Origin of the sequence: Echinicola strongylocentroti, assembly GCF_003260975.1 — a bacterium.
GTDB lineage: Bacteria > Bacteroidota > Bacteroidia > Cytophagales > Cyclobacteriaceae > Echinicola > Echinicola strongylocentroti.
Genome location: NZ_CP030041.1, coordinates 5,746,018 through 5,803,688 on the forward strand (window position 1 = coordinate 5,746,018; position 57,671 = coordinate 5,803,688).

The following is a 57,671-nucleotide window of genomic DNA, read 5'->3' on the forward strand; positions in this document are numbered from 1 at the left end:
CAATAGCCTTATCTGCGTGTAATGGATCATCGCAAACGAACGATGACCACACCGCAACCGAAAAAACCAATATAGTCCTTATCATGGTGGATGACTTGGGGTATTCGGATGTAGGCTATATGAATCATAAGCCTGGGATCAACACGCCCAATATCGACCAGCTGGCCGCCAGCGGAATGGTATTTACGGATGCGTATGCTGCGGCTCCGGTGTGTTCGCCGACCCGTGCCAGTCTAATGACGGGAAAATATCCAGCAACTGTAAAATTAACTTGCCACATTCCCGGTATGGGAATGGAAAAGTACATGGATAAGCTCAGCGAAGGCCAAAAATTAAGGGAAGGTTATTTCTTGGACCATTTGCCACTCACTGAGACAACCGTAGCGGAAGCCTTAAAAGAGCAAGGATATACCACAGGATATATAGGAAAATGGCACCTTGGAGGTGAGGGCTCCATCTATACCAAAGATGGTATTGTGAATGCTAATTATCATCCTGAAAAACAAGGGTTTGATGTGAATATCGGTGGTTGCGCTTATGGTCAGCCCAAGAGCTATTTTGACCCTTACAGCAATGGTACCATCGAGGACCGTAAGGAGGGAGAATACTTGACCGATAGGCTTGGTGATGAGGCGGTTCGGTTTATAGAGGAAAACAAGGAGGGGCCTTTTTTTCTGAACTTGGCTACCTACACGGTGCATACACCACTGAGCGCGCCTGAAGCGACGGTCGAAAAATATGAGGGGAATAAGTACTTTGCCATGATCGAAAAACTCGACCAAAATGTAGGCAAGGTGATGGATAAATTGAATGAATTGGAATTATTGGAAAACACAATGGTGGTTTTTTATTCCGATAATGGAGGCCTGTGGGGCAACAAGCCCTTAAAGGGAAAGAAAGGAACTTTATATGAAGGAGGGATAAGAGTTCCGATGATAGTAAGTCAGCCAGGGAAAATCAAAGCAGGAAGTCAGTCTGCGGAGCCGGTTACGACAGTCGATTTTTTCCCTACTTTTTTGGAGATCGCTGGTGGCGCAGCTGCTAATTATCCCGGACTTGAAGGGAAGCATTTGCAGCCCTTGATATATGGAAAAGGCGGTTTTGAAGAACGGGCGATCTATTGGCATTTTCCACATCACCGCAAAGAGGGGCTTTCTATGGGAGCCGCTATCCGGCAAGGGGATTGGAAGTTGATTAAGGAATTTGAATCCGAGCAGGTTTACCTCTTTAATTTAAGGGATGACCTTGGAGAAGAAAATAACCTTTCGGCGGCAAACCCTGAAAAGAGAGATGAACTACTGGCCAAACTGGAAGGATGGCAGAAAGAGGTGGATGCCGAAATGCCAGCAAAGAATGAACAAAATTAACATTAGAAACATAAAACACTATAAAATAACCTAAGATGCTGCATAAACTCGTATTGATTGTTGCTTTCATGGGGAGTCTTGTTTCTTGTAAGAAACCATTGGACAATTTCCATATTGCCTCCCCTAACGAAGAGGTTTCCATTGATATCAAACTGGTAGAGAATAAGATTAACTACCGGGTCAATCAGAAGGGAAAAGAGAGAATTGGTTTTTCTGAATTAGAAATATTCGACAATGGTAACGTGACCATATTGGGAGCTAAGGAGATAGAGAGTGACAGTACCTGGCAGCCCGTGTGGGGGCAGCATAGCAGCATAAGGGATCACTTCAAAGCCCTTCAATTGGAGGTAGATTTCGATGGGGTAGGAGGCAAGTTGCTGGCAAGGGCCTATGACCAGGGCGTGGCTTTTCGGATTATCCTTAATGAAGGCGATAAACCTACAGCCGCTGACTTTAAGTGCACCTATAATTTGCCTGAGGGAAGTAATTATTTTTTCCCGAAGGGAGAAACAGAACCCGTAGGACCCGTGAAGTTTGCTGGGCTGAGGGAAGTAGTCACGCAAGAAGATGGGAAAGTGAAGAAATTCAGCGTTCCATTGGTAGTTGAGTCTTCAGATCAATCCTATATAGCCTTGCTTGAGTCTGATTTATATGCTGCAAGGGGAATTGACCCGATGCGGCTGAATATCGGGGAAGCGTCCGGGAATATTGCCGCTGTAAACTCCGTATCCTTAAACGAAGAGGAATGGACAAGTCCTTGGAGGGTGATTTTATTGGGCAACTCTGCTGGAGATTTGGTGGTGAATACCGTGCCAGTTAATCTGGCTACCCCCACACAGCTTGATAATACGGATTGGATAAAGCCGGGAAAAACGTTATGGGACTGGCGAGTCCATGGCTACACAGCTCCCGATGGGTTTGTGTATGGTATCAATACGGAGAGTTATTTTAGGTTTATCGATTTTGCCGCAGAAAAAGGGATCAGGTATTTCTTGATAGACGATTCTTGGTACAAGCACGTCAGTAAGGGACATTTCGAATTGTCAGATCAGTTGGACTTACAAGAGGTGATTGATTATGCTGCAAAAAAAGAGGTGGAATTGATCCTATATTATGATCGAAAACACGGCGAATACGGTGATGAAGGTCTTTTTCCTTATTATCAGTCGTTGGGGATGAAAGGGATCAAGTACGGCTTTATGGGAAGTGATGTGGACTTTACACGAGCAGCTATCCAAAAAAGTGCCGAAAGCCATTTGTTGATTGATTTTCACGATGGACCAGTTCCATTTACGGGTATTAGACGTACCTATCCCAATGCGATCACCAGGGAATATTGTCATGCACAGCAGGATTCCCGAAGGGCCTTTACTCCAGAGTCCTTTATCAAAATGGCATTGATCAATGCCATTACAGGGCCATTGGACATGAACAACGGTAATTTTGACCTAACAGGAATCAACAGTGGCAAACGTCAAAAGGGGCCCAGAAAAACCAATTCTTATGTGTCAACGGTGGTCTCTGAAGCAGCGAGAACATTGGTGATTTTTAGCGGTTTGGTATGCATCCCCGATGCGCCGGAAGCTTATTCTGCCAAAGCCGACCTGTTTGAGTTCATTCAGAAACTGCCGGTGGGAAAATGGGACGAAAGCCGTATCCTTCATTCCGATCTCAGCAAATACATTACCACCGCTAGGCGACATGGCGAAGAGTGGTTCATTGGCAGTGTTTATAACCAAGAAGGAGGCGCCTTGGATATACAGCTTGACTTTCTGGAAGAAGGGAAACAATACGAGGTGACTTTTTATGAAGATACTCCAGAAACCCACGGCAAAACGAATCCTGAAGCCTATCAAGTAAGAACAGGGAAGGTAAAAAAAGGTGATGTGATAGAAGCTGTAATGGCCCCAGGAGGGGGACACTGTATGTGGATAAGACCGTCCAAATAACCCATGTCTGGAATGATAAGGACCATTTTATGGAGCTGTTTACTGATAGTGGTAGCTACTCAGGCAAAAGCACAAACCGTGCTTCGCTATGATGAGCCTGCCAGCAAATTCACCACAGCACAGCGAGAAGACCCCAACAAAAAAGGATATATGCAAGAGGCCTTGCCACTGGGCAATGGTCGTTTGGGAGCCATGTTCTCTGGTGGCATTGAGGAGGAGCACCTGCTGATCAATGATATCACGGTATGGATGAACAGTAAACGGGGGCTTGATGAAGTGGCTCAATCAGGTACAAGAATAGGGGCTTACCGGGAATTTGATAAAGTGCGTGAGGCATACAGGAATGGAAACTACGGCACTTCGGAAAACAGCATGGAAGCGATGTCCACAAAGTACCTCAGCAGCACGCAGCCTTTGGGGAATTATGCGCCTTTTGCGGATTTGTACATTTCCACGGGGCACGATAGTGCACAAGTAAGCGCCTACAGTCGCTCACTAGATGCCCGCACAGGAGTGGGGAAGGTAAGCTACAGCATAGGTGAAGGTCATTTTACCCGAGAGTACTTCTGTAGCCATCCCAATGATGTGGTAGCCCTCCGGTACACCGCTAGTAACGCTACGATGGACCTTGACATAAGAGTGGAGACTTTTCATGATATAAAGAATGTCAAGGCAGAGGGGAATTATGTGGTGCTGACAGGAGAAGTCCCCATGGTAAAAGATGCTATTGGCTTTCAGCAGATGGTCTATATTGATCCGGGTAAAGGGAAGCTAGTGCCCCAAGAGGATGGCTCCATGCGGGTCGTTGGTGCCACGAAGGTGAAGGTCTATCTATCAGCCTATACTGATTACTTGCCCGTTTATCCATCATTTAAGGGGAGGAATTATGCAGCTGATAATAAAAAGAACATTCAGGCAGCGGTTGGTTTGGGATATGATAGGCTCAGAAGTGTTCACGAGAAGGATGTATCTTCCCTTATGGACCGTTGTCAGCTTCATTTGGATTACCAGCCTTCCGGGATGACCACTGACAGGTTGGTCAAAAAAGGGGCTAGCCTGGAACTGGAGAACCTCTATTTTAATTACTCACGGTATTTGCAACTGAGCTGTTCGCGTACTGCGCCGGTTCCATCCAACTTACAAGGGCTATGGAACGGCCATTTGGATCCAGCGTGGAACTGTGATTATCATACGGATATTAATGTAGAAATGAATTATTGGATGGTGGATCCTGCTAACTTGTCGGAGTCTTTTCGTCCTTATGTGGAATGGATGAAAGTCCTGGCCCAGTCAGGCGCCCATACTGCGCGTGAAACCTTCGGTATCAACGAAGGCTGGAGTGTGGGGCTGAATGGAAATGTCTTCGGCTTCACCGCCCAAAATGAACATGGCCGTCGTCACCAGCAGGCCGGACATTGGCTTAGCCAAAACCTATTTGATCATTATGCCTTTACCCAAGATCGTGACTACCTAGAAGAGATTTATCCCATTCTGAAAGGAGCTGCCGAATTCTTTGTGGCACATCTCGCTCCTTGGAAGGATGGTTCATTGGTGGTCTACCCCACTTGGTCTCCCGAAAATGCCTATCTCGTAGAGGAATATGGTAAACTGAACAAACAGACTTATGGCGCTGCTTGGGACCAGCAGTTGGTATTGAACCTCTTTACCGATTGTATAGAGGCTGCCACATTGCTGGGTAAGGATAAGGGATTTCGAAGAAGTCTTCAGGAAATGATTCCGCAATTGAGCCCGCAAAAAATCGGACAATATGGGCAAATACAGGAGTGGCCGGAAGACTGGGACAGTCCGACGGACCAACACCGTCATATTTCACATTTGATAGCCCTGCATCCGGGAAGGGATTTTTCTCCATTGACGACCAAAGAACTGGTGGATGCATCACTGGTGACCATGGAGCATCGTGGGGATATCTCTACTGGCTGGAGTACCGCTTGGAAAACCTGTTTTTGGGCTCGCCTTCATAATGGGGACAAGGCGCACCAATTTTACCAATTCTTAACTGCAGAGCGTGCTTACCCTAATCTATTTGATTTTCATCCTCCCTTTCAGATTGATGGCAACTTTGGCGGAGCTGCCGGGGTATGTGAGATGCTGTTGCAGAGTCACCTGCGAAGCGTGGAAGCCGAAGCCACTACCATAGAAGATGCTGCTTTTATTGCCTATAAAAAAGATACGGATCAGCCTGAGCATTTCTTGCCCGTCGTTCCCGATGAATCCTTGGCCGAAGCGCCCTATATCCTTCATTTGTTACCTGCTTTACCTTCGGCATGGCCGAATGGTGAAATCATTGGGCTGCGTGCCCGTGGTGGTTTTGAAGTGGATATTATTTGGGAGAATGGAAAATTGGCTGAGGCCAAAATACACGCCACTGCCGACGGGGATTTTAGGATCTACTCAGAAGGCAAACTAAGTAAAGTAATTTCTTTGAAAAAAGGGGAGGAAATAGTTATTGACAATTGAATTACATCTATTTTGAATAAGAGCACATGAAATTTAATATAGGCATATTGATAATAATGTTTTTTATGTTAGGGATGTGTCCGAAGGGTTCCTTGGCACAGGAAGCGGGCTTTTCTCCACCCAATATCGTATTCGTATTGGCAGATGACATGGCCTGGGCGGATGTGGGATATAACGGTCAAGAATATTTTGAAACACCCAATATCGATCAATTGACAGTGGATGGGATGCGCTTTGACCATGCCTACTCCGGGGCTTCGGTCTGCTCACCCTCACGTGCTTGCCTGATTTCTGGCATGTATTCACCGCGGCATAGCATTTATCACCCTGGTAATCGTGCCCGTGGCAAACTGGAATATATGAAGTTAGCCGTTCCGAACAGGGAGGTGAAAAATGATACTTACGATTGGTTTCAAGCGATAGGAGACCTAGAACCAGACGTCAATTCCTTGGCAAAGGTGCTAAAACCCGCTGGCTATGTGACTGCAAGGTGCGGCAAGTGGCATGTGGGAGAAAATGAGCAGGGATTTGATTATAGCATGGATGTTCACAGAGGCTGGGAAGACAAAGCTTCCGCTAGGAAACTTACCGATGCAGGAATTGAGTTTATCCGCAACAACAAAGACCGTCCATTTTTCCTTTATTTGGCCCATCATGAAGTGCATAAACCCTTAGTGGCTGACTCGGCTCTTATCGAAAAGTACAAAGCCAAAAAGGCACAGACAGGAGGGGATTTCAACCCGGTATATGCCGCTATGATGGAAGCCACCGATCATTCTGTAGGGCGGCTTCGCGAGGAGTTGCGCGAGTTGGGGTTAGAGGAAAACACCTTGTTCATATTTGCCTCTGACAATGGCGGCTTTCCCGATGCCACTGACAATCTTCCTTTATATGGCTATAAGGGGACCTTATATGAAGGAGGCATCCGGATCCCTACCTGCATGGTGTGGCCAGGGAGGATCCGTCCGGGATCGGCCAATGCTACTCCGATTACTTTTGTGGACTATCTGCCCACCTTTGCTGATATTGCCGGGACATCGCTGGAGAAAAGCACCTACCCGGTGGACGGGGTTTCTATGCTGCCATTAATGGAAGGGAAAACGCTCTCTGAACGTGCTATTTTCTGGCACTTTCCGCTTTATGCAAATATCGACCACGGGGTTTATTCGGGGACTTTTCCTGTCTTGGGCACGGATCATATGTATTGGCGTGGTGTCCCAGCGACCGTGATCCGGAGGGGAAAGTATAAACTGATCTATTATTATGAAGATAAGTCCATAAAGTTATTTGATGTGGTCAATGATAAGGGAGAATCAAAAGATCTCTCTGAGGAGAAGCCGGCAATAGCAGCAAACTTATTGACAGAGTTAAAGGCCTGGACTGCAGCCGTGGATGCTCCAGTTCCAGATAGAATTAATCCCGTGTTTAATCCCAACTGATGAGGGGAAGGGGTATGGAGGTGCTTTTATGTACACCATATCAGAATAGTTTTTCTTAGGTCTGGGAAGTGAAAACTACGGAAAAGAAGTTGTTTTCTATGAAGTACAAAATGTAACGTTATTATGATAAGAGCATGTGTTGTGGTGGGATATATACTGTTTTTGAGTGCATGTAGCCTCAAAAAAACAGATAGCAAACCCAATTTTATCATCATTTTCACTGATGATCAGGGCTATCAGGACCTGGGTTGTTTTGGCTCGCCGGATATCAGGACACCGAATATAGATAGAATGGCCAGTGAGGGGATGAAATTCACCAGTTTTTATGCCCAGACAGTCTGTGGGCCATCTAGAGCAGCTTTGATGACGGGGAGTTACCCAATGCGAAATGCCCGGAATGATAACGGCGAGGCTCCACATCCTAAACTGTCCCTGAGCGAAGTTACGATAGCCGAAGTACTCAAACCCGTTGGTTATGCCACGGGTATGATTGGAAAGTGGGATTTGGCCGGACATAATCCCGAAAAATTCAATCCCGATTTGCTTCCGGCCCATCAAGGGTTCGATGACTCGTTCCTTACGCCTACAAGCAACGATTCCCGGGTGCATTTAATCCGCAATAAAGAACTGGTAGCGCTAAATACTGACATGTCTACCCTTACGAGACGGTACACGGATGAGGCCATTGATTTTATTGACAAGCATCAGGAGCAGCCGTTTTTTTTATATCTCGCACATACCATGCCCCATACCAAGCTAGCTGTTTCTGATGAGTTTAAAGGGAAATCAGCGGGAGGTTTTTATGGGGATGTGATTGAGGAAATTGATTTTAATGTTGGGCGGCTCTTGGACAAGGTAAAGGAATTGGGTTTGGACGAAAATACCTACGTGATTTTTACCAGTGATAATGGGCCATGGTGGATTAAAGGAGATCATGCCGGACATGCAGCCCCTCTCCGTGGTGCCAAAACCTCCGCTTGGGAGGGTGGTTTTAGGGTGCCTTTTATCATTCGGGCACCAGGGAATGTCCCTGCTGGGACGACTTCTGACCAAGTGACTGCCACCATCGATTTGCTGCCGACTATTGCTGAGATAGCAGGGGCGAAGCTTCCTAGCGACCGGGTGATTGATGGATTGGATATTTCGGATATTATGCATGGGAATACCAAAACATTGGATCGGCCATATTTCTATTACGCACATCAGGAATTACGGGCAGTGCGAAAGGGAAAGTGGAAGCTGCATTTACCTCACCACCCATCTTCTGGTCTTATCAACTACACCAAGTGGCCTGTTCACATAGCTCCTGAAGACCGGGTTTTGTTTACCAAGCATGTGCTGTATGATTTGGAAAATGATATTGGGGAAACTACCGATGTCTCTGCCCAAAATCCTGAAATAGTGGAAGAACTTAACCAGCTTCTTGACTGGGCCAAAAAGGATATCGGTGACTATGAAAAACGGGGTGAAAATGCCCGCCCTCTTGGAAATGAGCCTTATTTTACGCCCAACGATCTTATTCCTTCAAAATAACTATAACCATATGATGAGCCCATTTAAAACCCACCTGTTTCCAAGTCTGACGATCAGTATAAAGCCAGTTCTTTTGGCACTCTTATGCTGTAGTTATTTGAGCTGCATTGCCCAAGAAAAACCCAATGTAATCATTCTTTTTGCAGATGATCTGGGGTACGGAGACTTAAGCAGTTTTGGGGCACAAGATGTGAAGACGCCCCATATAGATGAGCTGGCCAGCGAAGGGATCAGGTTTACCGATTTTCAGGTGGCTTCCTCTGTTTGTAGTCCGTCGAGAGCGGCGCTACTCACTGGGCGTTACCCGATGAGGTGTGGGTTTCCTGTGGCTCAGGGTAAAATCGAAAAACATAAAGATTATGGATTACATCCTGATGAGATCACCATTGCGGATTTACTGTTGAAGGAAGATTATGCGACCATGGCCATTGGGAAGTGGCACCTCGGGTTTAATGTCGGCGCACAGCCTGTAGATCATGGTTTTCAGCAGTTTTATGGTTTGCAATCCAATTGGCACAAAAGTCACCCTGAATTAGATGATGTCTATAATAACCGTGAAGTAGTAAAAGAGAATGTGGCTTTCGAATCACTAATTGGTGACTATACCCAAAAGGCAATTGCGTATATCGAAGAAAATAAGGAGAACCCTTTTTTCCTCTATTTGGCTTACCATTCTGTTCACTCTCCCATTATGCCAAACGATGCCTTTAAAGGAACTTCAAAAGGGAGCCTATATGGAGATTTTGTACAGGAATTGGATCATTATGTCGGGGAATTACTGAATGCACTTAGTGAAAATGGGTTGGATGAGGATACCTTGGTGATATTCTTATCTGACAATGGCCCTGCTATATGTCATTTTGGAGGCTCTGCTGGAGCACTAAATGGAGGCAAGTACAGCACCATGGAAGGTGGTTTTCGTATCCCGGCCATCATAAGGTGGAAGGGGAAAATACCAAGTGGTACAAACAACACCCTTTTATCGTCCATGGATCTCTTACCTACGATAGCCAATCTAGCAGGAGCAAAACTTCCCGATGATAGAACCATCGATGGGAAAGATATCACGCCCATCTTGGAGTCAGGACAAGGTACTTCCCCCCATCAATATTTGTACTATTATAATGGGATCAACTTACAGGCCATAAGAAAAGGAAAGTGGAAACTCCACCTTCCCAGAACGGTAGAAGACCAGCCGTTTTGGTCAAAAAATGACAACGCCAAACCCTTTGGCGGAAAGAACCTAAAGAACATCTCATGCAAGGGGTTGGAAGCATTGAAAAGACCGCTGTTGTTCAATTTGGATAATGATATGGGAGAGTTGACCGATATTTCTGATGCGCATCCAGAAGTGGTCAAAGAGCTGCTGCTGGAAGCAGAGAGGGTGAGGGCAGAGCTTGGTGATGTAGGTCAAGTAGGAAGTGACCAACGAGTGCCTCCCTTCGATGATATTCAAGAAAAGTTCTAAGCCTAAACAACCCAATTGAAATGAAATTGAATCATAAGTCCTTAAGGAACATGAAATTAAGTGTGTTTATTTTACTGGTTTGTTTCAGTAGTTCCTTAAGGTCACAGGCACAAGACAAGCCCAATATCATTTTAATTTTTGTAGATGATTTAGGCTATGGTGATTTGGGGTGTTATGGTTCTCCAACTATTGAAACTCCCCATATTGACCGCATGGCTTCTGAGGGAATACGATTTACTAGTTTTTATGCAGCAGCAGTTTGTGGCCCTTCTCGGGCACAATTAATGACGGGGTCTTATCATTCGCGAGTGAGTCACTCATTTAACGAATTACCTGAATCCCAATATGGACTTCACTCAAATGAGACTACCATTCCAGAACTTCTTAAAACAGCGGGATACAAGACCATGCATATTGGCAAATGGCATTTAGGTGATGCTCCGGAATTTCTCCCAACTCGGCAAGGTTTTGACAAGTTTTTTGGATTTCCCTACTCACATGATATGTGGCCGTACCATTGTAATACAACTGTAAAAGATTTAAAAGATACCGCCTTGATGCAACAAATACTTGAGCGAGCTGATGAGGTTGGCTATACTGTTGGGGGCGAATGGAGCTTTCCTCCCTTGCCCTTAATGGAAGATGAAGAAGTGATTGAACTAAATCCGGATCAAGTTCAAATGACCACTCGTTTTACAGAAAAGGCTATTGAATTTATTGAAAATAATTCCCGTCAACCTTTTTTCTTATACTTGGCCCATACCATGCCCCATACACCATTGTTTGCCAGCGATAAGTTTAAGGGCAAGTCAGACAGGGGATTGTATGGCGATGCCATTATGGAAGTTGATTGGAGTTGTGGGCAGATAATAGAAAAACTGAAAGAGTTGGGAATAGATAATAACACCTTGGTGGTTTTTTCTTCAGATAATGGCCCAACCCCTAAATATGGTACTGATGGTGGTTCAGCAGGGCCTCTTAGGGGAGCAAAAGGAAGCTTGTATGAGGGAGGCATACGCGTTCCTGCTATTTTTAGATGGACTGGAAATATTCTGGGAGGTAGGCGTACCAATGCTATGGCCAGTACCATTGATCTGCTTCCTACCTTTGCTCACTTGGCAGGAGCTGAAATACCAGGCGATAGGATTATAGATGGAACCAACTTATCATCTTTGCTCATGGGGAAAAAAGAGACTTCTCCACATAGATTCTTGCATTATTTTGGAGGAAGTCAAGCCAAAGCCCCGGCTAACTATAGGGCGATACGAGATGACAAGTGGAAAATGTTCTTGAAAAATAATTCTTCAGGCGAGTTAGCACCATTGGAATTATATAATCTTGAAAAAGATCCTTCTGAGAAGTATGATAAGTTAAAACAACATCCCGAAATCTCAAATAGATTACTCAAGGAAGCTGAGATTTTCTATGCTGAACTGGAAAAAAACAAAAGACCAGTAGGGGAATTGAATTCAAATACTAAATAGCTATGATGAGATGTTTTAAAATTTTGGCACAGGGCTTCTTTTTGTTTTATGGTTTGTATCCTTGCATGGCCGATCAAATCAAGAATAGGACACCCAATATCATCTTCATCATGGCGGATGATCTGGGCTGGCAGGATGTAGGGTTTATGGGGAGTCAGTGGTTTGAAACGCCCAACTTGGATAAAGTGGCGGAGGAAAGCCTTGTTTTTACCAATGCGTATATGTACCCTACTTGTTCTCCATCCAGAGCGGCTTTGTTGACAGGGAAACAGTCCTTCAGGACAGGCGTGTACAATGTTCCCGTGTTAGAAAAAGGAGACAACAACCATAATATTTTTTCACGCTGGACGGTGGGGTTAGAGCATACCATGTATGCAGCGCCCTTGAAAGAAGCAGGGTATAGGTCTATCCATTTAGGAAAGTGGCATGTGGTAGGCCCCCATCCCGATGAAGAGACCGATTACCCATTTGTGAAACCATTAAAGCAGCCTGCAAATGGGAGCTTTGACTGGTTAGAAAAACACAAATCAGCAAAGATTCAGCAATACTATCCCACAGGAAAGGGATTTCATGAAAATGTAGGAGGAACTTGGTGGGGGGATCCTGCCAGAGGATATGAAGCAGGGTATCGTTCAGAGAGCGGTGGTTATATAGCACCGTTCAACAACCCGTTTATAGAAGAAAAAGAAAGTGATGAATGGCTTACTGACAGGCTTACGGACGAAGCCATTGATTTTATCAAAAGGAATAAAGACCAACCCTTTTTTGTCAACCTTCATTACTATGCCCCGCATCGCCCCACGGTGCCAAGAAACGAAGAGTGGCTTCAGAAGTTTTTGGAGAAGTCTCCTGATGAACACACGGGACAGGGCAGTAATAATCTTGAAGAAATAGCCGGTTACGCCACCATGATCGCCTCCCTTGATGAAAATGTGCAGCGTATTTTTGATTATTTGGATAAGGAAGGACTACGAGAAAATACATTGGTGATCTTTACTTCCGATAATGGGTTTAACGGGCTGCAGAGTGGTACCAATACGCTTCGAGGTGCCAAAGGGACCGTTTATGAAGGCGGCATCCGAGTACCAGCTTTAGTAAACTGGAAAGGACAGGTAGCGCCGGGGGTTTCGGATGTGCCGGTCAGTGGTATGGACTATTTCCCTACATTTTTGGAATTGGCAGGTGTCAATAACTATACGGGTGTTTTGGATGGAGAAAGCCTGGTACCACTTCTGGAACAACGTGAACTTAAGGAGCGACCGCTTTTTTGGCATATTGCCAGCACCTATAAAAATCCCCCTTGCTCCATAATAAGAAAAGGTAAATGGAAATTGATCCAATTTTTACTTGATGGAGAAATAGAACTTTACGATTTGGAAAAAGACGTCAAAGAGTCAAACAACCTAGCGGATGAAAGACCAGTAATATCTGCTCAGTTGGTAGATGAACTTACCAAGTGGAGAAAGCAGCATCAAGTACCACTTCCTTCCGCTTCTAAATTGGTCTTTTAACCCGGGGGTTGAGATGTTAAGAAAGTAAGGTAAAGTAGCTGGCTTAATTTTCACAACCACATTAGACACATAGGGCACAATAGGAGAAAGTATCCAAAAACCATTCCCCTTGCAGGCTGAAAGCCTAGTTCAACACCTTCATCTAGCCATACCAAATTCCACGCTATAGAAGCCTTCCGGACTTAGATGGAATGATGTATAGAGAACACTTGTGCACAGGTGTGTACAGAATAAAGGGAGGATTTATGCTTAATGTTGCTTTCTAAATAGTAGATTGTAAAAGGATTTATATCATTAATAATTGGTCATAAACAATAAAACCCAAAGTAAAACCATATGAATAGGGGTGTGCTCCTGATTATGTTCTTCTTAGTAGTGGTGTTTTCTAGCCTTCAAGCTCAAGCACAACCACTCTACAACAGCCGTCCTGGCCTTATTCTCCTAATGAAGGATGATCAGGGTATCGATGATTTGGTCTGTATGGGAAACAAGGCCGTAATCCCCTCTCATATAGATCACTTTTATAGACATTCCACACGTTTTTCTTACTTCTGCGTCAGCCCTACTTATGCTCCCATGAGAGCGACATGTATGAGCGGATATTTGCCATTTGAGGGAGGAACCCAAGTTCCTGCTTTTTGGTACAGGAAAGAAAAATTAGAAGAAAGAAAAGACATAGATGGCCTTACTGCGCATATTGATTTATACCAGCCCTTTTGTGAAGTGGCAGGAGCCAAGCTCCGCGTAAAAATGCACCTATTGTCGGAGAGGTATTTGGTACCACTTCCGGATTAGCTAAACGGCAGTGATTCCGGATAGAACCTTGTAGATAATGAATTACCCCAAAAATAACCTGTATACTATGACGTATAAAATGAAAATTGCATTAAAAACACTCGTTTTCCTTGTAGGAGGGATATGGTTTTGCCAGTATGAGGCTGTAGCACAAAAAAAGCCCAATGTTATCTTTGTCATCACCGATGACCAAGGGACTGGGGACTTAGGCGCATCAGGTAATCCCTATATCAAAACGCCCCACCTGGACGCCTTCTATGATGATGCTGTCAGGTTTACCAACTATCACGTCTCCACTACTTGTGCACCCACCAGAGGAGCTATCATGACGGGGAGGCACACTAACCGTGTCAATGTGTTTCATACCATTACGGGGCGTTCACTGCTTTTTGAAGATGAAGTGATATTGCCCCAGGTGTTTGCCCAAAACGGCTATACCAATGGTATGTTTGGTAAATGGCACTTAGGCGATAATTATCCGTTTAGACCGGAGGATAGAGGGTTTCATGAAGTAGTTCGCCATGGTGGGGGCGGCATTAGCCAAGGTCCTGACTACTGGGGCAATGACTATTTTGATGACACCTATTGGCACAATGGCGAGCTGGAAAAATATCAAGGGTATTGCACAGATGTATTCTTTTCGGAGGCCATGGATTTTATTGAAGAAAATAAGGATAAGCCATTTTTTGCCTATATATCCACCAATGCACCCCATGCGCCCCTGAACGTACCTAAGGAGTATTTGGACATGTATATGGATATCAATGATGAAGAACTCCCAGAGCGATTCAAGCGATTTTACGGCATGATTACCAATATCGATGACAACTTTAAACGACTTCAAGAGAAGCTCGATGAGCTTGGGCTGACAGAAAACACCATACTGGTATTTACTACTGATAATGGAACTGCCGGAGGAAAGAGGGTTTATGATGGCGGCTTGAGGGGCAGTAAAGGCAGTGTGTACGAGGGAGGTCACCGTGTGCCTTTGTTTATCCGTTGGCCGGATGGGCAGCTGACAGGAGGTAAAGACATTGATAAACTTGTGGCGCACTATGATTTGCTGCCCACGTTTGTGGATCTTCTGGGCTTTGATTTTAATCCCGTAAAATCCCTTGATGGTGTAAGCCTAAAACCATTAATGGCTGATAATCCACAATCATGGCCAAACAGGATCTTATATGTGGATACCCAACGGCTACAGAACCTGGTGAAGTACAAAAACTATTCAGTAATGGATGAAAGATGGCGATTGGTGGATGGGGAAGAACTGTATGATATGAGTACAGATAAGATCCAATCCAAGAATGTTATCGATCAGCATCCATTGGTGGCAGAAAAGCTAGCTGTGGGGTATGAAAAATGGTGGGAGTCCATAATGGCTGAGGGGCCAAACGAACGGTATGCCTATATAAAAGTAGGTTCTGATGAGGAAAATCCAAGTCGCATTTCTGCCCATGATATGTTGACCGGAAAACATGGGCACGCTTGGCACCAAGATGGAGCCACCAATGCCTCGCAGGCGACTGGACGGTGGAAAATAGCGTTTGTCGAGGATGGAGAGTACTCCATTACCCTGAGGAGGTTTCCTCGAGAAAGTGGCTTGGGCATAAATGCTGTTTTTCCCGCCGGGGATAAACCCATAGAGCTGGAAAGGGATATGCAGGCCAGCACAAAGAGCGACTTTAAAGAGGCTTATTTGTACGTGGCAAACCTGTCCAAAACCGAAAGTATCCAATCAGGCCAAGAAGAGGTGACCTTTACGGGGAAGATTTCCGCAGGTAAATACGATATGGAAGCACAGCTCATTGATTCCAACGATCGGGTGCACCCAGCTTACTATGTCTATATCGAAAAATTAAGATGATACCCTTGGTTTCCAAAGAAAGTCCCTGGTCTTATTCCTCCGGTGCAACACTCGAAGGTGCTGTGAAATACTTGTTGATCATTTTCATCCTAATAGGAGGAAGCATAATCGGTCCCACCTACGCAAGGGCGATTCAAGAGGCTGATTTTTATGTATCACCACAAGGGTCGGACGATTGGTCCGGCACCTTGTCTTCGCCCAATAGCGATGCGTCAGATGGACCCTTTGCTAGCTTGGAAAGAGCCCGAGATGCCGTGAGAGAGCTAAAGAAAGACCAAAAAAAGGCAATAGTCGTCCAAGTGAGAGAAGGTGTCTATCGGCTAAGGGAGACCGTGGTTTTTGGGGTGGAAGATTCAGGAGAAGGCACAAATACCATTAGCTACGAGGCCTATCCTGACGAAACTCCAGTCTTCAGTTCAGGCCAGCAGATCACAGGTTGGAAACGAGTGACTTCAGACCTTCCCGGTTTGCCGGAAGTAGCGCGCGGGAATATTTGGGTAGCCAATATCTCCCAAAAGTTCTTTACACTCTATGATGCTGATGGGCTTTTGCCCCGTGCACGTTCAGACGGCTTTATCTCCCTGGATGGTGGAAACGGAAGAAACCGGCTGCATTTTCCGGCAGGAACCATCAAGGACTGGTCTAATCTATCGGATGTGGAAATTATCGTACGTCCGCATCACGCTTGGATCACGAATATTCTACCCTTGGAATCTGTAAATGAAGAGACGAATATCGCTACTACTTCTCTCGATGCCACCTACGCAATGAACAAGCTCCATTTTTTGCCAGATACTAAAAACTGCTGGATCGAGAATGTACTGGAGGAACTTGATGAGCCTGGAGAGTGGGTGTTGAACACCACATCAGGCAAGCTATATCTATGGAGGCGAAATGATTCGCCCGTGGTAGCTCCTACATTAAATGAATTGATTAGGGTAGAAGGAAGGATCGATTATGATGGGCCTTCAGATGAACCTGTCAGGAACCTTCGTTTTAAAGGCCTGACATTTAAGCATGGCAAACGTTATCAACTTTCCCCTGAAGACAAAGGACTCCAGCACGATTGGGATATGCTGGATAAGGACAATGCGATATTACGGCTACGAGGAACCGAAAACTGTGTGGTGGAGAGCTGTCATTTCTTGCACAGCGGGAGTGGAGCGATTCGGGTGGACTTACATGGAATTGGCAACACCCTATCCAGTAACCATATAGAGCATATGGGTGGAGGAGGGATCTTGCTATGTGGCTATGGGCCAGGGACAAAGGATGTAAACAAAGAGAATACTGTTTATAATAACCACATCCATCATGTCGGAGAGGTTTACTGGCATTCGCCAGGGATATTCCTATGGCAAAGCGGCGAAAACCGTGTTGCCAATAACCTTATCCATCATACTGATTACACGGCCTTGATCATGTCGGGATGCATGTCGCATTTTTTTATGAAGAACGGTCGTGAGTTGACACGTACTATTCGGCGCCATGAGCTTAGCCACCTTCCAGAAGAGGTGGTCCGTGAAGATATATTGCCCTTTTTACATACCCATGATAACATGGTCGAGTATAATGAAATCCATCATTCCATGTTACGCCTTGGAGATGGAAATGCCATATATATCCGTGCTTCTGGAGAGGATAATGTGATTAGGCGAAATTACATCCATGATATGGTAGGAGAGACCCAGATGCAGGCAGCCGTTCGTACAGATGGGGGGCAGACGGGTACATTGATCACCGAAAACCTGCTGTATCGATGTACGTCGCAAGGAATCCTAACCAAACTTGATAACCGGGTAGAAAACAACATAGTAGTGGATATAATCGCACCACCTCGAGGCTACTACCTTTCGGTGCGTGAAGGGCCTCTGACGGGTGCGTCTATTAAGCGAAACGTATTCTATTCTACCAATGAAACAGGGAAGTTTATCGATGAACTGCCTTCTGGAAGAGAAGGGAGCTCCGAGGACCGTCGAGGGCGGCTTCTTGCCAGGGTGATGGACGCAGACACTGATTATAATATTTACTTCTGTAAAACTAATCCCAAGAAGGGAAAAGCACTGATCGATAAAAACCAACAAGATGGAGTAGATCTCCACAGTAAGGCCGTCGATCCGCTATTTGTAGATCCTGAAAATGGAGACTTTAACTTTAAATCAGGTTCACCAGCATTGGAAATGGGCATTGTGCCAATTGATCTTTCGCAGGTTGGTTTACGGGAATAGCAAAACTTGAAAGGTATGAGATTTATAAAACTACTGATAGCAGTGAGTCTGTGTACACTATCTGCTGCAAGCGCTCAGGTGGAGCCAAGTTGGTCATCCTTATCCGAGCATTACCACGTGCCAGATTGGTTTCTGGATGGTAAAATAGGTGTTTGGTTTCATTGGGGGATTCCATCGGCGACAGATGAAGATCGCCCCAATGACGGTTCTTGGTATGGTCGAAACATGTATGGAGGAGGCAAGGAGATGGCGAAAACCCTTTCTGCTTGGCATACTGAAAGGTATGGTCCCCCTGCCGAGTTTGGATACGAAAAACTTGTCCCGCTTTTTAAAGGGGAAAATTGGGATCCGGAAGCCTTGGTGGCGTACGTAAAAGACCAAGGGGCGCGCTTTATCATGCCAGTGGCTTGTCATCATGACAACTTTGACATGTATGATTCCTTTCATCCTTGGAATTCAGTGGATATGGGCCCCCATCGGGACGTGCTCCGGGAATGGAAGGAAGCAGCAGTGCAGCATGGATTAAAATTCGGTGTTTCCACCCACCTGTACTGGTCACCAGGCTGGTGGCGTCCTGCCCGAAAATACCAAGAGGAAGGTACCTTGGCTTGGAAACTTTTTAATATGGATTATGATGGAGTGAACTATTCCAGCCAAGATAGTTGGAATGAGCATTGGTATGCACGGTGCTGGGAGATAATAGAAAAGTACGATCCTGATATGTTCAATAATGATGCTCCATTTCCGGATATGGACGAAGGGAAAGGACTTGGGGTCAAGTTGTTTACAAGCTATGTAAACCGTGATCTGCAGCAAAACAATGGAGAACAAACTGTAGTCCTCTCACTAAAGGACAAGACCCTAGACCGGTCGGCCTTTACATATAACCTCGAAAGAGGCGGAGCGGGAGAAATAAAGCCCAACCCTTGGATTTGGGCAACGGATCTTTCAGGAAATTGGTTTTACCGGAAAAACGCCGTCAATAAAATGAGTATTCCAGTAATGGTCAGTAATGCGGTGGATGCCATCAGCAAAAATGGGGTGGTAATGCTTAATATCGCTCTCCGCGGTGATGGTACTATTCCTGATAAGCAGATCCAATACCTCACGGCATTTGGGGACTTTATTAAGGTCAATGGCGAAGGAATATACGGAACCAGACCTTGGAAAACTTTCGGAGAAGGTCCCTTGGAAGTAAAGGATGGCCGTCAGGGTGAAAATCATCAAAACTATTCACAGCAGGATATCCGATTTACCACCAAAGGTGACGTGATATACGCTTATGTGCTGGCTCCACCTACTGATGATATCGTGATGAAAACCCTTGCCGATGGAGGTTTGTTGAAGCAGAACATTACTGGGGTTGAACTAATGGGAAGCACCGAACAAATCAACTGGGAGGGCTCTGAGGAAGGTCTGATAATCAAGCTACCCTCTTCCTTGCCTGGCGAAATAGTTAACGGTTTCAAGATTGAGGTAGCTACCAACGGAAATCAGTAATAAAATAAACAGGTTATAATTATGATGAAGAATCACTATAGGAAGATGATAAAGACCGGTTTGACAGTGCTTAGTTGCACACTAGCATTAAGTCTAACGGCGCAGGAAAAAGCCCCCGAAGGAATGGATGAAATGTGGGGCAAACAAAAAATGGTGAGTCGTTCAGATATTGGGGAACGGGCGGCGCTATTTGATGATGGCAATTATTCGATGTTTATCCATTGGGGCTTATATTCCAATATTGCCAATAAGTGGAAGGATACTACCTACTATGGCATCAGTGAATGGATCATGCATCCAAGAAGGGCGGGGATATCAGTCCAGGAGTATATGGCAGAAGCCAAGAACTTCAACCCCGTGAATTTTGACGCTGAGGCGATAGCGAAGTTGGCAAAGGAGGCTGGGATGAAATACATCGTCGTTACGAGTAAACATCATGACGGTTTTGCAATGTATGATTCGGAGGCCAGCGATTTCAATATTGTAGAAGCTACACCCTTTGGTAGGGATCCTATGAAAGAACTGGCCCAAGCTTGTAGAGAGCACGGGCTTGGGTTCGGGTTTTATTATTCCCATAACCAAGATTGGACGTTTCCTGGGGGTAATGGAGGTCCCCAAATCAACGAAAAGGGAGAAGAGGTAGGTTTTGATTACTATTTCAAAGAAAAGTGCCTTCCACAAGTAAAAGAGATTACCACACAGTACGGGGAGATAGCCATGGTGTGGTTTGATACTCCCGGCAATATGGAAAAGAAATATGTGGAGCAGCTCGTGGAAGTAGTCAGGAAAAACCAACCCAATGCCATGATTTCTGGGCGTGCTGGCCATGATCTGGGAGATTATCTGTCTTTAGGTGATATGAATATCCCCGTTAGAAATGTGCCCGGGCTTTGGGAGACAGTGGATGTCACCAATGACTCATGGGGCTATGCTTGGTATGATGAAAACTGGAAGAGTCCAAAGAGGATTTTGAAATCGGTGATCTCTACAGTGGCGCGTGGCGGTACCTACATGCTGAATGTAGGCCCTAAACCAGACGGAAGCATACCAGAAGAAGCCCAAAATGCCCTTCGGGATGCTGGAAAGTGGATCAATGACTATCCTCAGGTGATCTATGGTGCAGCCCCATCTCCTTGGGGACGCGAACTTCCTTGGGGAGATGCTACCGTGAAGGAGGGGAAAATAAACTTGGCCGTCTATGATTGGCCATTGGATGGGAAAATCGTCCTACCAGGGGTGAACAACACCGTAAAGACGGCGAAGATATGGTCTGACGGATCGCTCCTTCCCCTAAAAACAGTCAAAAAAGGAAATTGGATATCGATAGAGCTTCCTGCCCGACGACCTGAAAAAACGGTGTCGGTAGTGGAACTGACCGTAGATGGGGGATTATCCGTTGATCAGTCTCTTAGTGTCGACCCCATTTATCCTACCAGGTTATCAGTGGCCTTTGCCCAAGCCGACGACGTGACCATTGAAGATAAAAAGTGGATGGAGAAATTTGGTGAATGGAAACATGTCTCACAAGCCCAAAACTGGACTGAAGACGGAAGGGTTTATTGGGAAGTGGAGATCTTCGAGCCGGGGTATTATCAGGTGGACCTGAACTATGCTGGTTCCAGTAGACTGGTGTGGAGAGTGACCAATTCCGATGGGGGATTTGTCCAAAATGAACAGAATGCTTCTCATGTGTACAGCTACTTTGAGATGGGGCTGATGAAGTTTGAAAAAGCAGGTAAATACACCGTTTCTGTGAAAATAAAAGAAGGGGATATCGCCAGTGCGAGTTTAAAGGAAATTCGGTTTACCCCCTTAGAAAGCTTGGAATAGTTACTCTTAATGTGGCAGGATAATCAGGGCAAACGCATATAAAACAATATTCCTATGAGCATTTATACCTGCCGTTCCTATGAAACTTACCCTTTTGTGTGTAACCATTTTTGGTGCAGGTGGTCACCTGCACCTTCTATATGACCTTCCGCCAAAGGCCATAGCCGTCAGTTTAAGCGGATATCGGCACACCAACTGCCACAATTTAGCTGTTCGGGATTTGTAATTCCGAACCGAGATAACGGGGATTTGAAATCCCCCTAGACCATCTGTGAGGAACCCCAACATCAATAGGGATATAGATCTTAACCCGGATTATGCGTTAGGAATCGTAGTGAGAGCTGAAATTGCAAAAAAATCAGTTAGTTTGGAGGCATTAGCGTAGCACCGCTACGGTTATGCCGAAAACTAAAGTGAAACGGCTGATTTTGAAGCAGTTTAAGGTCGCAACAGATAGGCTAATGCATATTCCGGGTTTAAGCAACTACATGGGGTAGCCTGTCTGCTATGGTTTGGTCTGTCTATCAGTGAGATAGACAATCCTGCCTTTTTGCCGAGCCGCTTTTTAATTTCTTAACGCCCAATACCTGCAAGGCGGATTCCAGCACGATTATTTTGTACATAAGCCGGGTTAGGATGGGCGACGGGGCCCGGTTGTATGGGAGATTCATGGCCTATTTTTAAAAGGCAGACTACTGGCCTAGATTTCTTTATAGGAACAAATAGGACTACTTGAGATAGACACTTGTGCACAGGTGTGATCAGCTAAAATGGACGATTTTACTCATAATTATCAATTGATATATGTAGATTATTCAAACGTTTGCATTTTAATAATTGTTTAACCCAAAATAAAACCGTATGAAAAAGTTGTATTTCGTAATTTTGTTTTTTGTGATGATGACCGTTTGCAGCTTACAAGCTCAGACTAAATCGGTAAGTGGTAAAATAACAGATGGCACAGGAGAAACAATGCCAGGTGTTAACATCATCGAAAAGGGAACATCCAATGGCACCACCTCAGATATAGACGGCAATTATACCCTGTCTATTTCTGATGGAGCCATATTGGTGTATTCCTTTATAGGTTATACACCCATCGAAAGGGTCGTAGGTACGAGCACTGTTATCGACATCACCATGGAGTCCGAAATGTCAGATCTTTCGGAGGTGGTAGTCGTCGGCTATGGCAAGCAGAGGAAAAGTGATTTGACAGGCGCAGTAGGTTCCGCATCGGCCAAAGACCTTCAAGAACGACCTACATCATCACTGCCCCAGGCCCTATCAGGAAAAATCGCAGGAGCAGATGTCTCCCAAAACTCTGGAAGACCGGGAGGCAAAACACAAATAAGGATCAGGGGAAACACATCCGTGAGCCTGAACAACAGTCCGCTGATTGTGGTAGATGGGGTCATTTTGGCCTCTTCCACATTAGGAAATAATTCCAACCCCATAGATTACATCAACTCCAATGATATTGCATCAGTAGAGGTGCTTAAAGATGCTTCTGCTACAGCAATTTATGGCTCCAGAGGTGCCAATGGTGTCATCTTAGTAACTACCAAAAGAGGCAGTAAAAATGGAGGAAGGGTAAATTATGATAGTTATTACAGCTTAGGAAAGATTGCCAAAAAAGTGGATGTCCTTAATTCCGAGCAATTTTTAATGATCGAAGACGTAGCCTATCAGAATGCCGAGAAATTTGATCCAGTAGGATGGGCCAACGGCAAATATCAAGACCCGGCCTTGAAGAGAACTGATCCTTTATTGTTTGATGCTGATGGCCAACCCATATATGATACCGATTGGCAAGATGAGGTCACCCAGTTGGCTTTTTCCCAAAACCACCAATTATCCTTTACAGGAGGAAATGAAGATGGAAGTTTTGGGGCTTTTTTAGGGTACACCGGAGAGGAAGGAATCATGAAAGAATCGTGGATGAAGCGATACTCTGGACGGTTTGTGTTTGATACCAATATTAAAAAATGGCTGAAAGTAGGAGGGAGCCTTAGCTATAATAACCAGCAAGAAAGGATCATTCATAATTCATGGGTAGGAAGGAATATGATAGAGAATATCCCGATAGTACCTGTCAAATACCCTGACGGTACATGGGCAAGTAACCTCGATTATCCCGGCATGGAAGGAGGACCAAACCCCGTCCGTGTCGGCCAAGAGTATCAGAATTATTTGAGAACTCAAACGGTGATTGGAGATGTCTTCGTCAATATTGACTTCACAGAAGGGCTTGAGCTAAGGTCCTCTATAGGGGTAAATAGCATAGGGCAAAAGACGGAGGAATACGCTGGGCGTGAACTTAATTTTATTGGCACACCTACCAATGGTTATGCGAGCATTAGTCCGAATCAGATGTTTTCCTGGCAATTTGAAAACTACTTGACCTACAATAAGAAATTTGCCGAAATCCATTCCTTTACCGGTTTACTTGGCATATCATGGCAACATACCGAGTCTTCTAATTTGTACACCAGAGTTAATAACTTTTCGGACGATTTTTTTAGTTTCAATAATTTGTCTGCTGGTTCCGTGCCAGTTCTTCCTACCTCGAGTGCTTTTGAGGAGGGGATAAACTCCTATTTTGGAAGGATAAATTATGGGCTGAAAGATAAATACTTATTTACTGTTACAGGAAGAATCGACGGTTCTTCCAAGTTTGGAGCCAACAACCGGTATGCTTTTTTCCCCTCAGCGGCATTGGCTTGGAGAGTGTCCGAGGAGGATTTTCTTATAGGATCTTCCGTAATTTCTAATCTTAAAGTGAGGACAAGCTATGGTGAGACTGGAAACTCAGGTATTCCCGCCTATGGAGCACTTGCAGGCTTGGGCACCTCTTCCTATGTATTTAACCAATCAGTGGTGACAGGAATAGGGAAAGGTAACTTGGCCAATCCGGACTTAAAGTGGGAAAGGACCAAGCAGATAGATGCAGGGATTGAGTTAGGGTTATTTTCAGGAAGGGTGTCGCTAGAGGCAGATGTATACAAGAAGGTGACTACGGATATGCTGCTGAACGCCCCAGTGCCACAAAGCAGTGGCTACGCTACCGTATTCAGAAATATTGGCAGCATGGAAAACAAGGGGCTGGAGATCTCTTTGAATACCGTGAACATCGATAAAGGGGACTTTACGTGGGAAACGATGTTTAATATTTCCATGAATAGAAACGAGGTGACGGGGCTGTCTGGAGGGAGTGATATCTTTCCTGGCGGTGGAAAAACGATCATTAGAGAGGGCGAGTCGGTAAACTCCTTTTGGGGCTGGGTCCACCTTGGTACATGGGGCACTGATGAGGAGGATGTGGCAGCGAGTTATAATTGGCTTCCAGGAGATATAAAACTAAAAGACATCAACGAAGATGGTGCGATCAACGATGCAGATAAGGTGATTATCGGTAATGGCTTGCCCAAAGGATATGGGAGTTTTATCAATTCCATTTACTATAATAATTTTGAATTTTCATTGGATTTGCAATTTACGTATGGGAATGACATCATGTATATCACTACCCGTCCACAGGAAAACCGTCAGGGCATAGCCAATAGTCTAAGTACGGTTTTGGATGCTTGGACACCTGAAAACCAGGATACCGAAATCGCCCAATGGAGACCGGTGGGAGCAGGATATGACAATAGGGATACGGATCATATGATTCAAGACGGGTCTTTTATCCGAGGAAGGAATTTGTTGTTGGCATACAATTTTACTTCTGATATCCTGGACAAAATGAGCCTTCAGAAATTAAGGATATATACCTCCCTTCAAAATTTCTTTTTGATCACCAAATACCAAGGGTATGACCCCGAAGTCCAGACCAGTAATGCGGCATTTGGACAAGGGGAAGTCAACTTCAATCAATATCCAAGACCGAGGGTGTTTATGGTTGGACTAAATGTATCATTCTGATTTAAAAAAGACTATTATGAAAGTAAATATAAAATTCACTATCCAAACGCTAAGCCTAGGAGTGCTGTTGTTTCTTGGAACTAGTTGTTCTGACTTCCTTGATGAAGTGGATCCTTCAAATATTACAGCAGACAGTTACTATAAAACCCCTGACCATGCGCGCACCGCAGTCAATGCCATATATGCAAATCTACGGACGATTCGTGGGGGAGCCTATGGGGGTAGTCCTTGGTTAATGGTAGAGTTTGCGACTGGCTTGGCCGATTCCGATTTGGGACAAGCTGATAATAGCAATATCATTAGAAATCTAAATAATAACTCAGATAATGCCTATGGACTTGTCCATTGGAGTTCTAACTACGAGGGCATAGCAGATGCTAACTTGGCCATATCCAAGATACCAGAGATCCAAATGCCTGAAGCCCTGAAGAATAGCTTGTTGGGAGAAGCCAAGTTTTTAAGAGCGCATTTTTATTATCAATTGGTGCGCTTGTTTGGGAGTGTTCCCTTGATATTGGAACCGATCGATCTTGCTTCTGAAGACTTGTATGCCACAGAAGCATCGGAGGAAGAAATTTATGAACAGATCGTGAAAGACCTCACAGATGCTGAAGGGTCAGGTTTGCCCTTTAACGGTTCATCGGGTAGAGTTACGCTGGGAGCTATCAAGACATTACTTTCTAGTGTTTACCTGACCATGGCCGGCTACCCACTGGAAAAAGGCGCTTCCTATTATACACTAGCTGCTGAAAAATCCAAGGAAGTGATTGACTCTGGAGAGTTTAGTTTGTTTTCGAGCTATGATGATCTTCATGATCCTTCAAAGAAGAATATTGGAGAGAATATTTTTATGGTTCAATATACGACACTTACCGCTCCATCAGACTGGCAGCCCTTGATAATACCGTATAACATGAACATCTCAACTTATTCTGCCCAAACAGGGGCAATATATGCCAATCAGGATTTTATCCATTCTTATGAAACAGGAGATGAAAGGGTAAAAGAAAAGGCTTTTTATTATACAACGTATACTTTAAAAACCGATAGGACTCAAACTGTCAATTTAGGAGGGTATTTTCTCTATAAACATTTTGATATAGAGGCTAACCTTGTTTCGGCAAGTTCAGACCTTAACTGGTCTTTACATCGATATGCAGAATTGTTGCTGATTTATGCTGAGGCATCCAATGAAGTAAATGGACCTAACCCGCTGGCTTATGAAGGGGTGAATGCCATAAGGAATCGTGCAGGTTTGTCCCCCTTGTCAGGACTTAGTAAAGAGGAATTTAGAGAAGCAGTGTGGAGGGAAAAGTGGCATGAATTGAGCTACGAAGGGATTACGTGGTTTGACATGGTAAGGACCAGAAAAGGGTATGACGTGTTGAGCGGAGCATTTGAGGACTTTGTTGGGCATCAGTTTGCCTATGGGCCTACGTTGACAGCACGAGAATTGTTGTTTCCTATTCCAACAAGTGAAATCAGAAACAATTCAAATTTAGTTCAGAATCCAGGGTACTGAGGAGGGTGAAAGAACAATAAAACGAATGAAAAGAAGTGGCCTGTCTCCGGCAACATGGCCACTTCTTTTTTACTTTATTTTGCCATCCTGTGGCGCAATTTTTCAACCCGACTAATGCACAAATCGGGCAATGTCGTTTAGTTGGTATGTATTTGGAAATATTGGTTTAATTATTTTTCTTGCTAAATTCCAAGATAGTTTTCATCTCTTTACCTTTGTTACTTTTTTGCTGCAGGTCAAAAAAGTAACCAAAAAAACCCGCCGCTGTGCATCTATTGGCCTAAAATTAAAACCTTCCCTCATGCAGGCAAACTCCTCCTTTTTAGCTGCCAACATTCTTTTTGGCTAGTATTTCGTCAAACAAGCCTGCCTTCTTGCCTACCCGCTTTTTAATTTCTTAACGCCCAATACCTGCAAGGCGGATCCATTTTATACATGTTTAAAAAGGCCATGGATTAAAACCATAATTCTTACAATGGGCGATCCGTATTGGAAAATCTTCTTAACTAAATGGCATTGATAAAGCGGGTTAAAATGAAAGGCACTAAGGTGTTGGTTAATAACCTGGGTTCGGTAATAAAGTCGATTGTCCCTCTGTCATTCGAAGACAGCGATAGCCGAGGAAACCGTTGTTCCGACAGCTATGCTGCGGAACCACTAGTATTGAGTTTTTAACTCAATACTTCAGTGGATTTTCTTTTGGGAAACAACCCCGCTCACAATGGTTTGTAAATCAAAAACAGCTTAGGAAATAGGTTTTACTGACAGGACAAATGCATTTATATCTGCCGTTCCTATGGAACTTACCCTTTTGTGTGTAGCCATTTTTGGTGCAGGTGGTCATCTGTACCTTCTATATGACCCTCCGCCAAAGACGGGTTAGACAGGATGCTCAGCTGCTAACGCTTAAAATTCTTTAACCTCATCCAAACCAACCGCCATACATGAGCAGACAGGTGCGAGGGCTTGCTCCATCCAAACCAACTAATCGTTCTTTCAGCCTATCCCGACATTCGGCGAGATAGACTACTGCGATTCCCAATGCACAAATCGGGGCAAACTGGGATCAAGCGGAAAAGCTGGTGGACTGATAGGACGCAGATGATTAAGGTTTGCGCTGATTTTTTTCTTTGATGATTATCCGCAATGATACCAGTAATCACAGGGAATTTAAATAGGTGCTCACAGAAGACATGGAAATCTCAGAAAAGCCTTCATGAGGGGCGGTTTTTACACTTTTGAATGATAAATCGACGAAGGAATAATTGCATGGTAACTACTTGGTTTTTATATTAGTTAGATGGGGAAGTATGTTACCATTACGGAAATTGCCAGACAGTTGAACCTGTCTCATTCGACGGTATCGAGGGCCTTGGGAAACCATCCCCGGATAAGTAAGAAAACCCGAGATCTTGTCCAGGAGCGAGCAGCCGAACTGGGTTATCATGTGAATTCCACCGCCCATCATTTGAGCAAAGGGAAAAGCCAACTTATTGGTGTCATTGTTCCCCAATTATCACTTCATTTTTTTGCCAAAGTAGTCGAAGGGATTCAGCGGGTATTCAAAGACACGGAGTATTCCTTATTGCTTTTTAACACCGAGGAATCATTGGATGAAGAACTTCGGGCCATCCAAACCTGCCTTAAACATCGCGTGGATGGTGTGCTGGCAGCTATTTCTATGGAAACCAAGAAGTTTGGGCACTTTGAGCAGCTGCTTAAGCATGAAGTGCCGATAGTGTTTTTTGATCGAGTGGCTAATTTTTTGCCCGTCCCAAAAGTAATAGCCAATGATTATCAGGCTTCCTATGATGCCACACAATACCTAATCTCCACCGGATGCAGACAGATCGCCCATATAACTGGATGTATCAATCTCAACAATAGTAATAACCGGCTTTATGGGTACTTGGACGCTCTAATGTCACACGATATTTCGATAAAAGAATCCCTCATCCATTACTACGAATTTGACTTATCGTCCATAGATAAGTTTTTGAAAAAGATCTTGGATAAATACCCGGGACTCGATGGCTTGTTTGTGTTTAATGATTACGTAGCTTATTACGCTATTGATGTACTGAACAAAATGGGAAAAAGAGTCCCCGAGGATATCTCAGTATTTGGCTTTTCGGATGAGCCCGTGGCTACATACATGAGTCCGAAGCTTTCCACGGTACAGCAGGTGGCAGCCAAAATGGGTGAACATGCTGCGCAAAAAATCATCTCAATTCTTGGTGAAAATGAGCCCATGATTTCAGAAAAAATCATTATCAACCCCGAACTTGTATTGAGAGAAACCACTAAAGAGTTGGTCGTACACAGAGAAGCTGAATAGTGGTTTTGGCCCACAAGGGTCAATGGTCCCTGATCTTTTCGATCAAACTTTTGGACCCAGCATAAAACGGAACCCTTTGGCGGTGCCAAGTGGGACAGATCTCAAGAATACGATGGTTGCCATTTGTGGCCAATCCATTGGCTTGTTCCGAAATCATGGCAAGTGCATTGCACTCGTACAATAACCTTAACTTGCCATCACTGTATGCACTGGTAGGAGGATACAGGTAAACGCCCCCTTTCATGATATTTCTATGAAAGTCGCACACCAGTGAGCCTACATACCTCGTGCTCATATTGTCTTTTTTACATCTTGCCAAAAATTCCCGGATGGCGTCTGGAAATGACTCTTGGTTTTTTTCATTGATCGAATAATAATCTCCATATTCAGGCTGGACAATATTGGGGTGGGATAGAAAGTATTCACCCAATGAAGGCTCATAAGTGAAGCCATCTACCCCATTGCCCGTAGTATATACCAGCATGGTAGATGATCCGTATAATACATAACCAGCAGCTACTTGATTGGTCCCTGGCTGGAGAAAATCTTCAATGGAGAAGTCTTCTCCATGTTTAGAGATACGTTTATAGACAGAAAAGATAGTGCCTACCGATATATTGACATCTATATTGGATGACCCGTCCAATGGGTCAATGATCACTACATATTTGGCATGTTTGTTTCCTGTGTCTATGATGCCTTCCCTTTCTTCAGACAGGATGGCTGCTACTTGTCGTCCACTGACGAGTGCCCGGGTAAACCTCACACCTGCGATAACATCCAGCATCCGTTGTTTTTCGCCGTGGACATTTTCTTCATCCGTCAATCCCTCTATGCCACTTAGCCCTGCCCGATTGATTTCCCTGCTGATGATTTTGGAGGCCAATACAATATCCCTCAATACTTGGGTCAGTTCCCCAGTAGCCTCGGGACATTCATGTTGGTTTTGGACAATAAACCTGTCCACTGTAATACCTAGTGGATGGGTAAATGTATTGACACTCGCATTTGACTTAGGAGGGTACATGGCGCTACTGCATTTTATTGGTCGCTGGGGCCTTGGTCTCCAGGGATTGATTACGGATAGCGGCTTGGGCAGCAGCAAGTCTGGCTTTGGGGATCCGGTATGGTGAACAAGAAACATACTGAATATCCAGGGCGTTGAAAAAGTCAACAGAAGCCGGATCACCTCCATGCTCGCCACACACGCCTATCTTCAAGTGACTGTCGTGTGCTTTTCCTTTTTTGATGGCCATTTTTATAAGTTGACCTACCCCTTCTTGGTCAATGCTCTGGAAAGGATCGGTTTTGATGATTTTTTGTTCTTTATATTTTCTGATAAAGGTGCCTGAATCATCTCGGCTGTAGCCAAGGGTCATTTGTGTTAGGTCATTGGTGCCAAATGAGAAATAATCCGCATGTGGGGCGATCTGGTCCGCTACCAAGGAGGCGCGTGGCACTTCGATCATCGTCCCGATTTTTACCTGCCCCAATTTAGCATCTGGGTCAAGCTCATGGATGATCCGTTGGGCCAGCTTCCTGAGTAGGGAGAGCTCTTCTGGATTGCCCACCAAGGGAATCATAATTTCCGGCCTCGGGGCAATTCCTTCTTCCTCCATTACTTCCAGTGCTGCGGTGATAATGGCCCTGACCTGCATGGCGTATACTTCGGGGTAGATCAATCCCAAGCGACAGCCCCGTAAGCCCATCATGGGGTTGACTTCTGCCAATTCCTCGATCACTTTGATGATGTCTTCATAGGAAACGTCCAGTTGCTCTGCCATTTCCTGGATTTCCGATTTTCCTTTTGGCAAGAATTCGTGCAATGGAGGATCAAGCAAGCGTACATTGACAGGAAGGGTCTCCATGGCCAAGAAGATACCTTTGAAATCTTCTTTTTGGTAGGGGTATAGTTTGTCCAGCGCAATTTGGCGACCTGAGGGTGTTTTGGCCATGATCATCTCACGGATATCCTTGATGCGCTGACCATCAAAAAACATGTGCTCGGTGCGGCAAAGCCCGATTCCTTTTGCGCCAAACTCTCGGGATTTTTTGGCATCCAAGGGAGTATCCGCATTGGCAAGGACATCTAATTTGCTGAATTCATCTGCCCAGTCCATGATGGACAGGAAGTCCTTGTCTAGGCTGGAGCTGACGGTGTCTATTTTGCCACGATAGACTTTTCCAGTGCTGCCATCTATGGAGATGTAGTCGCCTTCTTTAAGGAGCTCTTCACCTACTTTAATAGTACCATTTTCTTCATTTACTTCCAGTTCGATGCAGCCTGATACGCAGCTTTTGCCCATTCCTCTGGCCACTACTGCGGCATGGCTGGTCATTCCGCCCCGGGCTGTCAGGACACCTTTTGCGGAGATCATTCCCTGGATGTCCTCGGGAGAGGTTTCGGTCCTGACAAGGATGACATCCTCTCCATTTTCATTGGCTTCGTGGGCTGCTTTGGCGTTAAAACAAATTTTCCCTGTAGCAGCCCCCGGACTTGCTGGTAAGCCTAGGGTGAGTTCCTTGGTGGTTTTGAGTATTTCCTGGTCAAATTTTGGATGGAGAAGTTGGTCTATCTGGGCAAGGCCAAGTTGGTTGACAGCATGCCTTTTATCCATAATACCTGCTTTTACGAAATCCACCGCTATTTTGATGGCGGCATTGGCGGAGCGTTTTCCATTTCGAGTCTGCAGTAAAAAGAACTGTCCTTTTTCTATGGTAAATTCTATATCCTGCATGTCGGCATAGTGTGCTTCCAGGGTTTGTGAAGCGGTCACTAATTCTTCATATACTTTTTTGTCTACCTCTTGAAGTTCGCTGATGGGACGAGGTGTTCTGATGCCCGCTACCACGTCTTCTCCTTGGGCATTCATTAAAAACTCACCATATAGGGTGTTTTCTCCAGATGACGGGTTGCGTGTGAAGACCACTCCAGTACCGGAAGAGTCCCCCATATTACCGAATACCATCATTTGGACATTGACAGCGGTGCCCATATTGTCGGGGATACCGTTCAGGTGGCGGTATATTTTTGCCCGTTCGTTGTTCCAAGACCTGAACACGGCTTCGATGGCGGCATAAAGCTGCTTTTTTGGAGATTGCTCAAAAGGACTTCCCGTTTGGTTGTACACTATTTGCTTATAGTCACCTATAAGCTGTCGTAAGTTTTCTTCAGAGAGGTCCTTATCATCTTTTAAGTCATTAGCCTCTTTACAATCATCCAATATGGACTCAAAGTGGTACATGGGGATTTCGAGGACGACGTTGCTGTACATCTGGATGAATCGCCGGTAACAATCCAGCGCAAAAGTCATAGAACCTGTGCTCTTTCCCATGGCTTCTATGTTTTTGTCATTCAAGCCCAAGTTAAGAATGGTATCCATCATGCCAGGCATGGAAATCACCGCTCCTGACCGAACAGAGACGAGTAAGCAGGGATCACCATCGAAGCTTTTGCCCACTCGCTGCTCCAGTTCAGCGACGGCTGATTCGACTTCTTTTTTTATTTCACTGTTGATGGTGTTTTGATCTTCAAAATACCTTTTACAGGCTTCTGTGGTAATGGTAAAACCAGAAGGGACGGGCAAGCCCAATTGTGTCATTTCGGCTAGGTTGGCACCTTTTCCTCCGAGAAGGTTTTTCATTCCCTTGTTTCCTTCTAAAAATGTATATACAAATTGACCCATAATAATTAGTTTATTGGTTTTTTGATGATTTTCATTATTTCTTCTGCAGTTTCTTCTACTGCGTTATTGGATACGTCAATAATAGGGCAGCCAATCCTCTTCATGATACCTTCGGCAAATTCAAGTTCGTCAATGATGTGGCCGAGGTCCGAGTAACTTGATTCAGCGCCTACTCCCATGACCATATTGCGTTCACTCCGGATATGGTTAAGGCGGTTTGGGTGTATGGTCAAGCCGATTATTTTTCGTCTTGGGATATCATATAGGTGCTTGGGGATACTTTCTTCTCCTACCAAAGGAATATTGACGACCAAGTAGCTATGGTAGGAAAGGTAAATGCTTAATGGTGTCTTTGATGTGCGCGATACGCCTATTAAGATGATGTCAGCTTTTTGTAAAGCACTTAAACTTTTGCCATCGTCGTTGTTTATCGCAAATTCGATAGCATGGATCCTTCTGAAATATTCATCATTTAATTTCCAGGAGTAATTTAATTGGTGAACAGGGGCGGTTTTCAGCACTTTTCCAAGTGATTTTACGAATGGCGAAAGTAAATCAATGCATTCGACCTGTTGTTCCAGGCATTTCATGATGAAAGTGTCCCTTACATCTATGAGGACGGTGCTAAAAACCAGCAAAGATGGTGGGGTTTGCTTCGCTAATGTTACTATTTCCTGCGCCTTTTCAGAAGTTCTTACATTGGCAAACTTGACAATATCATAACTATGGTCGGCAAAATGCGAGGCGGCCAACCTTGTCACTGATTCAGGCTCAAGAAAGCTCAGGGAATCTGAGGCTAGGTATATGGTGTAACGGGACATTATCTCTTATTTCACTATAGTTTATCTTAACCCGGTTTATGCATTAGGAATCGATATGGCCTGGCTGGTTCGCTGTTGGTAATTGCTATATAAACATAAGAATATCAGTTGGTTTGGAGGTGAAGAGGTGGCGCCACTACAGGGTCTCCTTTCTGACCGCTAGGTAGAACCGAAAGCTAAAGCCTAGCAACTGATATTGTACGATGTGGCGCATATACGCTAATGCATTTTGGGTTTAATATAGAGGTTGATAGCAGGATTTATTCATAAGTAAATTACTCATTTGACAATTAAGTTGCACGATTTTTAAGAATTAAAATTTATGCACACCTGTGTCCTCGAAACAAAATCAAGAAAAAACGAAAGATTCTCCATTTGAGCTCATTGACAGCAAGTTGAGAAGATTATTTGCGAACTATTTTCTGTTTGCTTTATGCGTTAATAAAGAAGGGAAACATAAATTTATGGCGAGATAAAAATTTCATTAAATTTTTATATTTTTTATAAAACCTTCGTATTGTTTTGATTTTTTATTTAATATTTACTTAATTGTGTGTTAACGAAGTGATTATTTGTACAAATCTCTCAGTTCTTGCCTTTTGTTTCGTGACAACTACGTTTTGGAATGGATGGTAGATAGTCGTTAGTTATGATAGTGAAAGTTTGAAACTTATGGTACAACCATGAACAGTGAAAATCCCCGTAGATATTTACCAGAGTGTAGTGGGCAATCGACACCTAATGGTGACCGAGGTCAAATGGATGACTTTGGCCTTTGGTCATTGTTTAAAGAAGGGAATGAATCAGCCTTTGTGCTTATCTATGAGCGATATTTTGAGGATTTGTTACAATATGGACTCATGTTCAGTGCCAACGAAAATTTAGTAAAAGATGCTGTGCAAGAATTGTTTATTGACTTGCGCAAATCACGATCTAGACTTGGAAATACTAATAACATCAAATTTTATCTATTTAAGTGCTTAAAAAGAAGAATAGTAAAAGAGTCTAAAAAGTGGTATAATAAAATCCTGGAATTAAAGGGGGATTATTCATTTACGGTTACTTACTCACATGAGCAGCTATTAATTGATAAACAGTTGAATGTGGAGCAAATTGAAAAACTCAATATAGCTTTAAGCCAGTTGAACCCCAGAAAAAGAGAAGTGATTTTTTATTTTTTCTACGAAGGACTTTCCTATGAGGAAATAAGGCAAATGATGGGATTGTCAAATATTAAATCTGCTAGAAATCTTTTGTATAAGGCAATAAGCTTTCTTAAAGAGGTTATTTGATTTTTAGAACATATGGAATATTGAGTCTCTGGAGTCATCCACTAGGTTTTATTTCTCACGGAATGCACAGAACCCCCAGAATGAAATAAGGTCTTTCTGAGATTTCAGGGGTTTCTGTGAGACCCTATTTTCTATTTCTGGGATTACTGGTGTCGTTGAGGGTAAATATATAACGGATAGTAATTTAAACCCGGAATATGCATTAGCCTATCTACGCCACGGCGCACAGGTGTTGCGACCTGAAACTGCTTCAAAATCAGTCGTTTCACTTTAGTTTTCGGCATAACCGTAACGGTGCTACGCTAATGCCTCCAAACTAACTGATTTTCTTGCACTTTCAGCTCTCACTACGATTCCCAACGCATAATCCGGGTTAAATCAATTCAAAATAAAAAAACATTAAAAATAGTGATGTCATTTAGGGTGTTTGGTTCTTATAAGTATATAAGATCTATTATCGTTTAAATGAATCAATTATTAGAATTTTTAACTAACCCGGAATTTGTTCGTTGGGTAAGGCATTCTGACAAGGATTTGGATGTTTATTGGTCTACATGGATAAAAGCAAACCCGAATAGAGTAGAGGATTTGAAAATGGCCAGGGAGATTATTTTGGGCATTCATGTACAGCAAAAGAAGCTTAACCCAAACCTGAAGGAGGAGGTACTCAGCAATGTTCTTCAGGAAGAAGATCGATATATACCAACAAAGGAAGCTGTCCAGGTGGGGGAAAGAAAGAGCCGTTGGAATAAACTCAGAATGGGGCAGTATTACCGCGTAGCGGCGATTATCTCTATCAGTTTAGTCTTGGCAATTATATATGGTATTCTTTCGATAAGGGAAACGCCAGATCATTTGGCCACAAACCATGAAATAAAAAAAACGGTAGGTTCTGGTGAAAAGGCACATTTTTTACTTGCCGACGGTACCGAAGTCTGGCTAAATAGTGAAAGTGAACTTGTTTACTCCACTTTTGACTACGGGGAGGACAGAAAAGTATACTTAAAAGGCGAGGGTTTTTTTGATGTGGCCCATGATCCGGACAAGCCTTTTCGTGTCTATTCTTCTGAATTAGTAACGACAGCATTAGGCACTACTTTTAATATCAGCAATTACCACAGCAAGCCTATCCGAGTGGCATTATTATCAGGAAAAGTAGAGGTAGCAAACCTTTCGTCCGAATCAATAAATAGCTTGGCCCCAGGTCAGGAGTTGGTGCATTCGTTGATTGATGAACAAACGACAATAAGGCGTACTGGGACCCGCAATGTGACCGGTTGGAAGGATGGTGTGTTGGTGTTTGAAAATGAGGGGTTTAAAGAAGTGATGGATGTGATCAAAAGATGGTATGGTGTGGAGATAATAGTAGAAGGCACTCCCCGAAGGCAATGGACCATAGATATTGCTTTTGACAATGCAAGTCTAGAGCGGGTGCTAAGCCGGATAGCGTATATAGAAAAATTTCAGTATGACATAAAAGGAAAAACTGTAACCATAAAACTCTAATTCTATGAAAAGAATAGCACCTAATACTTCTTAAAAAAGGCCTACCAATGGAAATATTAGTAGGCCACAAAGTGATTTTTTCCAAGTGCCGCATTGGGGAATGAGGAGCACTGGAGAAGATCACTCCCATTAAATTAGTTAAATCTAACACCATAAAATTATGAAATTAATACTACAAAAGACAATTTATATGTTGTCCAGACTCTTTATTTATGGCTTGGTGATACAGATGATGTTCCTGAATTTGGTACTTGCTTCAGAAGTAAATGCCCAATTCAAGAGCATAGATGACATCAGCATTACCCTTACCGAACACGTCTCTACGCTAGGAGATTTTTTAGGGGAGGTAGAATCCCGGACACCCTTTCGATTTGCCTATGACAGGAGTGATGTGGACAAAAGGCAACAAATTACTTTTCGAAGGAAAAATGATACTATTGAGGGGTTCTTACAACAGATTGCCCAGCAGGTTCCTTTGTCTTTTAGACAGGTCAACCATGATATAGATATTAAAAAAGTGTCCATGCCTCGACCTGTCCAGGTAGTTGAAGAGGAAATTAAAGTTGATGGAGAGATAGTGAATGAAGAGGGAGAGCCTATTCCCGGAGCCACTGTTTTAGTAAAAGGAGGCAGTGTGGGGACTGCAGCAGATATTGACGGTAAGTTTTCATTGGAAGTTCCAGAAGGCAGTACATTGAAAATTTCCTTTGTAGGATTTGTGTCTCAAGAGATAGAGGTAGGTAATCAACGTTTTTTGAAAATAGTGCTCAAAGAGGACTTAAAGCAGTTGGATGAAATAGTAGTAGTGGGCTATGGTACTCAAAAGAAGGTGGATCTAACAGGTTCGGTAGCAGCTGTCGATGGAGAAGACATAGCGGCGAGAAAGACGGTGCAGGTATCCCAGGCATTGCAAGGAGCTGTTCCCGGGGTTACGGTGACAAGAAGTAACAATGCACCAGGAAGCACGGCCAATATCAAGATCAGGGGCATCACCACGATAAGTGACAGTAATCCTTTGATCATTGTCGATGGAGTGCCTATTGATAATATTAACGATATCAATCCAAATGATATAGAAAGTATGTCCGTCCTTAAAGATGCCGCATCGGCTTCGATATATGGTTCGAGGGCGGCTGCAGGTGTCATACTCATTACGACTAAGCGGGCTGAGGCAGGTACATTCAGCATGACGTATGATTTCAATTATGGCATGGAAAAAGCAACGTCTATGCCCGAATACGTAGGCGCCAAGAGGTACATGGAAATGACCAATGAGCTCCGTTGGAACGATAATGGAAATGACAATGAGTTTTCTGTTTATCCAAGGGAAGTTATAGCGAATTATGATCAATTGCACCTTGAAAACCCCAACGTGTACCCAAATACAGATTGGGTGGGCCTGATCATGAACAATAATGCGCCAAGGCAAAGCCACTCCCTAAATATAAGAGGGGGCTCTAAGAATATACAGACCAATGCTTCTTTTGGCTATGACAAGATAGGGGCATTATACGATGGAAGAGATTATGACAGGGTAACAGCAAGGATAAATAACACTATCTCGATAAATGACAAGTTGAGTGCAAAAATTGATCTTAACTATAAAATGTCGAGCTCTAACCAGCCTACGGTGGATCCGATTTCCTTAATGATGATTTCTGCTCCAGTGTATGCGGCGCTTTGGGATGATGGTAGGATCGCAAGTGGAAAATCAGGCACTAATGTGTACGCCCAGATGAAATATGGTGGATTTAACGAGAACAAATATACTGCATTGGGAGGTAGGGTAGCGTTGGATTATGAACCTATCGAAGGCCTGAAATTAAGCGGGATTTTTTCGCCAAACCTCAGGTATGACAAGGGGAAATATTTCCGAAAACAAGTTCCTTATTATTCGGCTGATGATCCCCAATTATTTGAGGGGTATATAGAAGGCACAGAAACGACCTACTTATTGGAGTCGAGAGACGAAGGAGAGAGGTATACTGGACAGTTACTGGCCAATTATAATACCTCCATCGATGACCATTCGTTTGATTTTTTGGCTGGTTTTGAGAACTATTACACCATTGATGAGTACATGACAGCTTCTCGGGACCAATACCAACTTACTTCTTTTCCCTATCTGGACCAAGGCCCGCTAGAGTATAGAAACAATACAGGTGGAGCTTATGAAAGTGCTTACCGGTCTTTTTTTGGAAGGGTGATGTATAATTATAAAAGTAAATATTACGTTCAGGCCAACTTAAGGAGAGATGGTTCATCCCGGTTTCACAATGACTATAGATGGGGCAACTTCCCCTCTATTTCCACAGGCTGGGTGATATCTAATGAGTCCTTTTTGCAGGATCACACCGTGATTTCTTTTTTGAAACTGAGGGCGTCCTATGGTAAACTGGGTAATGAGCGGATCGGGAATTACCCCTATCAAGCGAGTATAGGTTTTGGAAACACCCTGTTTTTGAAAGGGAGTGAAGTGGTGTCGGAGCCCTCTGCTGCACAGTCAGCTTATGCGATACGTGATATCACATGGGAGAGCACCGAATCATATGATATCGGAGTTGATATGAATTTTCTGGATGATAAATTACAAGTTACAGCAGACTATTTTTATAAAGCTACCAAGGACATGCTTCTGGCCTTGGAGATTCCAGATTACCTGGGCTACTCAAATCCAGACCAAAATGCAGGCTCCATGAACAGTAAAGGTTGGGAGTTTCAGGCATCTTGGAGGGATAGGATCGGCGAATTCCAGTATAGTGTGTCTTTTAATGTTTCTGATGTAAGGTCTACCATGGGAGACCTAAAGGGTACTCAGTTTTTGGGTAGTCAGATCATAAAGGAAGGAAGTGAGTACAATGAGTGGTACGGGTATTTGACGGATGGTTTGTTCCAGTCCCAAGAAGAGGTGGATAATAGCGCCACCATCAATTCCAGCGTCCAGCCCGGAGATGTAAAGTATATAGATATTAGTGGCCCCAATGGCGAGCCTGACGGAAATATTTCACCAGAATATGATCGGGTTCTTTTGGGAGGCTCACTTCCCCGATATAGCTATGGAGGGACGATTTCTGCTAGCTATAAGCGTTTTTCGCTGAATTTGGCATTACAAGGTGTAGGAAAACAAAACTCCCGTATCGATCCTGTAATGGTCACGCCCTTAACGTATAATTGGGGAAATATCCCTGCGATTCTGGATGGAGATTCTTGGAGCCAATATAATACGGATGCTGAGAACCAGCAGGTAAGATATCCTAGACTAACCAGCATCAATGGAAGTTCGAATCGGACAATGTCTGATTATTGGTTGTTTGACGGGGCATATTTTAGAATTAAAAACATCACATTAAAATACACTGTTCCAGAGACATTCACATCAAAAATAGGTTTAGCAGGGCTGAGTACCTATGTCAGTGCGTCGGATTTTTGGACAATAAGTAATTACCCAAGTGGTTGGGATCCAGAGGTGTCGGCTACCGGTTACCCCATCACCACACAAATATTATTGGGTTTGAATGTTAAATTTTAAACGAATAGAAATGAAGAATTTTATATATATAATTTCGATAGGTTTGTTTATAGGTCTTTCTGCGTGCAATGATTTGGACCTGGCACCTTTGTCGGAGGGATCGACGGACAATTGGTACAATAATGAAGTGGAGATCAATATGTCCATAAATAATCTTTATGGAGCAGGATTTTGGGGCAATGACCAAGTAGATTGGACTGATGACTGGACCTATCGTGAAAACTTAACCGCGATTACCTCGGCAACGGTAAATGGTGAGTGGGGAACTGTAGAAGGCCTATGGGCGAATAGTTATACCGCCATCACAAGAGCGAATACCATCATTCATAACTTGGAAAATTCTGATATTGGGCTTTCCCAAGAAGTGTTGGATCAGTATAAAGCGGAGGCCCGATTTGCCCGTGCATATCAATATGCTAAACTGGTTTCCCATTATGGTGATGTTGTTTTTTACCATGATAATATCCCCTTGGATGAAGCCTATTCCTTAACTCGGACAGATAAGGATGAAGTGATGAAAACGGTCTATGAAGATTTTGATTACGCCATTGATCATCTTCCGGTTTCCTATTCAAACAATGAAATCAAAAGAGGAACAAAAGGGGCTGCATTGGCATTCAAGGCCAGAGCCGCCTTGTATAATGGTGATTTCCAAATCGCAAAAGAGGCTGCCCAACATTGCATGGAGCTAGAAGTATACGACCTATACCCGGATTATGGTGAATTATTTCTGCCTGAAAACCGAGATGCATCAGAGATTATTTTTTCCATCCCACGCTCTACCGCTTTAAATTCTGACTTGAGCGCAAGAGGGTACTTGCCCCGTAATAGCGGAGGCTACGCTACTTATGATCCTTCATGGGATTTGCTTGCTTCTTATTTGTGTACGGACGGACTTCCAGTGGATCAATCACCTTTATTTGACCCAAAAGAACCCTTTAAAAATAGAGATCCCAGGTGTAACTATACGATTGTACCGTTTCAAAGTGAGTTTTTGGGTGTAATGTACCAGCCTCACCCTGACTCCCTTTCCGTCTATAATTTTAATACAGGAACCTACCAAATAAACAACGACACTAAAGGCAATCAGTTTTATGCTTCCTTCAATGGACTGGTATGGAAGAAAGGTATCGACCAGACTTGGGTTGATGATTTCAGTGCAGAAAACAGTGTTATAGTGATCAGGTATGCTGATGTCTTATTGATGTATGCAGAAGCAGCCATAGAGCTGAATGAAATCGATGATACTGTAATAGATGTGATGAACCAGGTCAGGGCGCGCGCTTATAAGGTCGCTCCAAGTAATGTCTCAGCATATCCTGCCATCAAAACCAGGTCGCAAGATGAACTGAGAAGCATCTTGAGAATGGAGAGAAGGATGGAGTTTGCCTTTGAAGGACTTAGGTATATGGACTTGATCAGGTGGAAAATAGCAGAGGATGCTTTGAACAATCCGGACTACGGAATGCTAGATCTGGAGCAATTAAGAGAGGAAATAGTCAATAAAGATTTATGGTTTTTTCCTGAAGTTCCCCAGATTGATCAAAATGGCGTCCCGGATTTTTCATCTATGGCCCAGAAGGGATTGATCAAGCAGCTTACCAATAGGCAATTTGACGCTAGTAGGCAGTATCTATGGCCTATTCCCACAAAAGAGATACTGATAAATAGCAACCTTAGCCAAAATCCCGGCTACTGATCAAATAACGTGAAAAGTTGATTGGTTTCTGACTGGTGATTGGTTCAGTCAGAAGCCATTTTACCATTTCTTATGACTTACTCTATATACTTTATGGCCTTGTTGGCCATGTATCCACTATCGGGCATTTTGGGGCAAAATAATTCAGAGGAAATCTTTGAATATGAATTTTACAACGGGTATGTGACCACTGTATATATGGAGAGATCCGTCGCTGGGGTTCCGCAATATTATTGGGCAGAGTTTCACATGCCCATTTGCTTGGATGAATTGTGCAACCCGATGGACTTAACGGTAAAATGGGATTTGTTGGGAGGTTTCCTTGATTATAAGGAATTCGGTCATGATCCTTTGACAAAATTTGATCATAAACCCTTTGACTCCGACGACCATGTCAAGCTAAAAAGCATCCTTAGGAACCAAGCATCTATTCTTCAGGATTACAATATGGAAGACCTAGTAGATACATCGCGTCTGGTATATTCCAACGAGGTAGACGGAATGACAGGGGCGACCAGCAAAACTTTTGATACTGAAGTGGTAAGCGGAGCAGTGTATACCTGTTTTGCCCTCTGGAATGTCGTTAATGGAAGTGTTAAGGATAAGTTGAGGGACCATACCATCGGGATAATGAATGAATCCTTGGCGTTGGAAATGCTACAGTCCCAAAACAGAGATTATGGGCGCTACTTTTTGGGTCAACGTCACCCACTCTCCAAAGCCATGGAAAAGGAAGTCTTAGAAATGGTATATACAGAAGATGAGTATATGGCCATAAGGGCAATAGACCGTTTGGGGGCTGATTTTTGGACACAAAAAAATCATATCGCCCAGTTGATTTCAGATTTTTCCGCGTTCAGTAATCCTGTGAAAAACGCTATATATGCCCGCATGAGGGAAGTAAGTATGAGCCAAGATGGATTGCTTGAATTGATTTTGGCATTGAAAGGTGGGGATGACATAGGTAAGTATGATGTATACCGTGTTTTGATTATCCATAAGAATGAACTCGGGCATTCGGGGAGGAAGCAATTAGAAGAATACCTCCTAGGGATAAAGGATGAATGGGGCCTAGAGGAATATCGATTAATAGAAGAATTAACTATAAATATTGACAATCAATGAAGGATAATAAAAGAAGAAATTTCTTAAAAACCCTGGGAATGAGCTCAGGTGCTTTCTTGTTTAGTCCAGAAGGCAGTTTTATTTCTGGAGAGCAATGGCAACAAAAAGCAGCGGAAGCAGATAGTCTGTCAATTTATAAGAAGGCCACGTTAGAAGTGGATTTGGTGGTGATTGGAGGAGGTATGTCGGGAATCTGTGCGGCAATTTCAGGAGCTAGAAATGGCGCCAAAGTAGCATTGGTCCATGATAGATCACGACTGGGAGGCAATGCAAGTAGTGAAATAAGGATGCACGTAAGTGGAAGTAGTATGCTGGAGACTTTTTGGAGGGAGACAGGCATTCTTGAAGAAATCATGCTGGATGATGCTGTCAGTAACCCTCAGACTGCTTACCCTTTATGGGATTTTGTCTTGTACAATAAGGTAGTAGGAGAACCAAACATTACCTTGTTATTGGATACCCTTCTTTTTGAGGCGGATGCTGACGGTAAAGAAATCAAGCGTATTAAAACCTTTAGTTCACAGACTGAGGAGATTTTTACCATCCACGGGAAGCAGTTTGCAGACTGCACCGGAGACGGGACGTTGGCCGCATTGGTGGGGGCAGATTATATGCGGGGAAGAGAGGCGAAGTCTACTTTTGGGGAGTCGCTAGGGCAAGAAGTAGGAGATAAGGTAGGCATGGGAAACAGCCTCTTGTTCATGGCAGATGAATTTGATAAACCGATGCCGTACACCCCTCCGTCCTGGGCAAGGAAATACACCTATAAGGATTTTGAGTATAGGTACATCCATTCCTTAGAATATGGCTATTGGTGGCTAGAGCTGGCTGGAGAGTATGATATCATAAATGACGGTAGGGAATTAAGGCATGAATTGTTGGCCGTTTTATTTGGTGTTTGGGACTATATAAAAAATTCAGGTAACTACCCAGAAGCAAGTAACTGGGCATTGACTTGGGTGGGAATGGTGCCAGGCAAGCGCGAAAGTAGAAGGATTTTAGGTGATTATGTGATGACCCAAAACGATGTTCAAAACTCCAAGGCATTTCCTGACCGCGTCGCCTATGGAGGCTGGCCACTAGATGACCATCCGGCAGAAGGAATGGACGACACATCCATTAAACCAAACAGAGCGGTACATATTAAGGAGCCATATAATATCCCCTTGAGGGTATTGTACAGTAAAAATATTAAAAACCTATGGATGGCAGGTAGAAATATAAGTGTATCCCATGTGGCATTATCTTCTACAAGGGTAATGGCTACTTGTGCCACTTTAGGACAAGCTATTGGTACTGCGATGGCGATATCAGTGAAGAAAAATATAACCGCTAAGGACTTTATTAAAAACAATGATCTTTTAGGGCAATTACAGCAAACACTATTAAGGCAGGATCAGGCGATGTTGCAAATGACCAACCTCGACCGCAAGGACATGGCAAAAAAGGCCAGCATTTCCGCTTCCAGTGAACTGAATGATGGTCTGGCTAAAAACATTATCGATGGAGTCAACAGAAAAATAAATAATGATGCGAGCCATCAATGGCAAGGAAATATGGAGGGCATTTCTCCTTGGATTTCCTTAACGTGGAATAGCCCTGTTAGAGTTTCTACACTCGAATTTACATTTGATACAGGTCTGCATCGATATTTAAGGATTTCTGGCCAAAAAGTGGTAATGGAAGGTCAGGTTCGTGGTCCTCAACCAGAAACTATTTCCGATTATAAGGTGGAAGGCTATTTGGCAGGGATAAAGGTGTTTTCAGAAATACACGGAAATAATTACTATAGAAAAGTCTCTCATGAATTACCAGGTAATAGCGTGGATTCAATAAAAATCACTGTGTTGAAAACTCATGGAGACGATATCGCGAGGATATTCGAAATCCGCTGTTACGCTTAATAGTGGGATTTTACAATTCCTGTTTTATGATTGTTAGTGGTTTGTTTTATGGTGCAGGTCAATACCTGCACCATTTTTATCTAAATGGCACTGGTTCCGATTTCAAAGCCACCCATCTCTATCCACTTACAGATTTCAATAGCCATCTTTAGTTAAGCTTGTTTTATGGACTTGGTTGCCGTCGACATCGTAATGGATGAATTCGATTGTCGGGGTGTTTTGTTGACGAAAGACCGAGACGGCCAGAAACCCTCCGTTTACCCTCAGAAAATCGTGTTCTGGCCTTTTGTCACCTGGTTCCCAGCCTTGGGCATGGAAATCACTGACTGGCCCTTGGCTGAATTCCCTGAGGCCTGTATCCGGGTCTACTGAGGCATATTGCCAATGGCGATCGCCATTAATAACGACTACTTTATGATCTGACAGGTATTTTCGAAGCCAACTGCCTTCGGAGGAAAAGGAGGCATTGGAGTGGTTGTCAAACTTTCCTTTGGTACGGTCAGGGCCAACAATGGGAGTGGGCGAGACCAAAATCTTAAAGGTTGCATCAGAAGCTTCAACGGTTTTTTTGAACCAATTTATCTGTTCCTGTCCCCAAATAGTTTTTTCGGGGCTGTCCCTAGTCTTGTTGTCACTTCTGTATTCCCTGACTTCCACTAACCAGATCTGTAAATCCTTTCCCCATCTCATGGTCCTGTAGGGCTTGTCAAAAATGGGGACTTGTTCTTGCCATAGCGCTAGACCATCACTAAAGGACAGATTGCCATAAGGGGTGGAAAAAGGAGTGGCATCATCCTTCAGAAGGTCGTGGTCATCCTTTTGTTGGTATACGGGCACTTGCTGATAAAAGTCTTTTAATGATGGCCATGAATTCATCGCATGCCACTTGTGCCTAGCCAATTCAACATTTTTCGCCAATGGCCCAGGCTTATCATAATAGACGTAGTCACCGGTTTGACAGTGAAAAAGAGGATTTAATTTGCCCATGCTGTCATAGATCTTAAAGCCTCTCTCCTTATCATCATAGGACCAGAAATATTGGCAGGTGGATGAAGTGAATAAAACAGGGATGGGCTCATTTGCAGAGGGGGCGGTGGCAAATTGTCCACTAATTTCAGTAAGTGGGCTATCAGGATGTTTCCGCCCTTGGATGGTTATTTTATACTTGGTGTCTGGCTTTAGCTTGGTAAACTTGCGCTTAAGTGTGAAGTCATTGAGAGCAGAAACATATTTCCAGTTAGAATGGATGGTGGTGTCAGTGGAAGTAAGTGTGATCTGCACTTGCCCCATGGTACCGTGGACGGCTCCTTCCATTTGTGAGACGGACATTTTATCATCAAAATCAATTGGTGGCCTGAAAGGTTTGTCCTCTTGGCGATGGTTTACGGAGAGGGAGCGTTTGTTTTGGCATAGCCTCGTGATGAGCACTGCTGAAGAATCCGTGACTTCACCTACCTTAAAGCCCGTCGTAAAATAGACCTTTTCCGAAGATTGGGCGAGAGAAGTAGAGACGCCCAAGAGAAGAATTATGGCAGTGACCAAAAGGTTAAATTGCTGCATGGTGGGTATAGAATAATGATGATTGAGAATTAGTGAACAACCAATAATAGGAGTGTAAACCATTTTATCGAGTGAAGTTTTGGCTTTTTATCCGAGGATAGCCGTCAAAGCCTCCTCTCTGTCATTTCTGGCTGTATGGTACCTGAGTGTTTTTTGACAAATGGTGATCAAATCTTTGCTACAGGAAAATTATTTAAATTTATACGTTTATAAAAACCTTTTACTTCTTATATTTAAAATTGTTAAAATTGAAACAATTAGCAGCGGATATACTTATACGATAATTAAGAATGGAAAGAAGAAGTGCGATAAAGAATGTCTTGGCGATATTTGGCGGAGCGATGACCATGTCTACGCTGGCAGTGTTGGAGCAAGGTTGTCAACCAGTCAAAGACAATGAAACGGTAGGTTTCGGGGAGGAATCCATCCGGCTACTTACCGAAACAGGAGATATAATCCTTCCGGATACCGAAGGGGTACCTGGTGCGGGTGCCTGCGAAGTAGGGAACATCATCGTTAAGATGCTTAACGACTGTTACTCCCAAGCAGATCAGGAAGAAGTACTCTCCTTTATCTCCTATGTGCGGGATAAGGAACAGATGATGGACCTTACCAGAAGTGAACGTGAACAGCTGATAGGGAAAATAGATGCTGAAGTATACGGTGAGACCAAAAACACCCCTTCATTCAGTGCAAAGGGATATAAACTGATCAAAGAATTGACCGTTTTTGGCTATTTCAGTTCAGAAATCGGATTGACCAAAGCCTTGGACTATCATATGATTCCAGGAAGATTTGACGGGTGTATCGACTACCATGAAGGAGATAAGGCCCAAGCATAACCAAGAAACAATGAACCTAAATACAAAAGCAAAAAAAGAAAACACTTACGATGCCATCGTCGTGGGATCGGGAATCAGCGGCGGTTGGGCTGCTAAGGAACTAAGTGAAAAAGGGTTGAAAACACTGGTGCTCGAGAGAGGCAGAAATGTGGAACATATCAAGGATTACCCTACCACCAACCTCAATCCTTGGGAAATGGAACACCATGGAAGAAAAACCAACGAAAACAAGGAAAAGCATCCTATTCAGAGTAAAATTTATGCGTTTAATGAAGCGACAGCGCATTTTTGGGTAAATGATCTGGAAAACCCATATAACCAAGTAAAACCTTATAACTGGATTCGAGGCTATCACATGGGAGGTAGGAGTATTATGTGGGGTCGGCAGTGCTACCGGTGGAGTGACCTGGATTTTGAAGCCAATGCCAAGGATGGCCACGGGGTGGACTGGCCTGTTCGCTACAAAGAGATCGAGCCATGGTATGACTATGTGGAAAAGTTCGTGGGGATAAGCGGCCAAAAAGCCAATTTACCTCAGCTTCCGGATAGCTGTTTTGTTCCAGCGATGGACATGAACTGCGTGGAGAAGCACGTTGCCCAGCGAATAAAAGAGCGATTTGATGACCGTACCATGATTATCGGCAGGGTGGCCAATACCACTGTGCCCCTCGATGGAAGAGGGCCGTGCCAGTTTAGGGATTTATGCTACAGAGGTTGTCCATTTGGAGGGTATTTCAGCAGTAACTCGGCAACCTTACCAGCCGCGATGATGACCGGAAACCTGACGCTGCGACCGTATTCTATTGTGACAGAGGTCTTGTATGACAAAGAAAAAGGAAAAGCGACGGGAGTACGGATCATGGATGATGAGACGAAAGAATATCAGGAATATTATGCTGATGTGATCTTTCTCAATGCTTCTACCTTGGGTACTTCTTGGATATTGCTGAATTCTGTTTCTGAGGCCTTTCCCAATGGCCTTGGCAATAGCAGCGAACAAGTGGGGCATAACCTGATGGACCATCACTATGGGGTAGGAGCCAGAGGGCAGTTTGATGGGTTTCAAGACAAATACTCCTTTGGCAAGCGCCCCAATGGGATCTATGTCCCGCGTTTCAGGAATTTAGGTGATAGTGCTTCCCAGCGGGATTACCTGCGGGGATTTGGCTATCAAGGAGGCGGCAACAGAGGACGAGGGACTGGTGGTGCGGCTGGAATAGGAGCCGACTTTAAGTTATCCAAAATGGTGCCTTCAGAAAATTGGAGTTTTAGTCTCCAGGGATTTGGCGAGCAACTGCCACATTATGAAAATAAGGCCAGTTTAAATCACGACAAACTAGATGCTAATGGGCTTCCTACGCTAGATATAGATTGCGAATTCAAAGAAAACGAACAGAAGATGCGCCAAGATATGCGCGAAAGTGCAGAAGAAATACTGGAAGCATCAGGAGCAATCAACATAGCTTCATTTGACGGAGCCCTTCCTCCCGGTCACTGTATCCATGAAATGGGAACCGCCAGGATGGGTAAAGACCCTAAAACCTCCGTCGTCAATAAGTATAACCAAATGCACGAGGTGCCAAACGTGTACATTACAGATGGCTCTTTTATGGCAAGTTCTGCCTGTCAAAACCCATCCCTTACCTATATGGCTTTTACCGCACGGGCATGTGATCATGCTGTGAAGGAATGGAAGAAAGGAAAGAGTTAGTGGTCTATGCTACAGTGTAAGTTGCTTATATGTTGGATTCAGGTATCCATGACGTTGTTAGTGGTAGTGGGTAAGTCGTCAGACCTATTGGCCGAAGAGAAAAGGCCGAATATCATATTTCTGATGACAGATGACCAACGCTGGGACAATATGGGCTGTTACGGCAGGCCTGAATTCAACACCCCTAATATCGATGCCCTGTCCAGGGCTGGAGTCACCTTTGATAAGGCCTATTATGCGGTGGCTATTTGTATGCCAAGCAGGGTCACGATGCTGACAGGACGTTACAATTCCAGCCACCAAGTGGGATTTGTGGCTCCCACAAACTATACCTTGTCCCAAGCGGATTTTCATAAAGGTTATCCAGCACTCTTAAAAGAGTCTGACTACCGTACTGGGTTTATTGGCAAAGTCGGATTTACAGTTACAAAAGAGGCCATCAGACCAAGTACCCAGAAAGTGCATAATTATAAGGAGCACATGGGCGAGGTCTTTGATTTTTTTGCAGGTAGCGAGACACACGATAGGAATGGCATCGTCATGTGGCCGGAAAATGACCCAGGACTCAAAGAAATTTTTAAAGAAGGACGGCAAAATTCAGGAAGGACCTTGAGAACAGGGGAGGCCATGTTACGGTTTCTGGACACCCAACCAGCGAGCCAGCCTTTCTGTCTCTCGGTGAGCTTTTATGCTGTAAAACATGATCAAAACAGGGATGTATTTTGGCCACATTATGAGCAGTTTAAAGAGCATGAGTTTTCCGTGCCGGATAATTGGGTGGAGGGAGACAATGAAGAGCTTCCTGCTGTGGTAAAGGAAAATGCCCGTGGTGTTCCCTTGCACCGTCAAAGGTCTTCCACACCAGCCTTGTACCAAAAACTCGTCAGGAGATTTGCTACGCAAGGGTATACAGTCGATGAGCAGGTGGGGTTATTGATGTCAAAATTGGAGGAGAAAGGAATCCTGGACAACACCATCATTATTTATACCAGTGATAATGGCCGCTTTCAGGGCGCACATGGTCTATATGATAAATGCCTGCTATATGAAGAGTCAGCCAAAGCACCTTTAATCGTTTACGATGGAAGGGTAGCAAAGGAAAAACGCGGCTTCAGGACAGATGCATTGGTGTCTTCTGTGGATATGGCTCCCACCATACTGTCTCTAGCAGGAGTGAAAATCCCTCAAAAAATGCAAGGAAAAGATTTTAGTGGAATCCTAAATCAAACCCAAGACCTGTCCAACTGGCGGGATGCGGTCTTTATGGAAGATTTATTTTTAGTGGATATGTTCAATGCACGGGGAAAAGACGATCTGGATGAAGCCAATGAAAAATTGATAAATGCCAATATGTCCTACCGAAGCCACGGAATAAGAACAGATCGGTTTAAATATTTTGTTTATTACGAACATACCCCTAAAGTTGAGGAATTATATGATCTGGAAAATGACCCTCTGGAGCAACATAATTTGGTAGATGATCCACGACATTCTGCAATACTGAAAAAATTACGCCAAAAAACCGAAAAAATCTATTTGGATATAAGTAATTAATAGTCAGTTGTTTGTTGGTGTATTTGTTGTGTTTATCAATGCATTGGGAAAAATTTTTTGAAAAAAAATAGCTTATATCTAAACAAACAGTTAGTTATCTGCGTTAGTAAAGGCAAATGGCACGGAATAAAAAATATGTTGAAGAGGAGGTCATTGAAAAGGCGATGACCCTCTTTTGGAAAAAAGGATACGAAACTACTTCGATGCAAGAACTAGAAAGTCAGATGGGAATAAATAAATTCTCGATCTATGCTAGTTTTGGCAACAAAAACGGTGTCTTTTTGGAAAGTTTAAAATGCTATAAACAGCAGCTGAACAGAATCTTAGCTAACCTTAAAGCGTCTGATAAAGGACTGCTGGGTATTAAGCAATATTTCTATGACTTTCTGGAATTTTCCAAAGAAGATAATAACTGGAGAGGTTGTCTAATAACCAATACAGCAATGGAGCTTGGAGATCGTGTAGAACCTGTGGTCAAAGAAGTACTTGTGGGTTTTATGGATGACGTCAAAAGTACATTTGCTGAAGCTTTGGCAAAGAAGGGAGATATAGACGAAGCATCAGTAGAAGAACAAGCAGATTACTTGATGGTGGCCATGTTTGGTCTTGCTTCGGCTTCCAAAGCGTTTTCACAATCACAGCTCCATAGCTATATCGAACAAACATTTAAAAAGGTCTAGGCCTTTTTTTACCCTATAACTAACTAATCGTTTAGAAATAAATTTCAAATCAATAAAACCAATTTTATTATGAGCACTACAGAAAAAAAAGCAGGTTTGACTATTCATACCTTAGATTCTGCACCGGAAGAAAGCAAATCACTACTAAAGAAATCCAATGACGCTTACGGATATGTACCTAATCTTCATGGCGTATTGGCAGGTTCACCGCAGCTTTTGGAAGCCTACCAGACCTTGCATCAGCTATTTACGGAAACTAGCTTTGACCAAACAGAGCTGACCGTGGTATGGCAGACCATTAATGTAGCGCATGAATGTCACTATTGTGTGCCGGCCCATACAGGGATAGCCCATGCGATGAATGTGGATGAGGAAATCATCGAAGCATTGCGTAACGGTACTAAATTGCCAGACGAAAAATTGCAGGTTCTTCATGAGACTACGCTGGCCATGGTCGAAGACAGAGGGGTACTGTCTGATGAGCAGCTTACTGCATTTTATGATGCGGGATACGATGAGAAAAACCTGATGGAAATTATTTTGGGACTTTCCCAAAAAGTCATCAGTAACTACACCAATCACATTGCTGAGACACCATTGGACAAGTCTTTTGAGAAATTCCGTTGGGAAAAGAAATAAACCCGGAGATGCATTGGCCGATATGTTTATGTTATGGCCTGCATCATCCTGTATAAACATTGGACTATAACATTGGGGGGCTTTCCCCTCAATGTTGTTTCTATATGGCTTTTAACCCGGATTATGCGTTAGGAATCGTAGTGAGAGCTGAAATTGCAAGAAAATCAGTTAGTTTGGAGGCATTAGCGTAGCCCCGCTACGGTAATGCCGAAAACTAAAGTGAAACGGCTGATTTTGAAGCAGTTTCAAGTCGCAACAGATAGGCTAATGCATATTCCGGGTTTAACAACAAGTTTTCTACCCGGTTTATGCATTAGGAATCGTAGTGAGGACTGAAAGTGCAATAAAATCAGCTAGTTTGGAGGTGTGAGCGTCCGCCGCCGCGGATCAGGTCGCAATACCTGTGCGCCGTGGCGTAGATAGACTAATGCATATTCGGGGTTCAATAACAGACCAAGATGAAAAAAACAGAAGTTCCAAGAAGGACGTTTATAAAAAAAGCTGGGCTCATAGGAGCATCAGGGCTTTTAATGCCTACTATTCTTAAAAGCAATTCGTTATCTGAAAACACTACAATCATGAACAGGCCAAAAGTACTTTTTTTTGATGTGAATGAAACCCTACTGGATTTGACATCCATGAAAGGAGCAGTAAGTGAAGTATTAGAGGGCAGGGATGATTTGCTTCCCTTGTGGTTTACGACGATGTTACAGTACTCGCTGGTAGTCTCTGCTTCTGGCCAATACGAACATTTCGGCGTCATAGGAGCGGCGGCCTTGCAAATGGTAGCCAAAAATGAAGGCATATCCGTAGATATAGAAAGAGCAAAAAGCGTCATTTCTTCTGAAATACAATCACTTCCGCCCCATCCAGAGGTAAAAGAAGCCTTGACATCTCTAAAAGATAACGGGTACAAATTGGTGTCATTTACCAATTCTTCCAATCAAGGGGTAAAGGCGCAATTTGAACATGCCGGCTTAACTCACTTTTTTGATGAGCGATTAAGTGTAGAAGATGTAGGCAAGTTTAAACCTTTTACGGAGACGTATGACTGGGGGGCTAAGAAAATGGGACTACAGCCGAAAGAATGTATGTTGGTAGCGGCCCATGGTTGGGATGTGGCTGGAGCACTTTGGGCTGGCTGGCGTGCTGCATTTATCGATAGGCCAGGCAAACAGCTGTTTCCTCTTGCTCCGGAAACAGAAATCCAAGCGCCAGACCTGAAACAAGTGGCAGATAAGCTTATCCAATACCAATAAACCTGATTGATACATAAGCAATCCTTATCGCCTGTCCCTACAGATGGTGTGAAATTTCCATCTAACACCGGAGAGCTTTTATATCATGGATTTTGTAGGGATAGAGGGAGTTGGTGAACTAGACCGTCAGCCTGCATGAGGGGAATGGTTTCTCACAGAAAGCACCGAAATCCCAGAAAGCCCTATTTCATTCTGGGGATTCTGTGCATTCCGTGAGAAGTAAAATCTACTAGCAAGAAAACGCATATTCAAAAATCAGAATTAAGATCTTGTTAAAAAATGCATGTCGAAATTATAAATAAGACATTTTTAGCTGATATTTTATAGTAAAACGTTTGAATAGGGCTTTGATGATGGTTTTATAGCAATGCAGTTCTGGAGTTATATAGAATTTTTAGTGAAAAAATATTTTGTGATTAAATGAAAACATAGTATGTTAGTACCTTAATAGAGCTAAACAAACTATCAATTGATCGGAATAAAAGACAAATATGTTACAGATGGCGTTTTAAACCTTTTTATCTGACCTTTTATTAAAACCTTTTATTAAAAGGTTTTAATAATGAGATTTAATTAATTTATCTATCAATAAACCCATGTTTATGAAAACAGAATGTTATACTAAAAGGAGACTGCTCCAAAAGGGGACAATAGGCATGTTCCTCTTAATGGCTATGGGCGGCACATCCTACAATCAAGTAATGGCCTCCCCAGGTGCTTTGAAAGAAGCGGTTGAGGTAAATAATACCGAAAGAGAGGTCAACGTAACAGGTACTGTGACAGCGGTAAGCGATGGCTTGCCATTGCCAGGGGTAACCGTAAAAGTAAAAGGTACCACAACCGGCACAGCTACAGATTTGGATGGAAAATATAGTCTTAATGTTCCTGATGAAGGGGCCGTACTCGTATTTTCTTTTGTGGGCTTTGAGTCGCAAGAAATCCCAGTAGAAGGTAGATCTGTGATCAATGTGGACCTTTCAGAAGACCTTGAAGACCTTAATGAAGTAGTGGTCGTGGGCTATGGTACACAAAATAAGGCATCTGTAAGTGGCTCGATCGCTACCGTAGGAGAGGATGCATTTGTCAGTCGAGCGGCTGCTAACCCACTGGCTGCGCTACAGGGCCAAGTACCGGGTATGTCGATTACGCGGTCTTCTGGTCAGCCGGGTGAAGAAGGTTATGATTTTAAGATCAGGGGACTGACTTCCTTAAATGCTACGGATCCATTGGTGATCGTCGATGATGTTCCTTACACCAATGCAGATGCGATCTCATCGCTAAATCCCAATGATATTGAGTCCATGACAGTGCTGAAAGATGCGTCTGCGGCCATTTATGGTGCCAGGGCTGCTGGAGGGGTTATCCTGATTACTACTAAAAAAGGAAAAACAGGTAAGCCTCAGGTGACTTTTAATACCCGGTTTACTTTAAAAACCCCCGGGCTGGACAAAACCCTGACCAATAGAAGACAATATTTTGAGATGTTTGATGAGGCCTCGGAAAACGACGGCGTTGCGAACAGATGGGACCAACAAGGGTATGGTGAATATTTCCTGAACGGTTATGATGGAGCTCTTTCTCCGACTGTTTTTGGTTTTGATTATCCTTATGACCAGACTTTTGCCGACAACAACTGGCAGGATGTACTCTGGGGAAATAATACGATGATGGCCAATAACCTTAGTATAGCCGGAAAAACGGATAAGTCAAACTACCGGATCTCCATTGGGCACATCGATGACCAAGGTCTTCTGCAGTGGGGAAACAACTCTGTCAAAAGGACCAGTGTTCGGGCTAACTATGGCATGGATATTACCGAAAAACTGAAAGTGTCTACCGTTTTGTCCTATGAGAGGGAGAAAACAGTAGAGCCTTCACTGATGGATAGAGTGTTGACAGATTTTGACCCTCCGTTTATTGCTTCAGAAAATCCATTGGGACAGCCCTATACTTGGATGAATGTGGCGACTCCAAACTGGTTGGCTGAGCTGGGAGGAGATAGCTATGTGACTAGAAATAGGCTTTCAGCTAACTTAAAGCTTGATTATGATGTAAATGAAGACCTGAAACTTGTAGGAGTGGGTGGTGCAAAATATTGGTCCAATGATTCAAAATATTGGGAAAATATCGTAACGTTTTACAATTGGGACGGCGTACCATTGGTCGATCAACCTTCTAGAAGTAGGGCAGGTCAAGGAAGTAATGTCACTAATTATTTCAATTATTCAGCGTATGCTGATTATAACAAAACATTGGGCAAGCATTATATCAACGTCATGGCAGGGGGATCTTTTGAGCAAAATGACTATGACGCTTTCAGTGCCTATCGATATGACTTGATTTCCAGTGAGATCCACACCTTAAATACCGGTGCGGCGGATCAACAATTTAATGATGCCACGGCTAATGCATGGGCGATCGGTTCAGCTTTCGGAAGGTTAAATTATGACTACGATGGCAAGTATTTCTTGGAAGCCAATGTAAGACATGATGGATCTTCTCGGTTTGCTCCAGGGTATCAGTGGGATACGTTTGGTGGGGTAATGGCCGCATGGAGGATATCCGAAGAGGACTTCATGAAAGGTGTAGGGTTTATCGATAACCTGAAGCTTAGGGCATCCTATGGTTCTGTGGGTAACCAAAGTGGTATTGGTCTGTACGATTATATCCCTAGTATCACATTGGGTAACAATTATTATCCTTTTGGTGAAAGTCCACAGTTTATCAATGCGGCAGTTACATCAGGGCTGGTAAGCCTTGACCGTACTTGGGAAAGAGTAATTACCAAAAATATCGGGGTTGATTTTGGAGTCCTTGGCAACAGGCTGACAGGTAGTTTTGACTATTTCGTTAAGGATAACCCAAATATGCTGGTGGGCGTTACGTATCCGGCAGTTTTGGGGGACAATGCCCCAGATACCAACTCCGGTCACCTGAAGACCTGGGGATATGAAGCTGTTTTGGGCTGGAGAGACAAGGTGGGTGATTTTAGCTATCACATTGACCTAGTGTATTTTGATAACCGTACGGAGTTATTATCCATGGAAGGTGCTGATTCATATCAGGCTGGTTATGTAAGGACCAGAGAAGGCTATCCTATCAACTCCTATTTTGGTTATATCTCAGATGGCTTTATTACCTCAGAAGATGAGTTGGCAGAATACATGACGATGCCAGGTGTTCCGCAACAACTTGCGTTAGGCGACGCCAAGTACAAGGACCTTGACGGAAATGGAAGGATCAATGTCTATGGAGAGAATGAAGGCGAAGAGGGCGACGTGGTTTTCTTGGGAGATTCTGACCCCCACCATAACTTCTCCCTTAATACAGGCTTCAATTGGAAGAATTTTGATTTTACGGCCATTTTCCAAGGGGTAGCACAGCGTGATGTGATAAGAGATCCCGGTAATACGTTAAGTTCCCCTTTCAGAAGATGGTGGAAAAACCAAAACTCTCTCTTCTATGACAATACTTGGAGCGAAGAAAGACCAAATGCCCCTTACCCAAGATTGACCCTGAACGGTGGAGTGAGGAGCTGGAACTATAACGCATCGGATAGACTGATACAAAGTGGGGCCTATATGAGGCTTAAAAACTTGATTGTCGGTTATTCTTTGCCACAGTCTGTATTGGATAAGATCAAAATCCAGAAAGTACGTGTCTACTTCAATGGTACTGATATATGGGAAACAACCGGAATCAAAGATGGTTTTGACCCAGAAAAGAATATTAATAGTAACGTGTCATATTATCCGTTCTACAGAACGTACACTCTCGGATTGGACATTACCTTTTAAACCCAACAAATAACAAAGACAATGAAATCAATATATAAATATATCTTCAGTATAGGGGTTTTGGTTGGCTTTTCAGGCTGTTCAGACCAACTGGAACTGCTGCCGGAAGATCAGCTGTCAGAGGCGACCTTCTGGAAAACCCCTGCGGATTTTAAGCAAGCTGCCAATAATTTCTATTTCTATTTTCCCCGTCCGCAGGACCTGACTACGGTCAATGCCGAATCGGATATAGAAACAGACGAAATCCGGAATGACATCAGTTCAGGGATCAATGTGATCCCTACCAGTGACAATAGGTGGGGAAGAGCTTATGAAAGACTAAGGGATATTAACATCCTCTTAAGACAAGCTGGTGAATATCCTAATCCAGAAGAGCTAAACCAATACGTAGGAGAGGCCCACTTTTTCCGGGCATACGTTAATTTCGATTTGTTCAAGGTTTTTGGAAGGTACGTCATCGTAAACAGTGTATTGGATGTCGATTCTCCTGAGTTGATGGCTGGCAGAAATACAAGGGAAGAATCTGCCAACAATATCATTGAGGATTTGGAGGCGGCCATCCCATTACTTCCATTGGAAAGCGAAATTCCCGGCACCGATAAAGGAAGAGTGAGCTCCCAGTCTGCGCAGGCATTACTTTCCAGAGTAGCGCTGTTTGAAGGTACTTGGCAGAAATTCCGCGGAAATACTGACCGTGCCAATGCCTTATTGGATAAAGCTGCCAATGCCGCTGAAGGCGTGATGGAAGCAGGGGAACATGAGCTTTTTAAAGGATTGGGAGAGGAAAGTTACCGTTACCTTTTCGTGATGAACGGCCCTGAGAGCAATCCA

At 43.7% G+C, this 57,671-nt stretch carries 34 protein-coding genes (2 of these 34 only partly in view); 30 read left to right on the forward strand and 4 right to left on the reverse strand.

Annotated features, from left to right (window positions below; translation table 11 throughout):
- The 16 genes from DN752_RS22710 to DN752_RS22790 form a co-directional block, all read left to right on the forward strand.
- On the forward strand, positions 1-1,367 hold the 3' portion of the coding sequence (locus DN752_RS22710) for a sulfatase (RefSeq protein ID WP_112786099.1). It extends 37 nt beyond the left edge of the window; only the last 1,367 of its 1,404 coding nucleotides appear in the window; the start codon falls outside the window, past its left edge; its stop codon occupies positions 1,365-1,367.
- Between the two features lie 35 nt (positions 1,368-1,402).
- The gene (locus DN752_RS22715; RefSeq protein WP_170134470.1) at positions 1,403-3,316 is read left to right on the forward strand and encodes a glycoside hydrolase family 97 protein; all 1,914 of its coding nucleotides are present in this window, start codon (positions 1,403-1,405) and stop codon (positions 3,314-3,316) included.
- Between the two features lie 12 nt (positions 3,317-3,328).
- A complete protein-coding gene (locus tag DN752_RS22720; protein WP_211324079.1) occupies positions 3,329-5,797 on the forward strand; it encodes a glycoside hydrolase family 95 protein in 2,469 nt (822 codons plus the stop codon).
- 26 nt (positions 5,798-5,823) lie between these two features.
- Positions 5,824-7,236, forward strand: coding sequence for a sulfatase (locus tag DN752_RS22725; protein ID WP_112786101.1), 1,413 nt, complete (start codon positions 5,824-5,826; stop codon positions 7,234-7,236).
- A gap of 123 nt (positions 7,237-7,359) precedes the next feature.
- Positions 7,360-8,769 (forward strand): sulfatase family protein, encoded by a 1,410-nt coding sequence (locus tag DN752_RS22730; protein ID WP_112786102.1) that lies wholly within the window; start codon positions 7,360-7,362, stop codon positions 8,767-8,769.
- 10 nt (positions 8,770-8,779) lie between these two features.
- Positions 8,780-10,237 carry a sulfatase family protein gene (locus DN752_RS22735; RefSeq protein ID WP_245949371.1) on the forward strand — a complete coding sequence of 486 codons (1,458 nt, stop codon included), beginning with the start codon at positions 8,780-8,782 and terminating at the stop codon, positions 10,235-10,237.
- A 20-nt stretch (positions 10,238-10,257) separates the two neighbouring features.
- Complete coding sequence (locus DN752_RS22740; RefSeq protein ID WP_112786104.1) at positions 10,258-11,721, forward strand: sulfatase family protein; 1,464 nt, start codon at positions 10,258-10,260, stop codon at positions 11,719-11,721.
- Between the two features lie 2 nt (positions 11,722-11,723).
- The gene (locus tag DN752_RS22745) at positions 11,724-13,232 is read left to right on the forward strand and encodes a sulfatase (RefSeq protein WP_112786105.1); all 1,509 of its coding nucleotides are present in this window, start codon (positions 11,724-11,726) and stop codon (positions 13,230-13,232) included.
- Between the two features lie 336 nt (positions 13,233-13,568).
- Complete coding sequence (locus DN752_RS24635; RefSeq protein WP_162633328.1) at positions 13,569-14,027, forward strand: hypothetical protein; 459 nt, start codon at positions 13,569-13,571, stop codon at positions 14,025-14,027.
- Between the two features lie 79 nt (positions 14,028-14,106).
- Entirely contained in the window at positions 14,107-15,894 is a 1,788-nt protein-coding gene (locus tag DN752_RS22755) for an arylsulfatase (RefSeq protein WP_112786675.1), read from the forward strand.
- A complete protein-coding gene (locus tag DN752_RS22760; RefSeq protein WP_112786107.1) occupies positions 15,891-18,122 on the forward strand; it encodes a right-handed parallel beta-helix repeat-containing protein in 2,232 nt (743 codons plus the stop codon). The genes DN752_RS22755 and DN752_RS22760 overlap by 4 nt, the downstream gene beginning before the upstream one ends.
- 15 nt (positions 18,123-18,137) lie before the next feature.
- Positions 18,138-19,622 carry an alpha-L-fucosidase gene (locus DN752_RS22765; RefSeq protein WP_112786108.1) on the forward strand — a complete coding sequence of 495 codons (1,485 nt, stop codon included), beginning with the start codon at positions 18,138-18,140 and terminating at the stop codon, positions 19,620-19,622.
- 21 nt (positions 19,623-19,643) lie between these two features.
- The gene (locus DN752_RS22770) at positions 19,644-21,452 is read left to right on the forward strand and encodes an alpha-L-fucosidase (protein WP_245949373.1); all 1,809 of its coding nucleotides are present in this window, start codon (positions 19,644-19,646) and stop codon (positions 21,450-21,452) included.
- A gap of 861 nt (positions 21,453-22,313) precedes the next feature.
- Positions 22,314-25,376, forward strand: coding sequence for a SusC/RagA family TonB-linked outer membrane protein (locus DN752_RS22775; protein WP_112786110.1), 3,063 nt, complete (start codon positions 22,314-22,316; stop codon positions 25,374-25,376).
- A gap of 16 nt (positions 25,377-25,392) precedes the next feature.
- Complete coding sequence (locus DN752_RS22780; RefSeq protein WP_112786676.1) at positions 25,393-26,898, forward strand: RagB/SusD family nutrient uptake outer membrane protein; 1,506 nt, start codon at positions 25,393-25,395, stop codon at positions 26,896-26,898.
- 1,300 nt (positions 26,899-28,198) lie between these two features.
- On the forward strand, positions 28,199-29,236 hold the full coding sequence (locus DN752_RS22790) for a LacI family DNA-binding transcriptional regulator (RefSeq protein ID WP_112786112.1): 1,038 nt from the start codon (positions 28,199-28,201) through the stop codon (positions 29,234-29,236).
- Between the two features lie 19 nt (positions 29,237-29,255).
- Here DN752_RS22790 and fbp read toward each other — a convergent pair whose 3' ends face one another.
- Genes fbp through DN752_RS22805 form a run of 3 tightly spaced genes read right to left on the reverse strand, consistent with a single transcriptional unit; the run spans position 29,256 to position 33,743 of the window.
- Entirely contained in the window at positions 29,256-30,263 is a 1,008-nt protein-coding gene (fbp, locus tag DN752_RS22795; protein WP_112786113.1) for a class 1 fructose-bisphosphatase, read from the reverse strand.
- Positions 30,264-30,267: 4 nt separating this feature from the next.
- On the reverse strand, positions 30,268-32,922 hold the full coding sequence (ppdK, locus tag DN752_RS22800) for a pyruvate, phosphate dikinase (RefSeq protein ID WP_211324080.1): 2,655 nt from the start codon (positions 32,920-32,922) through the stop codon (positions 30,268-30,270).
- A gap of 5 nt (positions 32,923-32,927) precedes the next feature.
- Positions 32,928-33,743 (reverse strand): pyruvate, water dikinase regulatory protein, encoded by an 816-nt coding sequence (locus DN752_RS22805; protein WP_112786115.1) that lies wholly within the window; start codon positions 33,741-33,743, stop codon positions 32,928-32,930.
- Between the two features lie 683 nt (positions 33,744-34,426).
- Between DN752_RS22805 and DN752_RS22810 the strand changes: the two genes are divergently transcribed.
- The 6 genes from DN752_RS22810 (at position 34,427) to DN752_RS22835 (ending at position 44,798) form a co-directional block, all read left to right on the forward strand.
- The gene (locus DN752_RS22810; RefSeq protein ID WP_112786116.1) at positions 34,427-35,035 is read left to right on the forward strand and encodes an RNA polymerase sigma factor; all 609 of its coding nucleotides are present in this window, start codon (positions 34,427-34,429) and stop codon (positions 35,033-35,035) included.
- 465 nt (positions 35,036-35,500) lie between these two features.
- A complete protein-coding gene (locus DN752_RS22815) occupies positions 35,501-36,541 on the forward strand; it encodes a FecR family protein (RefSeq protein WP_112786117.1) in 1,041 nt (346 codons plus the stop codon).
- A gap of 160 nt (positions 36,542-36,701) precedes the next feature.
- A complete protein-coding gene (locus DN752_RS22820; RefSeq protein ID WP_245949374.1) occupies positions 36,702-40,070 on the forward strand; it encodes a SusC/RagA family TonB-linked outer membrane protein in 3,369 nt (1,122 codons plus the stop codon).
- Between the two features lie 10 nt (positions 40,071-40,080).
- Positions 40,081-41,769: a RagB/SusD family nutrient uptake outer membrane protein gene (locus DN752_RS22825; protein WP_112786119.1), complete on the forward strand. Its 1,689-nt coding sequence runs from the start codon at positions 40,081-40,083 to the stop codon at positions 41,767-41,769.
- Between the two features lie 72 nt (positions 41,770-41,841).
- Entirely contained in the window at positions 41,842-42,894 is a 1,053-nt protein-coding gene (locus DN752_RS22830; RefSeq protein WP_162633329.1) for a hypothetical protein, read from the forward strand.
- A complete protein-coding gene (locus tag DN752_RS22835; protein ID WP_112786121.1) occupies positions 42,891-44,798 on the forward strand; it encodes an FAD-dependent oxidoreductase in 1,908 nt (635 codons plus the stop codon). Before DN752_RS22830 ends, DN752_RS22835 begins: the two co-directional genes overlap by 4 nt.
- A 135-nt stretch (positions 44,799-44,933) precedes the next feature.
- Here DN752_RS22835 and DN752_RS22840 read toward each other — a convergent pair whose 3' ends face one another.
- Positions 44,934-46,358, reverse strand: a complete 1,425-nt coding sequence (locus DN752_RS22840; protein WP_211324081.1) for an alkaline phosphatase D family protein — start codon at positions 46,356-46,358, stop codon at positions 44,934-44,936.
- A gap of 290 nt (positions 46,359-46,648) precedes the next feature.
- On the opposite strand from DN752_RS22840, the gene DN752_RS22845 reads away from it, so the two are divergent.
- The 8 genes from DN752_RS22845 to DN752_RS22880 all read left to right on the forward strand — a co-directional run.
- A complete protein-coding gene (locus DN752_RS22845) occupies positions 46,649-47,200 on the forward strand; it encodes a gluconate 2-dehydrogenase subunit 3 family protein (RefSeq protein WP_112786122.1) in 552 nt (183 codons plus the stop codon).
- A gap of 10 nt (positions 47,201-47,210) precedes the next feature.
- Complete coding sequence (locus tag DN752_RS22850; RefSeq protein ID WP_112786678.1) at positions 47,211-48,911, forward strand: GMC oxidoreductase; 1,701 nt, start codon at positions 47,211-47,213, stop codon at positions 48,909-48,911.
- A 48-nt stretch (positions 48,912-48,959) separates the two neighbouring features.
- Entirely contained in the window at positions 48,960-50,465 is a 1,506-nt protein-coding gene (locus tag DN752_RS22855) for a sulfatase-like hydrolase/transferase (RefSeq protein ID WP_112786123.1), read from the forward strand.
- A 116-nt stretch (positions 50,466-50,581) separates the two neighbouring features.
- Positions 50,582-51,145, forward strand: coding sequence for a TetR/AcrR family transcriptional regulator (locus DN752_RS22860; protein WP_112786124.1), 564 nt, complete (start codon positions 50,582-50,584; stop codon positions 51,143-51,145).
- Between the two features lie 69 nt (positions 51,146-51,214).
- Positions 51,215-51,784 carry a carboxymuconolactone decarboxylase family protein gene (locus tag DN752_RS22865; protein WP_112786125.1) on the forward strand — a complete coding sequence of 190 codons (570 nt, stop codon included), beginning with the start codon at positions 51,215-51,217 and terminating at the stop codon, positions 51,782-51,784.
- Positions 51,785-52,242: 458 nt separating this feature from the next.
- The gene (locus tag DN752_RS22870) at positions 52,243-53,043 is read left to right on the forward strand and encodes a haloacid dehalogenase type II (protein WP_112786126.1); all 801 of its coding nucleotides are present in this window, start codon (positions 52,243-52,245) and stop codon (positions 53,041-53,043) included.
- A 602-nt stretch (positions 53,044-53,645) separates the two neighbouring features.
- Positions 53,646-56,840, forward strand: coding sequence for a SusC/RagA family TonB-linked outer membrane protein (locus DN752_RS22875; protein ID WP_162633330.1), 3,195 nt, complete (start codon positions 53,646-53,648; stop codon positions 56,838-56,840).
- A gap of 21 nt (positions 56,841-56,861) precedes the next feature.
- On the forward strand, positions 56,862-57,671 hold the beginning of the coding sequence (locus DN752_RS22880; RefSeq protein WP_112786128.1) for a RagB/SusD family nutrient uptake outer membrane protein. The gene runs 867 nt beyond the window's last position; only the first 810 of its 1,677 coding nucleotides appear in the window; the start codon lies at positions 56,862-56,864; its stop codon lies beyond the right edge, outside the window.

Bases quoted from the DNA above. Each gene is read 5' to 3' on its own strand.
- DN752_RS22845 (WP_112786122.1), top strand. From the start codon at position 46,649: ATGGAAAGAAGAAGTGCGATAAAGAATGTCTTGGCGATATTTGGCGGA.
- DN752_RS22865 (WP_112786125.1), top strand. From the start codon at position 51,215: ATGAGCACTACAGAAAAAAAAGCAGGTTTGACTATTCATACCTTAGAT.
- DN752_RS22815 (WP_112786117.1), top strand. From the start codon at position 35,501: ATGAATCAATTATTAGAATTTTTAACTAACCCGGAATTTGTTCGTTGG.
- ppdK (WP_211324080.1), bottom strand. From the start codon at position 32,922: ATGGGTCAATTTGTATATACATTTTTAGAAGGAAACAAGGGAATGAAA.
- DN752_RS22840 (WP_211324081.1), bottom strand. From the start codon at position 46,358: ATGCAGCAATTTAACCTTTTGGTCACTGCCATAATTCTTCTCTTGGGC.
- DN752_RS22735 (WP_245949371.1), top strand. From the start codon at position 8,780: ATGATGAGCCCATTTAAAACCCACCTGTTTCCAAGTCTGACGATCAGT.
- DN752_RS22875 (WP_162633330.1), top strand. From the start codon at position 53,646: ATGAAAACAGAATGTTATACTAAAAGGAGACTGCTCCAAAAGGGGACA.
- DN752_RS22870 (WP_112786126.1), top strand. From the start codon at position 52,243: ATGAAAAAAACAGAAGTTCCAAGAAGGACGTTTATAAAAAAAGCTGGG.
- DN752_RS22760 (WP_112786107.1), top strand. From the start codon at position 15,891: ATGATACCCTTGGTTTCCAAAGAAAGTCCCTGGTCTTATTCCTCCGGT.
- DN752_RS22820 (WP_245949374.1), top strand. From the start codon at position 36,702: ATGAAATTAATACTACAAAAGACAATTTATATGTTGTCCAGACTCTTT.
- DN752_RS22830 (WP_162633329.1), top strand. From the start codon at position 41,842: ATGACTTACTCTATATACTTTATGGCCTTGTTGGCCATGTATCCACTA.
- DN752_RS22825 (WP_112786119.1), top strand. From the start codon at position 40,081: ATGAAGAATTTTATATATATAATTTCGATAGGTTTGTTTATAGGTCTT.
- DN752_RS22765 (WP_112786108.1), top strand. From the start codon at position 18,138: ATGAGATTTATAAAACTACTGATAGCAGTGAGTCTGTGTACACTATCT.
- DN752_RS22745 (WP_112786105.1), top strand. From the start codon at position 11,724: ATGATGAGATGTTTTAAAATTTTGGCACAGGGCTTCTTTTTGTTTTAT.
- DN752_RS22715 (WP_170134470.1), top strand. From the start codon at position 1,403: ATGCTGCATAAACTCGTATTGATTGTTGCTTTCATGGGGAGTCTTGTT.
- DN752_RS22770 (WP_245949373.1), top strand. From the start codon at position 19,644: ATGATGAAGAATCACTATAGGAAGATGATAAAGACCGGTTTGACAGTG.
- DN752_RS22755 (WP_112786675.1), top strand. From the start codon at position 14,107: ATGAAAATTGCATTAAAAACACTCGTTTTCCTTGTAGGAGGGATATGG.
- DN752_RS22720 (WP_211324079.1), top strand. From the start codon at position 3,329: ATGATAAGGACCATTTTATGGAGCTGTTTACTGATAGTGGTAGCTACT.
- DN752_RS22805 (WP_112786115.1), bottom strand. From the start codon at position 33,743: ATGTCCCGTTACACCATATACCTAGCCTCAGATTCCCTGAGCTTTCTT.
- DN752_RS22810 (WP_112786116.1), top strand. From the start codon at position 34,427: ATGAACAGTGAAAATCCCCGTAGATATTTACCAGAGTGTAGTGGGCAA.
- DN752_RS22725 (WP_112786101.1), top strand. From the start codon at position 5,824: ATGAAATTTAATATAGGCATATTGATAATAATGTTTTTTATGTTAGGG.
- fbp (WP_112786113.1), bottom strand. From the start codon at position 30,263: ATGTACCCTCCTAAGTCAAATGCGAGTGTCAATACATTTACCCATCCA.
- DN752_RS22860 (WP_112786124.1), top strand. From the start codon at position 50,582: ATGGCACGGAATAAAAAATATGTTGAAGAGGAGGTCATTGAAAAGGCG.
- DN752_RS22780 (WP_112786676.1), top strand. From the start codon at position 25,393: ATGAAAGTAAATATAAAATTCACTATCCAAACGCTAAGCCTAGGAGTG.
- DN752_RS22775 (WP_112786110.1), top strand. From the start codon at position 22,314: ATGAAAAAGTTGTATTTCGTAATTTTGTTTTTTGTGATGATGACCGTT.
- DN752_RS22850 (WP_112786678.1), top strand. From the start codon at position 47,211: ATGAACCTAAATACAAAAGCAAAAAAAGAAAACACTTACGATGCCATC.
- DN752_RS22730 (WP_112786102.1), top strand. From the start codon at position 7,360: ATGATAAGAGCATGTGTTGTGGTGGGATATATACTGTTTTTGAGTGCA.
- DN752_RS22835 (WP_112786121.1), top strand. From the start codon at position 42,891: ATGAAGGATAATAAAAGAAGAAATTTCTTAAAAACCCTGGGAATGAGC.
- DN752_RS24635 (WP_162633328.1), top strand. From the start codon at position 13,569: ATGAATAGGGGTGTGCTCCTGATTATGTTCTTCTTAGTAGTGGTGTTT.
- DN752_RS22740 (WP_112786104.1), top strand. From the start codon at position 10,258: ATGAAATTGAATCATAAGTCCTTAAGGAACATGAAATTAAGTGTGTTT.
- DN752_RS22855 (WP_112786123.1), top strand. From the start codon at position 48,960: ATGACGTTGTTAGTGGTAGTGGGTAAGTCGTCAGACCTATTGGCCGAA.
- DN752_RS22790 (WP_112786112.1), top strand. From the start codon at position 28,199: ATGGGGAAGTATGTTACCATTACGGAAATTGCCAGACAGTTGAACCTG.